Genomic DNA, 57671 nt, shown 5'->3' on the forward strand with positions numbered 1-57671 from the left:
ACAAGGTCGGCAGTGACTTCCGGGGCGACCCGACCGCGGCCCTGCTCGAGGTGCTCGACCCGGCGCAGAACCACACGTTCCGCGACCACTACCTCGAGGTCGACCTCGACCTGTCCGACGTGCTGTTCCTGGCCACGGCCAACGCCTACGACACCATCCCCGGCCCGCTGCTGGACCGCATGGAGGTCGTGACGCTGGACGGTTACACCGAGGCGGAGAAGGTCGCCATCGCGCGCGACCACCTGCTGCCCCGGCAGATCGAGAAGGCCGGTCTGGAGCCGTCCGACGTCGACTTCTCCGACGTGGCACTCGGCATGATCGCCGCCGAGTACACGCGCGAGGCCGGCGTGCGGCAGCTGGAGCGGGGCCTGGCGAAGGTCCTTCGCAAGGTTGCCGTCAACCTCGACTCCGGAACCGCGGCGCCGGTCCACGTCGACGCGGACGTGCTGGTCACCTACCTGGGCCGGCCGAAGTTCACGCCGGAGTCGGCCGAGCGCACCTCGGTGCCCGGCGTCGCCACCGGACTCGCCGTCACGGGAGCGGGTGGTGACGTGCTGTTCATCGAGGCCACCGCGATGGAGGGCGACCCCGGCCTGACACTCACCGGCCAGCTCGGTGACGTCATGAAGGAGTCGGTGTCGATCGCGCTGAGCTACCTGCGTTCGCGCGGGCTGGCCGGTGACCTGGCGGCGCGCAAGCTGCACGTCCACGTCCCGGCGGGCGCCGTCCCGAAGGACGGCCCGAGCGCGGGCATCACGATGACCACGGCGCTGGCCTCGCTGGCGTCGGGGCGGCCGGTGAAGTCCTCGGTCGGCATGACCGGTGAGGTCACGCTGCAGGGCAAGGTGCTGCCGATCGGCGGCGTCAAGCAGAAGCTGCTGGCCGCACACCGGGCCGGGCTGACCGATGTGATCATCCCGAAGCGCAACGAGCCCGACCTCGACGATCTGCCGGAGTCGGTGCGCGGTGAGCTCCGGGTGCACCCGGTGGCCGACGTCGCGGAGGTGCTGGAGCTGGCTCTCGAGCCGGCCCCGGTGGCCGCAGCCGTCTGACCTGCACCAACCCAACAGGCACCCGCGCCCCCGTTCGGGGCGGGGGTGCCTGTTCGCGTATCAGGTGCCCCGACGGCCTGCTCCTACCTCGGACACACCCAGCAGGGCGCGCGGATGGAGCAGACATGACGAACACGGTGAAAGGCGGCGTCGACGCACTGCGCGACGCCATCGACGGGCAGGTGACCCTCCCAGGCGACGCGGACTTCGACGTCTCGCGGCTGATCTGGAACGGCGCGATCGACCGCACCCCGGCGGTCGTGGCACGCTGCACCTCGCCCGCCGATGTTGCGGCGGCCCTCGTCTGGGCTCAGGCGACCGGGATCGAGGTCGCTGTGCGGGGCGGTGGCCACAACGTGGCCGGCACGGCGATCGCCGAGGACGGGCTGACGATCGACCTCAGCGAGCTCGCGACAGTTGTCGTGGACCCCGTCGCCAAGCGCGCCCGGTGCGGGCCCGGCGCTGCGCTCGCCGACCTGGACGCCGCCTGCCAGGAGCACGGGCTCGCCGTGCCGGCGGGCACGGTCAGCCACACCGGTGTTGCGGGCCTGACCCTCGGTGGCGGCTTCGGCTGGCTGAGCCGGATGGCCGGCCTGACCATCGACAACCTGGTCTCCGCCGAGGTCGTGCTCGTGGACGGCCGGATCGTGCGGGCGAGCGAGGCCGAGCATCCGGACCTGTTCTGGGCCCTGCGCGGCGGGGGCGGCAACTTCGGGGTTGTCACCGAGTTCGAGTTCCGGCTGCACGAGGTCGGCCCGCTCGTGCATTTGGGCATGTTCTTCTACGGGCTCGACCGCGCCGAGGACGTGATCCGGTTGGGCCGGGCCACGCTCGCCGCCCTGCCGCGCAATGCCGGTGGCGCCATCGCGGGTGTGAACGCCCCACCCGCGCCGTTCGTGCCGGAGGAACTGCACTTCGCACCGGGTGTGGCCCTGATGGTGATGGGTTTCGGCGCCGCCGAGGACCACGAGGCGACGCTCGCCCCGATCCGCGCGGCCGCGCCCCCGCTCTTCGAGCTCGTCACGCCGATGCCATACGTGGCTCTGCAGCAGATGCTCGACGACGGCGCGCCGTGGGGCGTCCACTCCTACAGCAAGGGCCTCTACCTGGAGGAGCTGGGTGACGAGGTCGTCGACGTCATCGCCGAGAACCTGCGGGCGAAACAGTCGCCGATGTCGCAGCTGCTGCTGTTCCCCCTGAGCGGTGCCTACGGCGACGTGGCGGACGGGGACACCGCGTTCGGCGGCAGCCGGTCGGCGACGTACGCGGTGGTCGTGGACGGCTTGGCACCGAATGCCGAGCTCCTCGGGCCCGAGCGGCAGTGGGCGCGCTCGACGTGGGACGCGGTGCGCCCGTTCGCGCCCGGCGCAGGTGGTTACGTCAACCTGATGTCGGAGTACGGCGAGGACCGCGTGCGTACGACCTATGGCAGCGCCAAGTACGAGCGGCTGGCCCGGATCAAGGCGACGTACGACCCGGGCAACGTCCTGCACTGCAACGCCAACATCAAGCCCGCCTGACGGCTCCGATGCCGAACGGGTGGTCCGTCCGCGGTGGGACCACCCGTTCGCCTCGTGCTGCTCGATAACCTTCCACACTCTGTGAGCGACATCACTCGGTTGGTCGGGCAAGGGAGGGAGACCTGCCATGACGAGGACGGCACCGGGAGACACAGAGGGCCTACGGGCGGCGATGTCGGGCTCCGTGCTTCTCCCCGGCGAAGCCGGATACGACGAGGCCAGAGCGCTGTGGAACGGGGACTTCGACCGGCACCCGGCCGTGGTCGCCTGCTGCGCCTCGCCCTCCGACGTCGCCGCGGCAGTCGCGTTCGGTCGCGACAACGGGCTGGAGATCGCCGTGCGCGGTGGCGCCCACTCGCTCAGCGGGGCGTCAGCGGGCGACGACGGGCTGATGATCCACCTCGGGCCGATGAACACGGTCGCGATCGACCCCCGCCAGCGGCGGGCGCGGGTGGGTGGGGGCGCGTCGTGGGCCGAGGTCGACGCCGCCGCGCAGGCCCACGGTCTCGCGGTCACCGGCGGCGTGATCAGCCACACCGGCGTCGGCGGCCTCACCCTCGGCGGCGGGATGGGGTGGCTCACCAACAGACACGGGCTGAGCATCGACAACCTCGAGTCCGCGGAGGTCGTGCTCGCCGACAGCAGGATCGTCAGGGCGTCGGACTCCGAGAACGCGGACCTGTTCTGGGCGCTGCGCGGAGGCGGCGGGAACTTCGGGGTCGTCACCGAGTTCGAGTTCCTGCTGCACCCGGTAGGCCCCGAGGTGCAGTTCACGCTCCTGTTCTGGGAGATCGAGCGGGGTGTCGAGGGGCTGCGCGCCTGCCGGGACGTGATGGCGAGCCTCCCGCCCGACTACGGGATCCTGATCGCCGGCGCGCTGGCGGCCCCGCAGGCGCCGTTCGTGCCCGCGGAGCACCACGGCCGAGTGGGCCACGCCCTCCTCATGACAGGGTTCGGCACGGCCGAGGAGCACGCGCAGGCGGTCGCTCAGGTGCGAGAGGCGTGCGCCCCGCTGATCGAGTTCGTGTCGCCGCTGCCCTACACCCAGGTGCAGCAGTTGCTGGACGACTCGGTGCCATGGGGCATCCGCTGCTACGACAAGGGGCTACTGCTCACCGAGCTGACCGACGACGCGATCACGGTGATGACCGAGCGCGCCGAGGAGAAGACCTCCCCGTCGACGTTCATGCCGATCTTCGCGCTGCACGGCGCGATGGCCGATGTCGACGAGGACGCCACGGCCTTCGGCGGCGTCCGGGCGCCGCATTACGTCTTCGATCTCTCAGCCGCGAGCACCGACCCGCAGGTCTTCGCGGCCGACCGGGCCTGGGCCAGGTCGGTTTGGGACGCGATGCGCCCCTTCGCCGCCGGCTCCGGCAGCTACGTCAACTTCATCTCGGACGTGGGTGCCGACGAGCGGGTCCGCACGTCGTACGGGCCGGAGAAGTACGATCGGCTCGCGCGGATCAAGTCCGTGTACGACCCTGGCAACCTGTTCCACCGTAACGTCAACATCAAGCCGGCCTGAACCACTCGGAATGCCGGTCGGTCCTCTGCGTTGCCGTGGGCATGACTTTCGCATTGCCCGATGAGGGCACCGAGTTCGACGCGCGCGTGGCGCGGCGGCTCGACGAGGCGGTGGTGGCCTGGTTCACCGTCGTCGACGGCGCCGGCACGCCGCAGCCGGCGCCCGTGTGGTTCGTGTGGGACGGGGAGACGGCGCTCGTCTACAGCGACTACAGGGCCAAGCGGCTCGACCATGTGCGCGCCCGCTGCCAGACAGCGCTCAACCTGGACGGCGACGGAGCCGGCGGCGACATCGTGGTGCTCGCCGGCGAGACCCACGTGGACGCGGTCGCCCCGGCGGTCCCGGACAACCCCGCCTACCTGGCCAAGTACGGCGAGCGGATCACGAACGGCTGGGGAAGCGCCGAGGAGTTCGCGAAGACCTACTCGGTGGCGCTGAGGTTCCTCCCGAAGCGACTCCGCGGCTATTGAGCGCAGAGCCCTACGGGCGGAGTTGTTCAGTATCGCTAGCGGAACACCACCGTCTTGTTGCCGTGGACCAGCACCCGGTCCTCCAGGTGCCAGCGCAGTCCACGGGCCAGCACGAGGCGTTCGATGTCGCGGCCGCGGCGCACCATGTCAGCTGCCGTGTCGCTGTGGTCCACGCGGATGACGTCCTGCTCGATGATCGGGCCGGCGTCCAGGTCGGGTGTGACGTAGTGGCAGGTGGCGCCGATCAGCTTCACGCCACGCGCGTACGCCTGGTGGTACGGGCGCGCGCCGACGAACGACGGCAGGAAGCTGTGGTGGATGTTGATCGCGCGTCCGGCCCACTCCCGGCACAGCTCGGGCGGGAGGATCTGCATGAACCGCGCGAGCACCACGGCGTCCGGATCGTGCTGCTTGACCAGCCCGCGCAGCTCCTCGAAGGCCTTCTCCTTCGCCTCCTCGTACCGCCCGTTGCCGGGCGGCGGGAACGCGATGTGGTGGAACGGCACGCCGTGCGCCTCGACGATGCCCGCGAGCCCGTCGTGGTTGCCGATCACGGCGGACAGCCGCACCGGTAGCTCGCCCGTCGACACGCGGCCGAGGAGGTCGTGCAGGCAGTGCGCCTCCTTGCTGACGAGCACCACGGCGCGTTTCGGGACGTGGGTGTCGGTGACCGTCCAGGTCGTCTCGGGGCCGAAGTCCGCGGCCACCTCGGCGAACCGGCTGCGCAGCTCGTCCGCGCCGTAGGGGAGGGAGTCGGCCCGCACAACCTGGCGCGTGAAGAACCATCCGCTGGTCGGGTCGGAGTGGTAGCCCGCCTCAACGATCCAGCCGCCCGCGTCGGCGAGGAACCCGGCGATGCGGGCGACGATCCCGGTGGTGTCGGGGCAGCTCAGCGTGATGACGTACTGCTGCTCGGCGTTGGGGTCCACATCAGGAATCGTGCCTCACGGCGTCGGCGGGGCCGCCCGGTGTGGCCGATGACAACTCATGAGTGTCCGTGACGCTCGTCGCCTGGGTGGTGGACAGCCTGCGGCGACGCCCTACCGCCGTCGCGCCAGCCAGTCCTGCGTGAAGGTCGACTCGGATTCGAGTAGGCCCGTCACCTGCCCGGTGACCATCTCCTCGATCTTGCCGCCGATGAGCGGCACCTTCACCGTCACCTCGATCCGGATGTGCAGCTCGCTCCCCTCGCCGGCGTCGCGCAGCCGCATGACGCCGGTGGCCGAACCCGGGGTGCCGGGGATCGTGACGCGAGTGTCGCCCGTGTAGCTGCCCGGACCGTCGCGCCTCCAGCTCTCCTCGCGCTCGATGACGACGTCGCCGGGGAGCACGGTCCGCACCAGCGACGGGAGGTTCTGCGGGTCCACGCCCTGCCGCAGCCGATAGCGGGCGCCGTCGGCGTCGACGCTGTGCTCCAGCAGCGCGGCACCGGGGCCGCCGATCTGCTCCAGCCGGGCGCGGAGGAAGTCGGCCTCGACCATAGTCGGATAGACCTCGTCGGCCGGGAACGACCACGTGTGCCGGTAGTCGAACTGGGTGGGCATAGGCGGAGGCTACCGTTGCCCCCCGTGCGGGTACCCGACGTAGCTCCACCGCCGACGCAGCGGCTCGCGCCACTCACCACCCTGCGGCTCGGTGGACCGGCCCGGCGGCTGGTCGACGCGCCGTCGGCCGCCGCAGTGATCGAGTCCGTGCGCGCGGCCGACGCGAACGGCGAGCCCATGCTCCTGCTCGGCGGCGGCTCGAACGTCGTCGTCGCCGACGACGGCTGGCCGGGCACGGTGGTGCGCGTCGCGAGCACCGGCCGGCACGTCGAACGCCGTAGCGACGGCTCCGTGCTGCTCACCGTGGAGGCAGGTGAGGACTGGGACGACGTCGTCGCCGCCTGCGTCGCCGACGGCCTCGGCGGGCTCGAATGCCTCTCCGGCATTCCCGGCCGCACCGGCGCCACCCCGGTGCAGAACGTCGGCGCGTACGGGGTGGAGATCGCCGACCTGCTCGTCGACGTCGACGTCTACGACCGCCGCACCGACGCCGTCCGGGAGCACATCCCGGCGGCCGACCTGGGGCTCGCGTACCGGACGAGCGTGCTCAAGGGCCGTGACGACGTCGTGGTGCTGCGGGTGCGCTTCGCGCTGCCGGGCACGGGGGAGAGCGCCGAGATCCGCTACCCCGAGCTCGCTCGGACGCTCGGCGTCGAGCCGGGCGCGCGGGTGCCGGCGGGCGCCGCCCGGGACGCCGTGCTCGAACTGCGGGGCAGCAAAGGCATGGTGCTCGACGCCACCGACCGCGACACCTGGAGCGCGGGGTCGTTCTTCACCAACCCCGTGCTGCCCGAGGCGGACGCCCCGGCCGAGGCGCCACGCTGGCCTGCCGGTCACGGCCTGGTCAAGGTGCCGGCGGCCTGGCTGATCGAACGCGCCGGATTCGGGCGGGGGCACGCAGGCCCCGGCGGGCGCGTCGCGCTGTCCGGCAAGCACGTGCTCGCCCTCACCCACCGCGGCGGCGGCACCACCGCCGATCTCCTCGAACTGGCCCGCGAGGTCCGTGACGGCGTCCGCGCCCGGTGGGGTGTGGAACTGCACCCGGAGCCCGTGCTCGTCGGCTGCGCGCTCTAAGACTAAGGAGCGCCCTGAACAACTCGGCCCTACTGGGCGTCGCTCGCTACGGGCGGAGTTGTCCAGGACCCTCCCGGAGCGCCCTGCGGCCCTCCCGCCGCCCGCGCGGATGTGCATCACCCCGCAGGGCGACCCCCAGACGATGGTCGTGGGCGGCCTGCGTGATGCTGCGCGTAGCGTGAGGCGGGGTGCCGGGCTCACGGTGGTGGGAAGCAACCGCAGCGCAGCGCGGGCGTCCTTGCTGATGGGATGTGCTGCGAGGGGGGGCGGACTTGCGAAGGTTGCTGCTCGTACTGGCCGTGATCGTGGTGGGGTCGCTGGGTGTTGTCACCGCGGCCACCGCGGGTGCCGACAGGGGTCCGGAGCCGCTGCCACCTGTGCTGGCCCAGCCGGCCACGGTGTCGTTCACGCCGTCCGGCGGCGCCACCGGGGTCGACCCGAGGGCCCCTGCCACCGTCACGGTGGCGGACGGCACGCTCGAGCGTGTCACGCTGACCGACCCCGACGGGAAGGTCGTCGACGGCGCTCTCAACGCCGACCGCACGGGCTGGACCAGCAGCGGCGCGATGCGCTACGACACCGTCTACACCTGGGGCGGCACCGCATCCGGCGCCACCGGCTCGGTGCCGGTGCAGGGCTCGTTCACCACCATCACGCCGGTCAAGATCGTGCGCGGCTCCATCAACATCGGCGACAACCGCACCGTCGGCATCGCCGCGCCGATCCGCCTTCAGTTCAAATCCCACATCGAGGACCGCGCCGCCGCCGAGCGGGCGCTGTCGGTCACCACGTCGGTGCCCGTCGAGGGCTCGTGGGCCTGGCTGCCGGACGAGGGCGGTGGCTCGCGGGTGGACTGGCGGCCGAAGGAGTACTGGCCCGCGTACACCACAGTCACCGTGAAGGCCGAGCTCTTCGGCGTGCCCTACGGCGGCGGCAGCTACGGCGCGGCCGACGTCACCAGCACGTTCACGATCGGGCGGGCGCAGATCGTGAAGGCCGACGCCACCAGCCACCGCATGGTCGTGACCCGCGACGGCAAGCAGGTCGCGGACTACCCGGCGAGCTACGGGCTCGACTCCGACCCGAACCGCAACACCCGCTCCGGCATCCACGTCGTCACGGAGAAGTTCACCGACAAGCGCATGGTGAGCGCGCAGTACGGCTACGACGTGATGGAGAAGTGGGCCGTGCGCATCAGCAACAACGGCGAGTTCGTCCACGCCAACCCGGCGTCGGCGTCCGCGCAGGGTTCGGCGAACGTCAGCCACGGCTGCGTCAATCTCTCTCTCACGGACGCGCAGGCCTACTACGACACCGCGCTCTACGGCGATCCCGTCGAGGTCACCGGCACGCAGGTGCCGCTCTCGGCGAAGGACGGCGACGTCTGGGACTGGACGCTCAGCTGGGAGAAGTGGAAGTCCCTCTCGGCTCTCTGACGGTTCTAGGAGCGCAGTCGCGGAGCACGGCGGCGGCGTCACGCACGGTCGTGCGGATGCGGTACAGGCTCGTGCTCGCCGTGACGTAGAGCGTGCGCCCGTCGTCGCCGCCGAAGCAGACGTTCGAGATCTTCTCCGGCACCGGCACGCGCTCCACGGGCTTGCCGGAGGGGTCGAACACCTGCACTGAGTCGTAGCTCGACGTCCACACGTTGCCGTGCTCGTCCACCCGGAACCCGTCGGGCAGGCCCGGCCCCACCTCGACGAACTCGCGCCCGTTCTTGCACAGCCGCCCGTCGAACACGTCGTAGACGTGGATCGAGTGGCCGCCCGGCCGGGCCGGGTCCCGGTGCCCGCCGGGCGGCGCCAGGCCCGAGTCGGCGACGTAGAGCAGCGACTCGTCGGGGGAGAACGCGAGCCCGTTGGGCATCTCGACGTCGATCACCACAGGCCGTATCGAGCCGTCGCGTGGGTCGAACCGGAAGACGTAGTGGTCGCCGTACTCCCGCTCACCGGGATGGCCCTCGGTCGGCTTCTGGATGCCGTAGGAGGGGTCGGTGAACCAGATTGTGCCGTCGTTCTTCACGACGACGTCGTTCGGCGAGTTGAGGCGGGCACCCGCCCACCGGTCGACGACCGTCTCGGCCGTACCGTCCCGGTCCCGTTCCACCGCGCGGCGCCCGTGGGAGCACTGGACCACCGAACCGTCGAGATCGAGGGTGCGTCCGTTGGTGAACTCGACGTCCTCCTGGTAGACCGACAGCTCGCCGGTCTCCTCGGAGAACTGGAGGATGCGGTTGTTCGGGATGTCGCTGTAGCGGACCGTGCGGCCGGCCGGGATCCACACCGGACCCTCGGCCCAGATCGAGCCGGTGGCCACCTGCTCCAGCTCGGCGCCCACCTCCAGGACCTTCGTCATACCGGTTCCTCCGTCCTGACGCGCTCGTTGACGCGCACTGTCGCGGTGATCCTCGCCGGCGCGTCGAGCACGACATAGTGCACTCCGTAGCCGAACTCGTCGATCACCCAACCGGACGCGGCTGCCACGAGCACCCCGATCCCTGGCTCGGCGATCCGCCTGCGATCTGGCGCGCGTGTTCACGACGTTCCGGCGGGCCGGCACGGCGCTGTGCTCGGCGTCGGTCCATCGGATGTATCACGCGCGGTGGGCGCGGGTGGCGCTCGCCTGGTCCCGGGGCTTGATCACGATCTGGTCGAGGTTCACGTGGCTCGGGCGGGTGGCGGCGAACGCGATCACGTCCGCGATGTCATCGGCGGTGAGCGGGGTCAGCCCGCGGTACACGTTGGCCGCCCGATCCTGGTCGCCGGCGAACCGGACCAGCGAGAACTCGGTGTCCACCATGCCCGGCAGGACCTCGGTGAGGCGCACGGGCTGCCCCAGCAGCTCGCCGCGCAGGGTGCGGTGCAGCATCGCCTGGGCGTGCTTGGCGCCGGTGTAGCCGGCGCCGTTGTCATAGCTCTCGATTGCGGCGATCGACGTGACGGTCACGATGTGGCCGTCGCCGGACGCGAGCAGCGCTGGCAGCAGCGCCTTCGTCACGCGCAGGGTGCCGAGCACGTTGGTCTCGTACATCCAGCGCCAGGCGTCCTCGTCGGCCTTCGCCACCGGCTCGAGGCCCTTCGCGCCACCGGCGTTGTTGACCAGCAGCGTGCAGTCCGGCACTGCTGCGGCAAAGGCCGAGACGGACTCGGGATCGGTGACGTCCAGGCGCACGGCGGTGCCGTCGATCTCCGCGGCGATCTCGGCACAGCGGTCGACGCGGCGGGCGCCGAGCACGACGTGGAAGCCGGCCTTGGCCAGTGCGCGGGCGGTGGCTGCGCCGATGCCGGAGCTGGCGCCGGTGACGACTGCAGTGGGTCGAAAAGTCATGCCATCGAGCCTACGTTCGCGTTGCGAGGTGCGACTTCAGTCAAGACCTCGCTGAGCGGCGCGGGAGCCCCGCCGGGCCGACGCGCGCTGCCAGGAGTAGACGCCGAATCCGAAGCCGCCGAGCAGCATCCCTGCCAGGCACGTGGTGAACCAGATGTCGAGTGGCCGCCACCCGGCCAGTGCCGCGAAGAGCAGGGCCGCGGCTCCGAGCCCCCACAGCAGGGACCCGATCGCCGTGACCGTGCGCACCTGCGTGAGGCGGCGCGGCAGCGGGGGAGGGATCACACGACGAGAGTACGGCCAAAGATGACATCAAGACTTAGGTGTGCCGGTGCAGTCGTTGTTCGGCGGATGACGGATAGTTGTGTAGGCTAACCAAGGGTGAGCACCGTCCTCGGATCAACGTCCAGGGGCGGGATCTTTGCCTCACTCCGCGTCCCCAACTACCGCCTCTACGCAGGCGGGCAGGTCGTCTCCCTCGTCGGCACCTGGATGCAGCGGGTCGCGCAGGACTGGCTCGTCCTTGACCTCTCCGACGGCAACGCGGCGGCGCTCGGGGTGGCGGCCGCGCTCCAGTTCTGCCCGACCCTGTTGCTCACGCTGTGGGGCGGGGTGCTTGCCGACCGCGTCGACAAGCGCCGCATGCTGGTCGTGCTGCAGATGTCGATGGGCGCCTGCGCGCTGGTGCTGGGCCTCGCCGAGGTCGCGGGTTTCGTCGAGCTCTGGCACGTCTACGTGCTCTGCGCCCTGGTCGGCTGCTTCTCGGCGCTCGACATCCCGGTGCGGCAGGCGTTCGTGCCGGAGCTCGTTGGCATCGGGCAGATCGGCAACGCTGTGGCGCTCAACTCGGTGACGTTCAACCTGGCGCGGATCATCGGGCCGTCCATCGCCGGGCTGCTCCTCGCCGTTGTCGGCACGGGTGAGGTCTTCCTGCTCAACGCGCTGAGCTTCGCCGCGGTCGTGATGGCGCTGCTGCGCATGAACGCTGCCGGACTCGAACGCACCGCGCCCGTCCCGCGTGCGCCGGGGCAGCTGCGGGCCGCGTTGCGGTACGTCCGCGGACGCAGCGACCTCGTCGCGGCGCTCGTGCTCGTCTTCCTCGTGGCGACGTTCGGGCTCAACTTCCAGCTGATGCTCGCCGTGGTCGCCCGCAACGTCTTCGGGCTCGGCCCCGACGCGTACGGGTTGCTCTCCACCCTCGTGGCCGTCGGCTCGCTCGTGGGGGCCGTGTTCGCCGCCCGGCGCAGAGGACGGCCCCGGCTGCGGCTCGTGGCCGGCTCGGCGCTCGTGTTCGGCGTGCTCCTGACCGCCGCCGGGCTGATGCCGACGTTCGCGCTGACCGGCGCGATGTTCGTCCTCGTCGGGTGCGCAGCGCTGACGTTCACCACCGCCGCCAATGCCGCCGTCCAGCTCGCGGTGGAGCCGAGCATGCGCGGGCGGGTGATGGGCCTGTACTTCCTGTTGTTCCTTGGTGGCACGCCCGTGGGGGCGCCGCTGCTCGGCGTGTTGGGCGACCGGTTCGGCGGGCAGTTCCCGCTGGTTGTGGGCGGCGCCGTCACGGTCGTCTCGGTGCTCGTCGTGAGCGCGGTGCTCGCGAGGAGAGGGTTGCGCGCTAAAGGTAGGGTAGGCTAACTTAAAGAAGTCGCTTCGTGGTGGGAGCGGCGCGTCAGTTCGGAAACACGTCGGGGCCCTGGCATCAGCCAGGGCCCCGATGAACTTCCGAGCAAGATTTCTGGGCGAGATCAGAGGCCGTAGATCCGCACCCAATCCACCTCGAGCTTCACCTGGTCGGGGGTGGTTTCGTCGCGCGGCGGCACCCAGCCGTTCCCGAACGGGCCGGGGTCCTGCTGGATCGCCAGGTGCATGGGCCGCGGCGGAATCGCGATCGAGTCGGTCGAGCGGAAGATCTCCTGGCCGTCGATGAAGCCGGCCACGTGGTCGGGCGCCCACTCCACCGCGTAGTTGTGCCACTGTGTGAAGTCGCCCGCGGTGGTGGTGCCGACCTGGCTGTTGTCCTCGCCGTAGTGCAGCACGAAGTGCGCCTCGGTGCGCTGGCCGTCGGGGATCTCCATGAAGTCGATCTCGCCGCCCTCCGGGAAGTCCTCGGCGTCCGGCCACAGCAGGATCACCGCGCTGTAGCCGTTGCCCTGCTGGGCCCTGGCCCGCACCTCCCAGCGGCCGTACTGCTGGCCGGGTTGCCACGCCATGCCCGCCGACGAGGTGCCGTGGCTCGTGATCGCCATCGTGCCGCCGCCGACGCTGATGTTGTCCGGGTTGTGGCGGCCGACGCCGCCGGTGGTCTTGCCGGTGTAGGTGTTCCAGACCGACTCGTTCAGCGTGGTGCCGTCGAACTCGTCGTTCGCGATCAGCGGCCAGTTGCCGCGCACGGCCGCCTCCGTGTCGGAGCGGTCGTTCGGGTCGAGCGTGGAGTGGCCGCCAGGGCGGATGGGATCGGCGGTGTTGCGGGGCGTCGGGTCGGGCGCGGCCGTCGGCGTCGCCGGCGCCTGGCCGCCGCCGACCTGGCCGATGACGACAACTGTGACCAGCACCGACACCAGTGCGGAGACGACGGCGACGGCGACGAAGAGCAGCAGGATCCGGCCTCGTCCCCGCCGCGGCGGCTCCGGCTCCGGCGGGAACAGCGCGGGTAGCTGTTGGGTGTCGGGCACGGCGAAACCCTAGGCCAGGGGCACTGTGCCGACGCTGAGAGCACCCCGCAACACCTGGGGGATGGCAGCCGGCGGAGCTTGCGGAGCCGGCGGGGTGGGTAGGACTGGGGGGATGGCAGCCGGCGGAGCTTGCGGAGCCGGCGGGGTGGGTAGGACTAGCCCAGAACTAACCCTCCCCAGCGGGGAGATCGGGCGTGGCGGGGGAGTCGCCGGCCACGAGCCAGCGGCCGTCGGGCTGGTGGGCCAGCACGACGTACCGCTCGACGAGGGCGACGGTGAGCAGACCCCCGGGCGGGCCGGTGGCCGTGCCGACCTCGGCCCGGTAGCCGCGCCGGGTGTTGCCACTGTCGGCGGCTGCCAGCTCCAGCGCGGTGACGGATGCGGTGCGGGCGGCGCCGGGGGGCGGCGGATCGACCACAACCACGCCGACGGTGGCCGGTGGGCTGCCCGGCACCGCGTACGCCGCACCCCGCAGGTGGGTGTGGCCCGCGTCGTCGGGCGTGAGTGAGTGCGCGGCGACCAGGTAGGCCTTGGCCACCGCTTCCGGATTCGTGAGGTCGACGCCTGGGTCGGCGGGCGGCGCAGGTGCACCGCGCTCGACGGGTGGCGCGTCGAGCGCGCCGCGGTCCTCCTCGCTGATCGCCCCGCCGATGGGTGGATCGCCCGACGGCGGGACCTCGGTGGTGCCCGCGGTCAGCAGGAACGCGGCGGCCGCCACGGCGGTGACCGCGAGCGCGGCGAGCAGCGGGACCGGGATCGACAGTTTCACGGCTTCACTCCCGGAAGCTGACGTGCACGTGGTCGAAGTGGCCGCCGGTGGCGTCGCGCACGTCGTAGATCCCGCCGCCGGTGTATCGCTTTCCCCAGCCATCCGGCTGGTCCTTGACGCGCGGGTCCCAGTAGCGGCCCTGCCAGATGAGGTACTTGACCTGCAACGGGCCGGCGTTCGTGCGGAACCAGTCGGCGACCTGCCAGCCGGATGCCAGCTCCACGCCCTCGGGAAAGGTGCCGGCGTCGGTGGGGAAGAGGTCGCAGGCGCGTCCGCGGGAGTGGTCGCTGCGTGGGTTCCACGCGTGTTTGTCCCAGCAGCCGGCCGACCGGATGGTCGGCCCGTCCGTCCAGTCGCCGAACGCGGCCGCGACCGACTTCAGGCCGTGGCGGGTGGCACCGGTGAGGCAGCCGTCGCCGGTGGGGTCGGGCGGCCGGCAGGCCGTGGCCCCGCCCGTCCAGGCCTGTGGGGCCGCGAGCACGGGAGCCTGCGGGGCCGTGGGCACAGCGGGCGCCGCGAAGCGCTCCAGGTTGCTGTGTACCGCGTCCACGTACCGGCGGATCACCAACGCGCAGCGCTCCTGGCAGCCCGCCTCGCCCGCGACCGGGATCCCGGTGGCACTCCCCGTGACGCGGCCGCAGCCCGCGATGTGGCACACGAGCATGGCGTCCAGCGGCGGGGTCGGTTTGCCGGTCTCCTGCAGGTGCGCCGTGACGGCGCGCAGGTTCGCGCAGACCCACGGGATCGCGACGCGCAGGTGCGCCTCGGGCGAGAGGATGTCCGCGTCCTCGCCGGGCGGGTCGGTCTCCCACGGCCGCCCGCCCGCGGTCGCCCAGTTGCGCTTCCCGAACTGGTAGAGGCCTGCCGCTCCGCCGGGCCGTGCCGCGGTGAGCGTGGCATCCCAGCCGGACTCCGCCTGCACCTGCGCCACCACCCACAGCGGTGGCAGCTCCGGGCACTGCGTGGTGGTGAGCTCGGTGATCAGCGGCAACACCTCGCGCGCGGGCACCGGAACCTTCGCGGCGTCCACACCTGACGTCGGGTCGGAGGCGGGTACCTGCGCCGGCGCCGCGCCCATCAGCAGCAATCCGGCGACCGCGGCGAGTGCCACCGCCAGCGTGCCGCGTGCACCGCTCGCCACCGCTCACCCTGCCCGGCCCGCCGGAAGGGGCGGGTGGAGGAGGGCCTCGAGCGCTTCGTCGTCGAGCTCGGCGGGCCGGGGCGCGGGGACATGAACGGGGACATCAACGGGCGGCGGCGCCGGGGGCGGTTGGACCGGTGAAGGGGTGCGCAGGCCCGGCCACAGCCGGCCGGTGGATGGTCGCGAGACCATCGGCGGCGCCGAACGGTCGAGCACGCCGCTGTCGTTCAGGGCCGTGACGAGAGCGCGCAGCGCCGTCGCGTAGGCGCGCACCGGTTCGGTGAGGTGCTCTCGGTGCTTCCCCAGCACGCTCGCGGCCTCCTCGCGGACGGTGGCGCCGTGCCAGCGCCGTACGTGCGGCAGCACCACGACCGCTGCGAACCGCGCGCGGACCGCCGCGAGCTGCTGCGCCACCGCGTCCGGCCCGGCCGGGTCGAGCAGCACCGCGAGTACGGGCCGCGGGCCGGACGCCGCGCAGGCGAGCCCAGCGGCGTGGCGGAGCGCACCTGCCCGGCAGACCACGACATCGGCCTCGGCGGCCACGCCCTGGCCGAGCACCCCGGTGTCGGACGCGTGCAGGGCGGCGGCCAGCGTGCTCGCGCCGGAGCCAGGGGCGAGCCCGGCGATCACCGGCGGGCGGACGCTCACCACGGATCCTTCTCGCGGGGTTCGGCCAGGGGGTCGTCCTCGTCGAGCGTGTGGTCCTCCGCCGGAGGCGCCGGGGCGGGTGGGGGTGGCGGCTCGTCGCCGAGCGTCTCCTCCCATGCGTCGATGACCAGCCGCCCGCCGTCCACGACGACGGGCACGCTCAGCCGGACCCAGCTCGACGGGAGGCTGCGCCAGCCCCGGCCGGTGGGCGCGGGGGCGACGGCGGGGACCCCCGTGACCTCGGGCTCCGGTTCCGGCCCCGCGACGCGGGCCTCGCGCTCGCCGACCGCCCGGTACGGCGTGACGCGGACCCGGACGTCGACGAGCACCCGCCCTTCGCCGTCGAGCCGGACGCGGCCGGGAAGGGCGAACTCCGCGCGCTGGCGCCCCAGCCCCGACCAGCCCAGGTGCGCGGGGTTGTTGCCGGGAACGGTCAGGTAGTCGCGCAGCACGCGCCCACGCCGGTCCGGGTCGTCCTCGTCCCAGGACAGGTAGTCGACGGCGAACGCGCCGGCCAGCGCGGCAGCCTCCGCGGGTTCGGGCGGCTCGATCACGGTGGGCACGGGCCAGGAGGGGGTGGCCCGTTGCGGCGCCACCGGTGGCCGGCGCGTCGGTGGGGGCGGTGGCCCCGGTGGCACAGGTGGGAAGCCGCGCGGGTCGGTCGGCGGATCGGCGGAGCCCGCGGCCGGCCGGGCAGCTCGGGTGGCCGGACCGGGTGCCACAGGCCAGGGCACGCCGGCGCCCATCGGTGGGGGTGCGGATGGCCAGCTCGGCGCCACGAAGGTCGGCACGTCCGGCGGGGCGGACGGGTTGCCCGGACCGGGCGCCGGTGCCGTGGGAGCGCGGCCGAAGAGCCGGAACCGACCCACGGTCACCGTCCGCGGCCGGCGGGCTGCTCGGCGGGCTGCGCGGCGGGCAGTTCGGCGGGCTGGCCGGCGGGCAGTTCGGCGGGCAGATCGGCGGGCCTGCTGTGCGGGGCGGGCTCGGGCATGGCTCTCCCGTCTCACGGCGCGCGGGATCGCGCTCGCAGCGGGCGCTGCGGGCGTGGGACGGCGGGACTACGGACCGGCTCAGCGGGTGGCACCGGCCCCCGACGTCACGCGCCTGACGTTAGGACTGGCCTGCGGTCCTGCGGGCCGGAATGGAGAAGAGGTTTGCGATCGTGAACGGTCAGGCGGGGACCGGCCACGTGTGCACGGGCTCGTTCGCCACCGAGTTCTCCAGGTAGCGCGCCAGCATCCCGTGCAGAGCCGCGGTCCGGTCGGACCCGTTGCGCTCGAGCGCCGCGACGGTATCGAGCTGCCACGCGGCGCCGGTGCGGCGCGTGACGCACCGCTGCTCGATCACCGAGAGGAACCGGTCCACGACCTCGGCCGCGACGCCCCACCGGGCGAGCCCGTCGGCCGCCTGCGGCAGGAGCTTGCGCAGCACCAGCTCGTCCGGCCGGATCCAGCCGCTCCCCGGCCAGTACAGCGGGCCCTCCATGCCGTGGCGGGCGGCGGTCGTGAAGTTCTCCTCGGCCGCCTCGAACGACATCGAGCTCCACAGCGGCCGGTCGGCCTCCACCAGCGTCCGGATCAGCCCGTAGAAGAACAGCGCGTTGGCCACCATGTCGATGACCGTCGGGCCGGCCGGAAGCACGCGGTTCTCCACGCGGACGTGCGGCACCCCGTCCGCGACGTCGTACACGGGCCGGTTCCAGCGCCAGATGGTGCCGTTGTGCAGGCGCAGCTCGTCGAGGCCGGGCACGTTGCCGGCCTCCAGCTCCGCCATGGGGTCGGTCTGCTCGGTCACCGGCATGAGCGCGGGGAAGTACCGGCCGTTCTCGGCGAAGAGGTCGAGGATCGAGGTGATCCACCGCTCCCCGAACCACACACGCGGCCGCACCCCCTGGTTGCGCAGTTCGGGCGTGCGCACATCACACGACTGCTCGAACAGCGGGATGCGGGTCTCGGCCCACAGGCGCGAACCGAGCAGGAACGGCGAATTCGCGCCGACGGCCAGCTGCACACCCGCAATGGACTGCGCGGCGTTCCAGTAGCCCGCGAACGAGTCCGGGTGCACCTGCAGGTGCAGCTGCATCGAGGTGCAGGCGGCCTCGGGCGCGATCGAGTCGAAGTCGGCCGTGAGGTGCTCGGGCGCCACCTCGTGCCGGCCGGACGGGTCGTCACCGGCGATGTCCAGCCGGATCGGCTCGCCCCGGGCGTTGAGCATCTGCTCGTTGAGCATCTCGTAGCGCTGGTCGGGGGAGAGGGCCTCGGCCACCAGGTGGCTGCGTCGGAGCGTGGGCAGGATGCCGATGACGGCGAGCTGTGAACCGCAGTCCACGGCCTTCGACCGCGCCACCGCCAGCTCGTCGAGGAGCTGGTGTTCGAGGTGGCGCCACTGGTCACCGGGCAGCGGGCGGGGCGGCAGGTTCAGCTCGAGGTTCCAGCGCCCGAGCTCGGACTGGAACTCCGTGCCGCCGATCGCGTGTAGCACGTCGGCCCCGGCCAGCGAGGGTTCGAGCTCGTGGTCAACGAGGTTGAGCTCCACCTCGATGCCGGTCATCGGCTCGTCACGGGCGAACGGATGGTCCCGCAGCATCAGAGCGAGAACGTCGAGGCACCTCTGCACCTTGGCCCGGTACTGCTGCCGATCTCGTCGACTGAACGTGCGTCTGTCGACGTCCTGGCCCATGCGTGTGCTGCCTCCCGACCCCGGACTGAGCCCGGACGCGAGCGGCTCGGTCGGGCGGTTGTCCACCGTGGCACGGAGTGTGATCCCCGCGCTACGGCCGACCGGATGACCGGCCGGGCTCTCATGAACAACGTCGGCCCCAGCCTGGGACTATGAGGACTCGTGGCGACCATCACCCGCGTCGGCGATCCGGCCGACCCCCGCGTCGACGACTACCGCGACCTCACCACGGCCGACCGGCGCCCCGACCGGCCGGGTGGGCGCGGGCTCGTGATCGCCGAAGGTGTGGTCGTCGTCCGCCGCCTGATCGAGTCGCCGTACCCGGTGCGCTCCCTGCTCGGGGTGCCGCGACGCCTCGACGAGCTCACCGACGACCTGGCAGCGCTGCCCGTGCCGGCGTTCAGCACGAGCGCGGAGACCATGGCGGAGGTCGTCGGGTTCCACCTCAACCGCGGCGTGCTGGCCGTCGCCGACCGGGCCGCGCCGCCCGACGTCACGGCGCTGCTACGCGACGCCCGCCTCGTGGCGGTGCTGGAAGGGGTGGGCGACCACGAGAACCTCGGTGCGCTGTTCCGCAACGCCGCGGCGCTCGGCGTGGACGCTGTGCTGCTCGGCCCGCGCTGCTCCGACCCCCTGTACCGGCGCAGCGTCCGGGTGTCGATGGGGCACGTGCTACGGGTGCCGTTCGCCGAGCTGCCCGGGCCGTGGCCTGCGTCGATGGCGCTGCTGCGCGCCGCCGGGCTGCGGGTCGCCGCGCTGACGCCGGCCGCAGGCGCCCTGCCTCTCGCGTCGGCGGGCCTCGCCGGGGAGCGGGTCGCGCTGCTGCTGGGGGCCGAGGGCCCGGGCCTCACGGACGAGGCGCTCGATGCGGCCGACGTCCGGGTGCGCATCCCGATGGCGGCCGGCGTCGACTCGCTGAACGTCGCGACGGCCGCAGCAGTGGCTTTCTACGGCCTCGGATGCGCCTAAGGTTGCCGATGTGGAGCTCGCGTCGGGGGGCCGGGTGGTGCTGGGTGAGCGGCGGGTCAGTGACCCGCCGCTCCCAGTGGAGCTCCAGCGCGCGCTGGGCGAGTGGGCCGCGTTCGGCGTCACCGTTGCGCGGTCGGGCGGCCCGCAGGAACGGGAGATGCTGCAGCGCAGGGGCCGCCAGCTCGCCTCCCGCGTCGCGGACGTGCTCGGGCGACCCGTGGAGTTCACCGATCCTGTGACCGGGCGAATCGAGTCCGTGCGGGTCGGCTCGACCGGTCCGATCCCGCGCCTCGCCCCCGAACCGCCTGGCCCCACCCCGTGGGCCACCGGGCTCGCGGTCTCGCTGTTCTTCGCGGTGCTCGTCGCATTCGGAGACATCGTGCTGAGCAGGGCGTTCGCCGAGGCGTTCGGCCTGCTTTGGGTGCCGGCGAACCTGCTCGTCGGGCTCGGCCTCACCCCGTCGCTCTACCTCTTGCGGCAGACCCCGTTCTGGCGCTGGCCCGCCATCGGAGCCGCCGCGGGCCTCGTCGCGGCCTGGGTGGTGCTGCTGCTCGGCCTGCTCGGCTGAGCCGGCGACAGCGGCTCAGACCCCGGGCGGGATGAGCCGGGCGTCGTGGGCGATCACGGCGGCCTGCACCCGGTTGCGGGTGCCCAGGCGAAAATCGCGCTGACGTAGATCTTCACCGTGCCCTCGACGACGTGCAGGCGCCTGCCGATCTCCGCGTTCGACAGCCCGGCGCCGATCAGGCCGAGCACCTCACGCTCGCGGCCGGTCAGGTCGGCCACCCTGGTGTGGGCGTCGCCCGGCCGCCGCGTGCGCGCCAAGCGGGTCTGCGGCAGGGCGGGTGCGCGCGTTCCACCAGATCACGAGGAACGCGGCGAGGTAGCAGACGATCACCGCATCGGTGGCGAACACCGCGGCGACCTGCGCGGCGTGCGGCAGCCGTGTGGCGGCGTCGACGATCCGCATGTACCACTCGGCGCTGATGTCAGGGACGTCGGGGATCTCGGGTCGGGAGTCGATCACCCGTCCCAGCATCGGGACGGGGCCGCGCCGGCACCGCTGCCGAACGGCAACGGCCGACCCTGTCGTTCGGCAGCCCTTTCGGCGTCAGCGCTGCTGGCCGCGCACGCCCAGCAGCACCTCGTCCCACGACGGCATGACCGGCTTGCCCTTCTTGGTGCGCTTGGCCGCGGCCGGCTGCTGGGCGGGTGCCGCCGGCTCGGCGGCGGGCGCGTCAGCAGCGGGCTCCGCAGGGGCCGCCGGTTCGGTGGGCGGCTGCTCGCGCGTCCTGGTGGCCGCGGGCGGAGGGGGTGGCTGGACCGGCGGTGTGGTGGGGATCGGTTCGGTGGGCGGGGCGGGCTCGACGGCCGGCTCCGGCTCAGGAGCGCGCTGGCGCGCCGCGGGCGGGGTGGTCCGCCGCTCTGCGGCGCGGGTGGTCGGGCGCTCGGGGGGCGGGCGCGTGGTCTCGGGCGCCGGGGTGTGGTCGCGCCCGCGGACCGTGTCGGAGGCCGCGGCGCGCAGCTCCTCGTTCGGTGCGGGGGCGGGCGCGGGCGCCTGCTCCTCGGTGCGCCCGATGTCGATCACGGGCCCGACCGTGCGCAGCGGGCGGGCCGGCAGGCCTTCGACGAGGTCGCTCGCGTGCTCGTCGACGGCGGTGACGGTGCCGCCGTGGGCGCCGGGCTGGAACGTCCAGTGGGCGCGGTTGTCGGAGCGGCCCGCCCGCCAGGACAGGGCGACGACCCACTTGCCGTCCTCGCCCTTCCAGGAGTCCCACTGTGCGTCGTTGTACTCCTGCCCGCGGAGGCCGAAGGTGTGCGCGACGACGTCGCCGAGCGTGCGGGTGTCCGGACCGTCGGTCCGCACGGGATGCGCGCGCTGCGCGACCTCGGCGGTACGTGAGCGCTCCAGTAGCACTGGGTAGGCGAACCGCTCGATCTTCTGCAGCGGCACGCCCGCCGCGGCGGCGACCTGTTCCACGGACGCTCCGGCGCGGATGCGGGCCTGGATCTCACGTGGGCGCAACTGGCTCTCCAACTCGATCGCGATCTGGCCGAGCCGGGTGAGGTCGCCCCGCGCGGCTGCCCGCAACTGCTCGTCCGCCGGCACGGTGAAACGCTCGCGTCGACCAGGGTCCTCGAGGACGACGGAGAACTCACCGCCGCCCTCGGTGATCCCGACGACCCGCAGCGCCCGCATCAGCGGCCCTCCTGCTCTCGTTCTCCCCGTGCGGCTGACGCTAGTTGCCAAATCGCAACGTGTGTCGGAGGCGCGCCGATGCCACCCCGCAATGTCCGTCGACGGACGCTCCTTCCGACACCCCCGCGCGTGCGTAGCGTGGCATTGGCGGGTCGGCAGGTAAAGCTGCGGCGGATGTTACTGGTGTGACTACGCAGAGCGCATGCAATGGGGTGGATGCCGGTACTGGAACCGGCATCCACCCTTCCGGGTGGCGCGGGTCAGGAGAGGTGCTCGACGACCCAGTCGATGCTGGCCGTGAGCGCCGAGACGTCGGCCGGCTCGACGGCCGGGAACATCCCGATCCGCAGCTGGTTGCGGCCGAGCTTGCGGTAGGGCTCTGTGTCCACGATGCCGTTGGCGCGCAGCACCTTCGCCACGGTGGCGGCGTCGACGCTGTCGTCGAAGTCGATCGTGCCGACCACCTGCGAGCGGTGGGACGGGTCCTTGACGTACGGAGTGGCGAACGCGGACTTCTCGGCCCAGTTGTAGAGCCGGCCCGAGGAGTCGGCGGTGCGCGCGACGCACGCGTCGAGGCCACCGAGCCCGAGCATCCAGTCGATCTGCTCCGCCATCAGGAACAGCGTGGCGATCGCGGGCGTGTTGTAGGTCTGGTCCTTGACCGAGTTGTCGACGGCGGTCGCGAGCGACAGGAACGGCGGGATCCACCGGTCAGCGGCCGCAAGCTCCGCGACGCGCTCGAGAGCGGCCGGGCTCATCAGCGAGATCCACAGCCCGCCGTCGGACGCGAAGCCCTTCTGCGGCGCGAAGTAGTAGGCGTCGGCCAAGCTGACGTCGACCGGGAGACCGGCCGCCGCCGAGGTGGCGTCGATCAGCACGAGCTGGCCGTCGATCGCGGCCTCGGGCCGGACGACGGGGACCGCCACGCCGGTCGAGGTCTCGTTGTGGGCCCAGGCCAGTACGTCACAGGAGGGGTCGGCGGTGGGCTCGGGCGCGCTGCCCGGGTCGGCCTTCACGATCACCGGGTCGGCGAGGAAGGGGGCGCCGCGGGTGGAGTCGGCGAACTTCGAGGAGAACTCCCCGTATGCGAGGTGCAATGCGCGCTCCCGGACGAGCCCGAACGCCGCCGCGTCCCAGAAAGCGGTGGTGCCGCCGTTGCCGAGCACCACCTCGTAGCCCTCGGGCAGCGAGAACAGGTCGGCGAGCCCCGACCGGACGCGTCCGACGAGGGACTTCACCGGCTTCTGCCGGTGGGAGGTGCCCATGACCGACGCTCCGGCTCCCACGAGCGCGGACAACTGCTCCGGGCGGACCTTGGACGGGCCGCAGCCGAAGTGTCCGTCAGCGGGCTTGAGGTCGGCGGGGATCTGCAGGTCGGTGGGCGTAGAAGCGGTCACGGCCTCCAGTCTTGCATTCGGCAGCGGGCCACTGATGGGTGTGGGTCCTCATCGTGCGCCGCCTCACGCTCGTCAGTGGAGCAGGCCCCGATTGCGCGCCACCGTCACCGCAGCGGTGCGGTCGGAGACGTCGAGCTTGGTGAACGCGCGCAGGAGGTGCGTCTTGACCGTCGCCTCCGCGATGTGCAGCTCCCGCCCGATCTCGGAGAGTGCGCGCACGAGAGCCCAGGAGTCGCTGCGTGCCTGCGGATCGAAGCCGGTGGTCGGCTCGTCGAGGACTCAGAACGGTGGTTCGTCGTCGGCTGGATCGTCCGCCGGGTCGGGGTGTTCGGGGGTGGGCTGGTCGGGTGGTGGTCGGGCCGCCCAGGTCTGGGGGAAGGGGTCGTCGTCGTCGCGGTAGTCGTGGGGGGTGCTGCGGTAGCGGTGCCCGGTCGGGGTGATCCACTCGATGACGCCGTCGGGGAGGGCGTGGACCTGCCAGCCCGGGCTGTGTTTCAGGTGGTGGTCGTGGCTGCACCCGGTGGCCAGGTTCGCCTCGCTGGTCGGCCCCAGCGGGAAGGGGATGAGGTGGTCGAGTTCGCTGTCGGTCGCGCGGCGGCGGCAGATGGGCTGGCGGCAGTGGACATCACGGGCGCGGACGTGGTCGGCCAGCCCGGCGGGGGGCCGGTAGGTAGCGCGCCCGTAATCGAGCAGGGTCCCGGAGCGGGGGTCGTAGACCAGCCGGTGCAGGGTGGCGTCGGTGGCGATCTCCCGGGCGTGCCCGGCGGTGATCGGGCCGTGCCCGACCAGTTCGCAGGGCTGCTGATCCGCGCCGAGCAGGGTGGTGAACGGCATCACCACCTGGACCAGGGGTTTGCCCGGGCTGACCGGCCGCGGCCCGGTTTCGGTGCCGCCGGGGTCGGTGGTGGGGGTGAGCCGGCCGGTCAGCAGCGCGGCGAGCAGGTCGGCGCGGCGGGCGTCCATGGAACGCGGGTCCTGCGTGCCGCAGCCCCGCGCCAGCCGCGTCAGCCACTGAAAGGCGGCGACCGCGTCGGTGGCCGGGAGCAGCGCCCACAACGAGGCCATCCCGTCCGGTTCCGGGTTGACCGCGACCCGGCGGTCCCGGCGGGCGGCCGTGTGCCGCTGCTCGGCGCCTTCGGGGTCGGCCGCGATCACCGCCCGCGCCAGCGCGGCCCGCAACTGACCGAGGGTTTGTTCGGGGGCGCGGGGCAGCACCCGCTCCTGCACCGCCCGCGCCGTGTCGAGGGATAGGTGGCGGGTGGCATCGCAGATCGCGGTCACCCGGCGTTCGTCCAACCGCCCGGCCTCCCACAGGCCCAGGGTTTCCGGGAGCCGCTCGACCAGTTCCCGCGACTGTGCGATCCGGGCGGTCGCCGACCAGCGGGACAGCCGTAGGGCCAGCCCGACCTCGTCCGGGGCGTACGGGCTGGCCGCGCAGGTGCGGTCGGTGCCGGCCATGTCCTTGGCGTCCGGCGGGCGGCGCCGCGCGAACTCGGCCACGACCCGGGCCTGCCGGGCCTGCGCCCACGCGGCTTGCCGCCCGAACCCGACCATCGCATCGATCAACTGCGCATCCGACAGGCACGCCGGGTCGCCGGTGTCCACGTCCAGTTCGAGCGCGGCGATCCCGGACGGGGCGGTGTCGGCCCAGGTCCGGTCCGGCGGCGGCTCCGGCCAGGTGAGCAGGTCGAGATCCGCGAGCTCATCCCGGAGGGGAGGCGCCACAGTCTCGAACATGTGTTCGATTCTAGTCGAGATGTCGATCTCCCGCAAGGCGGGGCGGCACCCTCGCGCCATCCACGGTCGGCTGCCACCAGCCCATCAACAACGTGCCTGGTCAGTACTAGGGCGTGTCCGGTGGATCTTGTTCGATGAGAGCCGTGATGCAGGTGGTTCCTGGCGGCGCCGCCGGATCGCCCTCATACCGGGCGTATCCGGGCGATCCGGCGGTGTCGACAGGGGCCGCCTGGGCGCGGCTATCGCGGACGAAGATCCGCCGGACACGCCCTAGGCGCCGCGGTAGATCCGGCGGTAGGCCAGCGGCGCCACGCCGATCACGGCGTGCAGGTGCTGGCGCAGCGATGCCGTGGTACCGAAGCCCGCCTCCGCCGCCACCCGCTCCACCGGCAGATCGGTGGTTTCGAGCAGCCGCCTCGCCACGGCCACCCGCTGCGAGGCGAGCCAGCGGGCCGGGCTCAGGCCGGTCTCGGCGCGGAATCGGCGGGTGAACGTGCGCACGCTCATCGCGGCGTGCGTGGCCAGATCGTCGAGGGTGAGCGGCTCGGCGATCCGCTCGAGCGCCCATGCCCTGGTGGGGGCCGTGCCGCTGCCCTCTGCGTCGGGCGTCGACTCTATGAACTGCGACTGCCCGCCCTCCCGCCACGGCGCCACGACGGTGCGCCTGGCCACCCGGTTGGCCACGGACGAGCCGTGGTCGCGGCGCACTATGTGGAGGCACAGGTCGATCCCCGCGGCATTGCCCGCTGAGGTGAGGACGTCGCCGTCGTCGACGTAAAGCACGTCGGCATCGAGCTTGACGTCGGGGAAGAGGGTGCGGAACGCCTCGGCGTGCATCCAGTGTGTGGTGGCCGGGCGACCCTGCAGCAGGCCTGCTGCGGCCAGCACGAACGCGCCGGTGCAGATCGAGACCATTCGCGCGGACAGCCCGTCGAGCGCAGCGGCGAGGTCAGGTGAAAGCACCCCTTCCTCCCTCGGCGGCCCGCCCAGGATGCCCGGGATGATCACCGTGTCGGCCGTGCGCAGGATCGACGCGTCGTGCTCCGGGAGCACCTGGTAACCCGCCGAGGTGCGCACAGGGCCGCCGTCCACCGTGGCGACCCGCACGCGGTAGAGCGCCCGCCCGTCGTCGTCCACGGCGGTTCCCATCAGCTTGTGCGGCAGTCCCAGCTCGAACGCCACAACGGTCGGAAGGGCGAGGACTGCCACCTCGTGTCGTGTGCGCATGGCCGAATCTTTTCATGTATTGACCATCGGGCCACTGTCGTTCGGTGCCACGCGCGAGGATTGTGTACGCGTGACCGAACTCAGCGCCGCGCGCGCGTCCCGCATCCACCCGGCGTGGTGGGTCGCGGCCGTCACGTTCCTCGCGCTCGTCGGCGCTGCTGGGTTCCGCGCCGTACCGGGCGTGCTGATGACCCCGTTGCACGACGAATTCGGCTGGTCGATCTCCACGATCTCCGCGGCCGCCGCCGTCAACATGGCGCTCTACGGCCTCACGGCGCCGTTCGCGGCGGCGCTCATGGAGCGCTTCGGCATCCGCCGGGTCGTGACGGCCGCGCTGCTGGTGGTGGCAGCGGGCAGCGGCCTCACCGTGTTCATGACGGCGAGCTGGCAGCTCATCCTGTGCTGGGGCGTGCTCGTCGGGCTGGGCACGGGAGCGATGGCGTTGGCGCTCGTCGCCACGGTGACGGGGCGATGGTTCGTGGCCCGGCGCGGCCTCGTCTCGGGCGTGCTGACCGCAGGCGGTGCGGCGGGCGGGCTGGTGTTCCTCCCGCTCGTGTCGCAGGTGGCCGACCGCTTCGGCTGGCGGCCCGCGTCCCTCGCCGTCGCCGCGGCGGCGCTCGCCGTGGCTCCGCTCGTGATGTGGCTCCTGCGCGACCGCCCGCGAGACCTCGGTGTGGCGCCCTACGGTGGGGTCCCCGCCGACGACGTGGAGCCCGTGCGCAGTGGCGCCGCGCGGATGGCGTTGCGCGCGCTCGCGACGGCCGCCCGCACGCGGGGATTCTGGTACCTGGCCGCGGGCATGATGATCTGCGGCGCGACCACGATGGGGTTGATCCAGCCGCATTTCATCCCAGCCGCCCACGACCACGGCATGCCGCAGACGATGGCGGCCGGTCTGCTCGCGCTCGTCGGGATCTTCGACATCGCCGGCACCATCGCGTCCGGCTGGCTCACCGACCGCATCGACCCGCGCTACCTGCTGCTCGTCTACTACGTGCTGCGTGGGCTCTCGCTGCTCGCGCTCCCGGTGCTGTTCGGGCCGGACATCGAGGCGAACATGGTCGCGTTCATCGTCTTCTACGGCCTGGACTGGGTGGCGACGATCCCGCCGACGATGGCGCTGTGCAGGGAGCTGTTCGGCGCGGCGGCACCCGTCGTCTTCGGGTGGGTGTTCGCCTCCCACCAGGTCGGTGCGGCGTTCATGGCGCTCGCCGCCGGCATCGTCCGCGACCAGTTGGGCGCCTACGACGTGGCGTGGTACGTCGGCGGCGTGCTGGCCGTGATCGCCGGGTTCCTGTCACTCCTCGTGCGCAAGCGCACCGCGAAGGTGCCGGCCCCGGCCTGAACGGCCCGGGACCGGCACCGCCGGGCGTCAGCCGTGCTCGATCTCGTCCCAGCCCTCGACCTCCCGCGGCGTGCGCGGGCCGGGCCCGATGTACTGCGCGGACGGGCGCACGAGCTTGCCCTCGCGCTTCTGCTCAATGATGTGTGCCGACCAGCCCGCCGTGCGTGCGCTGGTGAACATCGCCGGCATCATGTGCGGCGGGACCTCGGCGAAGTCGAGGATCACCGCCGCCCAGAACTCGACGTTCGTCTCGATCGCGTGATCGGGACGGCGGGAGCGCAGCTCGTTGAGCGCGGCCTGCTCGAGCGCGACGGCGGCCTCGTAGCGCGGGGCCTTCAGCTCCCGGCAGGTGCGGCGCAGCACGCGGGCCCGCGGGTCCTCCGCGCGGTACACGCGGTGCCCGAATCCCATCAGCCGGTCCCTGCGGTCGAGGATGCCCTTGACCAGGCTCGTCGGGTCCTCGGTGCGCTCGACCTCCTCCAGCATGGGCAGTACCCGCGCGGGCGCCCCGCCGTGGAGGGGGCCGGACATCGCGCCGATCGCCCCCGACATCGAGGCCGCGACGTCAGCGCCCGTCGAGGCGATGACGCGCGCGGTGAACGTCGAGGCGTTCATGCCGTGCTCGGCGGCCGACACCCAGTAGGCGTCGACGGCCTTGATGTGCGCCGGGTCCGGTTCGCCGCGCCAGCGGGTCATGAACCGCTCGGTGATCGTGGTGCACTCGTCGATCCGGGTCTGCGGCACGGCGGAAACGCCGATGCCACGCGCGGACTGCGCCACGTACGACAGCGCCATCACGGAAGCGCGGGCCAGCTGCTCGCGGGCCTCGTCGTCGGAGATGTCGAGCAGCGGCCGGTAGCCCCAGTACGGGGCCAGCATGGCGAGCGCGGCCTGCACGTCGACCCGGACGTCACCGGTGTGCACCGGGATCGGGAACGGCTCCGCCGGCGGCAGCCCCGGCCCGAACCGGCCGTCGACGAGCAGCGCCCAGACGTTGCCGAAGGTGACCTTGCCAACGAGGTCCTCGATATCGACACCGCGGTATCGCAGTGCCCCGCCGTCCTTGTCCGGCTCGGCGATCTGGGTCCGAAATGCCACGTGGCCCTCGAGGCCCGATTTGAAGCCTGGTGGGGGTGGGGGAACCTGGGCGGGCTGGCCGGCAGATCCCGGGGCGGTCGGCGCAGTGGTCACCGCGTCCTCCTCATCGTGGTCCCGAACTCGGGCGAGCGGCCGCAGGCCCGGTTGCGCCGTTGGCCGGGTCTTCGCGCGCCGTCCGGAGAGCCTCCAGACGGAGCACCGACCACGCCACCGATGGTGGTACGTGGTTGCCGTCACCCTGCCTTCGCTGCCACGTGGTGGCAACGGGTGAGCAGGTGGCATCGGTCACCGAGACTGTTACAAGTGGTCCAGACCACATAGCGTGGTGGACCGGCTACGGAAAGAGGCGCTGATGGTGGAATCGCTGGAGGAGATGCGGGTGGACTACCGGTCCGCCGCACTCGACATCGGCGACCTTGCCGGCGACTGGCACGTGCAACTGAACGACTGGCTCGCCGAGGCCGTTGCCGCCGGCGTTGCCGAGCCCAACGCCATGGTCCTGGCCACGGCCGATGAGGACGGCCGCCCGACCTCTCGCACCGTGCTCTGCAAGGGGATCGACGCCCGCGGCGTCGTCTTCTACACGAACTACACCTCGGCCAAGAGCCGCGAGCTGCGTGCCAGCCGATACGCGTCGGCGACGTTCCCGTGGTATTTGCAGCAGCGCCAGGTGCACGTGCGAGGCACCGTCGAGACGGTCTCCGCGGCGGAGACGCGCGCGTACTGGGCCACCCGCCCGCGCGGGTCGCAGCTCGGCGCGTGGGCGTCGGCGCAGTCGGCGCCGGTGCGCGATCGCCGGGTGCTCGACGACGCCCTGGACGGCGTGACGCGTCGGTTCGCCGACCAGCCCGAGGTACCGCCGCCGCCCCACTGGGGTGGGTGGCGGATCGTGCCGGAGCAGGTGGAGTTCTGGCAGGGCCGCACGAACCGCATGCACGACCGCCTCCGTTACGAGCTCGACTCCCATGACCGCAGCTGGAAGATTCAGCGCCTCGCACCCTGATGCGGCCGCCCGGTTCTTGTCGCAAGCGAACAAGGTGGTAGGTCTGGTGCCGTGACGACGTCCGGTCCGGAGGAGCCCACTCGCCCCAACCGGGCGGATCAGGAGGGCCGGACCGAGCGCATCATGGCCGGACCGGACGCTCCGACACGCGCCACGGAGAGCGAGTCCCCCACGCGCCGGCTCGGCAGGGCCCTGCGCGGGGCGCTCACCGACACCCGCCCGCTGCGGACGCCCGCCTACCGGCGGCTGTGGGCGGCGGGCATCGTGACGGTCGTCGGCGCGCAGCTCTCGGTCGTCGCCGTCCCGGCCCAGATCTACGAACTGACGGGCTCGTCCACCTACGTCGGGCTGACTGGCCTCTTCGGGCTCGTGCCGCTCGTCGTGTTCGGGCTGTGGGGTGGCGCGATCGCCGACGCGATTGACCGCCGGACGTTGCTGCTGTTCAGCGGTGCGGGCATCGCGCTCTCGTCGCTCGCACTGTGGGTCACGTCCGCGGGCGGGGTGGGCAGCGTGTGGCTCGTGCTGACGCTCTTCGCCCTGCAGTCGGCGTTCCTGGCGGTCAACCAGCCCGCCCGCAGCGCCGTGATCCCACGGTTGCTGCCGCCCGACCAACTACCCGCGGCCAACGCACTCAGCATGACCGTCTTCCAGGTGGGCGCGATCGCCGGCCCGCTCCTGGCCGGCGTGCTGATCCCGGTCGTCGGCCTGTCGACGCTCTACCTGCTCGATGCCATCGCGCTGCTCGCGACGCTGTGGGCGACGTGGAAGCTGCCGCCCGTCCCGCCCGCGGTGACGACGGAGCGCAGGCGGGCCGGGCTGCGGGAGGTCGCCGCCGGGTTCCGCTACGCCGCGCTGCACAAGGTGCTGCTGGTGTCGTTCCTGATCGACATCGTGGCGATGGCCCTCGGCATGCCGCGGGTCGTGTTCCCTCAGATCGCACACACCCTCTACGGCGACCCGATCGAGGGCGGCTTCGCGCTCGGCCTGATGTTCGCAGCCATCCCCGTCGGGATGGTGGTGGCCGGGCTGTTCTCCGGCTGGCTGCACCGCGTGCACCGGCAGGGGGTCGCCGTGACGATCGCGATCTGCACGTGGGGTCTCGGCGTCGCGCTGTTCGGGCTCACCGGGTCGCTGTGGCTCGCCGTGCTGTTCCTCGCGCTCGCTGGCGGGGCCGACGCCGTGAGCTCGATCTTCCGGAACTCGATGTTGCAGTCCGTCGCCACGGACGAGATGCGCGGCCGGATGCAGGGTGTGTTCATCGTGGTGGTCGCGGGCGGTCCGCGGATCGCCGACATCTGGCACGGGCCCGCCGCCGACCTGATCGGGCCGGGCGCCGCCGCGTCGGTCGGCGGGTTCCTGGTGATCGCAGGCGCGATCGCCGTCGTCGCCAGGTTCCCTGAGTTCTGGCGCTACCGCGCGCCGCGGGAGTGGGCCTGAGCTGCGCAGTCCGTGACACGAAAGTCACGATCGTGGGAAGACGCCTCGCCACCGGGTGACGAACGGGGGCAAAACCGTCACCATTCCGTCATGGCGGACGTGAGCACAGTCACTGCGCAGCCCGAGCTGAAACGGGCGATCGGCCCGAAGCTCCTTCTGTTCTTCGTCATCGGCGACATCCTCGGCACCGGCATCTACGCGCTCACCGGCTCCGTGGCGGGAGTCATCGGTGGAGCGCTGTGGCTGCCCTTCCTGCTCGCCTTCATCGTCGCGTTCATCACCGCGTTCAGCTATCTCGAGCTGGTCGGCAAGTATCCGCGGGCCGCCGGTGCGGCGCTGTACACGCACAAGGCGTTCGGGATCAACTTCCTGACGTTCATGGTCACGTTCACCGTGATGGCATCCGGCGTCACGTCCGCGGCCACCGCGGCGCGGGCGTTCGGGGAGACCTACCTCCGGCAGTTCATCGAGCTGCCCACCTGGGCCGTCGCAGGTGTGTTCATCCTCGGCCTCGCCCTGATCAACTTCCGCGGCGTCGGTGAGTCGGTCAAGGCGAACGTGGTGCTGACCTGCATCGAGCTGTCCGGTCTGCTGCTGATCATCGGCGTCGGCGTGTACGCCGTCGCGCAGGGGCAGGGTGAGCCGTCCCGACTGGTGGAGATCAACACGGGCGACACGACGGCGCTGCTCGCGATCACCGCTGCCACCTCGCTGGCGTTCTTCGCGATGGTCGGGTTCGAGGACTCGGTCAATATGGCCGAGGAGTGCCACAACCCGCCGCGGATCTTCCCGCGCGCGATGCTCCTCGGCATGGGGGTCGCGGCCGCGATCTACGTGGTCGTCGCCGTGCTGTCGTCGATGCTGGTGCCCACCGAGGTTCTGGCCGGCTCGGGCAGCAGCGCGCTGTTCCGCGTGCTGGAGGCCGGGGCCCCCGGGTTCCCGCTGGCGGTGTTCGCCGCGATCGGTCTCTTCGCGGTGGTGAACTCGGCTCTGATCAACATGTTGATGGCCAGCCGGCTGCTCTATGGCATGTCGAACGAGCGGATCATCCCGCGGATCTTCGGGCGGGTGCACCCGGCCAGGCGGACGCCGTGGGTTGCGATCGTCTTCACCACGATCGTCGCGATCATCCTGGTCGCCACGGCGGACATCACGCTGCTCGGTGGCACGACGGCGCTGCTGCTCCTCGCCGTGTTCACGATCGTCAACATCGCGGTTCTGGTGCTGCGCCGGGACCATGTGGAGCACGAGCACTTCCGCGCCCCGAACTGGACGCCCTACGTCGGCGTGCTGCTCTGCGGCTTCCTCGCCACGCCGCTGTCGGGGCGCCCGCTGCAGCAGTTCGTGGTGGCGGGGATCCTGCTGGTCGTCGGTGCGGCGCTGTGGGTGATCAACTACTTCGTCGTCGGCCGGGTGGACGTGGATCCGGAGAAGCTCGCCAAGAACTGACGAACCTCGCCCGAGGCGGGCCGGCAGCGGACCTCGTTGCCGGCCCGTTCGCGTCCGTGAACGGATTCCGCTGGAACGCGCACGCTTCGGCCTGGCACCCCGTGACGAACGCGTCACGCTCGAACAGGCACAAGACCGACCAGGAGCACTAGCGTTGCCGGCAACATAAAAGCAACGTTCGAGTGCGAGGGAACCTCCACATGGCCGACGAGACCAGCACCGCCGTCCTGCACCACCCGGGCGGGGACTACGAGATGGATATTCACGCCGCCACCGAGGGCGCGTCCGCGTTCGACATCTCCAAGCTGCTGTCCGGTACGGGGATGACCACGCTCGACGCCGGCTACGGCAACACCGCAGCCTGCAGTTCGGCCATCACCTACATCGACGGCGACGCCGGAATCCTGCGTTACCGGGGCTACCCGATCGACCAGCTCGCCGAGGGCTCCAGCTTCCTCGAGACCAGCTACCTGCTGATCTACGGGGAGCTCCCCAGCAATTCCGAGCTGGACGCGTTCACCACCAAGATCAGCCGCCACACCCTCCTGCACGAGGACCTCAAACGGTTCTTCGACGGGTTCCCGCGCGACGCCCACCCGATGCCGGTGCTGTCCAGCGCCGTCAGCGCGCTGTCCACCTTCTACCAGGACAGCCTCGACCCGTTCGACCAGGACGCGGTCGAGCTGTCGACGGTGCGCCTGCTCGCCAAGGTCCCGACGATCGCGGCGTATGCCTACAAGAAGTCCATAGGCCAGCCGTTCCTCTACCCGGACAACTCGCTCGGGCTGGTCGAGAACTTCCTGCGCCTGACGTTCGGGTTCCCGGCTGAGCCGTACGAGCTCGACCCCGAGGTCGTACGGGCGCTCGACACCCTGCTGATCCTGCACGCCGACCACGAGCAGAACTGCTCGACGTCCACCGTGCGCATGGTCGGCTCGTCGCAGGCCAACCTCTTCGCGAGCATCTCCGCCGGCATCAACGCCCTGTTCGGCCCGCTGCACGGCGGCGCCAACCAGGCGGTACTGGAGATGCTGCAGCGCATCCGCGATGTCGAGGAGGGCAACGTCGACGCCTTCGTCGAGCGGGTCAAGAACCGCGAGAAGGGCGCGCGCCTGATGGGCTTCGGGCACCGCGTCTACAAGAACTACGACCCGCGCGCCCGGATCGTGAAGCAGAGCGCCGACGAGATCCTCAAGCGGCTCGGTGTGAACGACCAGTTGCTCGATATCGCCAAGGCACTGGAGGAGCGTGCGCTCGCCGACGACTACTTCGTCATCGCCAAGGCACTGGAGGAGCGTGCGCTCGCCGACGACTACTTCGTCGAGCGCAAGCTCTACCCGAACGTCGACTTCTACACCGGCGTCATCTACCGGGCGATGGGCTTCCCGACGAAGATGTTCACCGTCCTGTTCGCACTCGGCCGGCTCCCCGGCTGGATCGCGCACTGGCGGGAGATGATCAACGACCCCACCACGAAGATCGGGCGTCCGCGCCAGCTCTACGTCGGCGCCACGGAACGCCCGTACGTGCCGATGAGCGAGCGCTGATCATCTCCATCTCACCTGGGTGACCGGCAGGCGGTCGGCGCGCGCGGCTAGCCGCCTGCCGTTAGCTTCGGGACATGGGCACCGCTGTCGTCTGGCTCCGCCGGGACCTGCGGGTGCGCGACCAGCCCACGTTTCTCGCCGCGGCCGACGCCGCCGACCGGTCGCTGGCGCTGTTCGTGCTCGACCCCGCCCTCCTCGGGCCGTCCGGGGCGCCCAGGCGGACCTACCTCTACCGCAGTATCCGAGCCCTGGACGCCGCTCTGGGCGGGCGGCTGCTCGTCGTCCGCGGTGACCCCGCCAAGCTCGTCCCGCGGGTCGCGGCGGCCGTCGAGGCCACCACCGTGCACGTCGCCGCCGACTTCGGCCCGTACGGCACCCGGCGGGACGAGGCCGTCGGGAAGGGGCTAGCCGACGCCGGTCGCGAGCTGGTGCGCAGCGGTTCGCCCTACGCCGTGGCCCCGGGCCGGGTCCGGAAGTCCGGCGGCGAGCCGTACCGGGTGTTCACCCCGTTCCGGCGGGCGTGGGCGGAGCACGGCTGGCGGCACCCCGCGCAGACCGATGCCGGGACGGTGACATGGCTGGCCGCGCCGGGCGACGTGCCGGGCGACGTGCCGGCCGTCGCGATCCCGGACGACGAGGACGTCGGCGCCACGCTGCCCGAGGCGGGCGAGGACGCCGCGCGCGCCCGATGGCAGGAGTTCCTCGACGGGCCGGTGAGCCGGTACGGCATCGACCGGAACCGGCCGGACCTCCCGGGGACGTCTCGGATGTCGGTGCACCTCAAGTACGGCGAGATCCACCCGCGCACGCTGCTCGCCGACCTCGCGGCGCTGCGCTCGGAGTCCGCCGAGGCCTTCCGCTCGCAGATCGCCTGGCGGGAGTTCTACGCGGACGTGCTGTTCCAGCGTCCCGACTCCGCCCGGCGGAACTACGACCGGGCGTTCGACGCGATGCCGCTGGCGTCGGGGAAGCGCGCGCAGGGGCGGTTCGACGCCTGGTGCGCGGGCCGCACGGGCTTCCCGATCGTCGACGCGGGGATGCGCCAGCTGAGCGAGCAGGCGTGGATCCACAACAGGGTGCGGATGATCGTCGCGAGCTTCCTCGTAAAGGACCTGCACCTGCCGTGGTGGCTGGGTGCGCGGCACTTCATGCGGCTGCTCGTCGACGGCGACCTCGCGTCCAACCAGCACGGCTGGCAGTGGACGGCCGGCACCGGCACCGACGCCGCCCCGTTCTTCCGCGTGTTCAACCCGGTTGTCCAGGGGGAGAAGTTCGACCCCGACGGCGATTACGTGCGCCGGTTCGTCCCGGAGCTGCGCGGGGTGGCCGGCAAGGCGGTGCACCAGCCGTGGGCGCTGCCCGATGGGGTCCCGGACGGATACCCGGCGCCGATCGTCGACCACCAGGCCGAGCGGCAGGAAGCGCTGGCCCGCTACGAGCGGGTGAAGGCCGCGCGCGGCTGAGAACTCACAGGGTCGCCGATTGCTCCGTGTGGGGGTCCGTCCTACCCTTCGTAAGCAGCTGACGGAGAGGTGAGCTCATGGTCAGGGACGTCGACCGACGTGGCGGACTGCGCTGGGTGTTGCTGTTCGTGCTGGTCGCGGGCGTTGCCTGGGTTGCGTGGTCCCGCCGGTCCACCGCGGAGGTCGCCCTCGGCAACATCGGCGCGGTAGGTGCCCCCACACTCCCCCCGACGCCGAGGCGGGTGTCCGAACGGCCGGTCGCTGCCACGGTGGACCCCGAACCCGGCCCTGACCGTGACCCCGGGCCCGAGCCGCCCGGCGCCGCGGCCCCGCTCCCGGACGGCTCGGCACCCGGCCCCGACTACACGATCAAGGGCAACGCGGGCTCGATGCTCTTCCACCTGCCCAGCAGCCCCTACTACGAGCGCACCAAACCCGCGCTCTGGTTCCGCACGGCCGAGGACGCACGAGCGGCCGGGTTCACGGAGTGGAAGCCGAAGCGCCGCGCCACCAACTGACTCTCAGCGGCGGTCATCGCGTCTTCAGCGCCTCGCGCAGGCTCACCCGCGCGCCCGTTCGTAGCACGGAGTTCTGGTAGATGCGGCCCGCGATCCGCACCACCACGACGATCGCGAGCAACGCGAGCCCGGCCGCCACCAGCACCTCCCACAGCGAGGCGACGCCGAGCGCGTAGCGGGCCGGCATCACGGTCTGGGAGAAGAACGGGATGAACGACAGCACGGTGGCCACGCCGTTGCGGGGGTCGCTGGGCAGCAGGTTCAGCGTGAGTACGAACGGGATCAGCAGCAGGAAGATCATCGGAGCGACAACCGACTGCAGCTCCTCCTGACGAGAGACGGTCGATCCGACGGCCGCGTAGAGCGAGGCGTAGAGGAAGAAGCCGAGCAGATACCAGAGCACGACCATCACGAACATCCCCACGGCCGCGCCCGGCACCGTGAGCAGCCCGGCGGCCGACGCGCCGGCACCGCAGATCGCGCTGAGGATCACCAGCTGCAACAGCCCGACCGTGCCGAGGCCGAGGATCTTCCCCGCCAGCAGCTGCCACGGCCGGATCGTGGCCAGCAGGAGCTCGACGACACGGCTCTGCTTCTCCTCCACGACACCGGTCGCGACGAGGCTCCCGTAGCCGCTGAGCGAGAAGAACAGGAGGACCGTCCCGACGATGGCCACAGCGAGCCGCTGCCCGCTGTCGGGGTCACCCGGCTGCAGCGTCTCGACGACCACGTTCGAGCGGTCCGCGAGCCCACTGGGATCGACGCCTGCGGCGTTGAGCTCGGCCGTCAGCGTCTGCTGCTGCACGGCGGCGTCGACGATCGACCGCAAGTTGTCGCCGACCGAGTCGAGTCCGATGAGCTGGTAGGCGCCGGGAGCGCCGGTGAGGACGGCGTCGAGGTCACCGGACTCCACCTGGGCGCGGCCCGTCGCGTCGTCGACCTCGTGCAGGGTCAGCTGGGCGCCCTGCGACTGCGCGGCTTGCTGCAGCCCGGGCTCCAGGCCCGCGGCCCCGGCCGTGACGCCGAGGGTGTGGCTGGAGGACTGCCCGCTGATCCAGGCGCCGAGCAGGAACAGCCCGCCGAACAACACGAGCGTGATCACGAGGCCGATGACGAAGCTGCGCGAGCGCACCTGGGTGACGAACTCGCGGCGCGCCACCAGCACAACGGCCTGGCTCGTCGACAGTGGCGTGGTCACGCCGGTATCTCCTGCGGTTCCGGGCCGGCCTGGACGACGTCGCGGTACAGCTCCGTGAGCGGCGGCCGCCATCGCCGGAACTCGTGGACGGGCCCGGCGGCGAGTGCCGCACGCAGCACGTCCTGGTCGTCGACGTCGGGGGCGATGCGAAGCCGCGTGCGCCCGCCGTCGTCGACGGCGAGCACGTCCACACCGGTGAGGTCGGCGGCCCACCCCGGTCCCGGCCCGAAGACCTCGAGCACCGCGGCCGCTCCCGCCCGTTCCCGCAGCTCCTCGACGCTGCCGACGGCCACCATGCGGCCGGTCGCGATGATCCCGATCCGGTCGCACAGCCGCTCGACCAGTTCCAGCTGGTGGCTCGAGAAGATCACCGGGACGCCTGCGTCGGCCTTGTCCCGCAGCACGCCGCTCATCACCTCGACGGCGGTGGGGTCGAGCCCGGAGAACGGCTCGTCGAGCACGAGCACCTCGGGGTCGTGCACCAGCGCTGCGCACAGCTGCACCCGCTGCTGGTTGCCGAGGGAGAGCTTCTGCACCTCGTCGCCCGCGCGTCCGGCGATCCCGAGCCGGTCGGTCCAGCGCTGCACGGACGCGGCGGCCGCGGACTGGGTGAGCCCGTGCAGCCGGGCCAGGTAGCGCAGCTGCTCGCCGACCTTCATCTTGGGGTAGAGCCCGCGCTGTTCAGGCATGTAGCCGATCCGCCTGCGAAGGTCCGCGTCGACGGCGGTGCCCTTCCAGCGCACCTCACCGGCGTCGGCGGTGAGCACGCCGAGCACGATGCGCATGGTGGTGGTCTTCCCCGCGCCGTTGCTGCCGACGAAGCCGAACACCTCGCCGGGCCGGACGGTGAAGGTCACGTCGGCCAGCGCCTGCCGCGTTCCGAACCGCTTCGAGATCGCCGCGATGTCCAGCACGCCGCGACCTTACGTCGGGGCCGCACGGGTGATCGGTCAGCCCCGCCGGCCCGCCTCCACGCCGGGCATGGAGATCCCGTAGCCGCGGATCTTGCGGTAGATCGTGGCCCGGGACATCCCCAGGTGCCGGGCTGCCTCGGCCTTGTTGCCGTCGTTGTCGAGCAGCGCGTCGACGATCGCGTCGCACTCGATGGCCTCGAGCGGCGTGAGCACGCGGCGGGTGATCGCCCGGCACTCGGGCGGCAGGTCCTCCGCCGTCAGCACACCCGCGCGGCGACGGGCCACTGCCTTGCGGAGCACCTGGTAGAGCTGCTCGACGTTGCCGGGCCAGCGGTTGCGCATGAGCACGCGCATGGCGTCGGGCGAGCAGGTGAGGTCGCTGCCCCTCGTCAAGCGGGCGAGGAGCTGAGGGACGAGCTCGGCGAGGTCCTCGACGCGATGGCGCAGCGGCGGCACCTCGACCGTGCGCGGGAAGAACTCGAGCAGGTCCGGGACGTTGTCGCCCGCGGTCAGCCCGCCTGGCCCGACGGTGGCGACCACCCACATGCGCTCGTGGTCGGTGGACTCCCGGTGCGGTTCCAGCGCGTCGGCGAGCGCCTGCACGCCCTCGGGCGGGAGCCGGTCGACGTGGGTGAGCACGAGGGTGCCGCCGGCTCCGGTCTCCAGCTCCTCGATGATCTCGGCGACCCAGCGCGGGCTGTACTCGTCGGAGTCGAGCACCCGCAGATGTGCGGCGGGTGTGCGGCACTGGTGGGTGGCCCTCGCGAGGGTGGCCTTGCCGGTTCCGGCCTCGCCCTCCAGCACCAGCCACTCGCGGTTCTGGAAGTGCCGGTCGACGGCCTGTCGGCACTTGGTCCACAGCATCCCGGAGCCGACGGCGGCCGCCTGTGACGAGGTCGTGGGCGCGGCGTGCGTGCGCGGGCGCGGGATGTCCGGCGCCGCGAGGTGGACGTGGAGCACACCGCCTGTGGTTCCGCGGTCGGTCCAGCTCGGCTTGCACTGCACGCGCGCGACGGCGCCGCTCGGCAGGTCGATCATCATGAGTCGCTGCCCGGAGTTCATCGCCTCGGTTGCCCCGGCGATGAGCGCGACCTGGTCCATGGGGTCGATCAGCTCCCGAGCGCGGTCGTTCATCATCACGACGCCGGGACTGACGGCGAACACGGCGCCCCGGGCCCGCTGACAGGCGCTCAGGTAGTCGTGCAGGAGTGCGAGCTCACGCGGTCCGGACTGCTCGAGCAGCGCTCCCTCGATCTGGCGCGCGATGCGCGCGACGGCCACCGCCATGAAACGGCCTGCGTCGCGGCGCCAGCAGGTGAGGTCGACGACGCCGAGCAGTTTGCCGCTGGTCGGGTGCCAGATGGGGGCGCCTGCGCACGCCAGGTCGGCCAGCGGCTCGACGTAGTGCTCGTGCCCGAAGACCTGGGCCGGTCCGCGCCCCTCCAGCGCCGTGCCGATCCCGTTGGTTCCGATGAACCGCTCCGCGTAGGAGAATCCGGGGGCGAGCCAGACCTTGTCGAGGTGCTGGTTGAGCGCCGTGTCGCCGCTGCGCCGCTCCAGCACGACCCCGTCGGCGTCGGTGAGGATCACGCTCACCGGCTCGCCCGCGAACTGGTCGGCGACATCGGCCACGATCGGTGCGGCCGCCCTGACCAGCGGAGAGTCCGGTTCGAGGTCGAACTCGCCCGACAGCTCGACGTTGTCGGTGTCGATGTCCCACTCCCGGGAGCGGGTCCACGAGGCGAGGATCGTGTCGCGGACGGCACCGAACTCGATCTGGTCGTCCACGAGGAACGACGTGCGCGCACGCACCAAATGCTCGGCGGACGCGTCGGTCCGTCGTGGGGGAAAGCCTTGGTACGCGCGGCCCAAGCTCGTTTGCCCTTCCTCGGCGCAGTGGCGCTCACGCGGCGATGCGTGCTCCTGCGTCGAACGAACAGTACCGCGCTTCTCGCGAGGTCAGAGCCAGGCAATCGCTTACCGTCTCATATTGAGACCTCGCTCCGGCGAGCGGGGCGGTGTGATTCCCGGCACGAGAGGCGAACCGAGATCGGCTGGGCCGGCCGGACCCGGTTCCGCCTCTCGGGTCCACCTCCGCTGCCGGCGCCACCCGCGACCGACCGGCACCGCGGACGGGGGCAGACCAAGGGGAGCGGTGCGCGTTCCCGCCAGTCCGGGCGAGCCCGGTCCGGCGGACGCGAGGCGCGAGCCGGTCCGCGGCCAACCACCACGTGAGGAGTCGATGTGAGTCGGCAGAGTCTGGCGAAGGCTCATCAGAAGATCCAGGAACTGGCCTGGGAGCCGCAGTACCACGAGCCGTACATGAAGTACGGCACCGACTACACGTTCCGGAAGGCAGCCAAGAAGGACCCGCTCAAGCAGGTTCTGCGGTCCTACTTCCCGATGCAGGAGGAGAAGGACCACCGCGTCTACGGAGCGCAGGACGGGGCCATCCGCGGAAACATGTTCCGCCAGGTCCAGGAGCGCTGGCTGGAATGGCAGAAGCTGTTCCTGTCGATCATCCCGCTGCCGGAGATCTCGGCCGCGCGGTCGATGCCGATGTTGTTCCACGTGGTGCCGAACCCGGAGCTGCACAACGGCCAGGCGATCCAGATGATCGACGAGGTCCGGCACTCGACGATCCAGCAGAACCTCAAGCGCCTCTACATGAACAACTACATCGACCCGGCGGGCTTCAACAACAGCCTGCGGGGCTTCCACGGCGACTACTGCGGCACCATCGGCCGCCAGTTCGCCGAGGGGTTCATCACCGGTGACGCCATCACCGCGGCGAGCATCTACCTGACCATCGTCGCGGAGACGGCCTTCACGAACACGTTGTTCGTGGCCATGCCGGCCGAGGCGGCGGCCAACGGCGACTACCTGTTGCCGACGGTGTTCCACTCGGTGCAGTCCGACGAGTCGCGCCACATCTCCAACGGCTACGCCACCCTGCTGATGGCGCTTTCGGACGAGGACAACCGCCAGCTGCTCGAGCGCGACCTGCGCTACGCGTGGTGGAACAACCACCGCGTCGTGGACGCCGCGATCGGCACGTTCATCGAGTACGGCACGAAGGACCGCCGCAAGGACCGCGAGTCCTACGCGGAGATGTGGCGCCGCTGGATCTACGACGACTACTACCGGTCCTACCTGGTGCCGCTCGAGAAGTACGGCCTGGTGATCCCGCACGACCTCATCGAGGAGTCGTGGAAGCAGATCTGGGAGAAGGGCTACGTTCACGAGGTCGCGCAGTTCTTCGCCACCGGTTGGCTCGCCAACTACTGGCGGATCGACGCGATGACCGACGAGGACTTCGAGTGGTTCGAGTACAAGTACCCGGGCTGGTACGACAAGTACGGGAAGTGGTGGGAGAACTACGGCCGCCTCGCCACCCCCAACGGTCACAACCCGATCGTGTTCGAGGACGTGGACTACGTCTACCCGCAGCGGTGCTGGACCTGCATGGTGCCGTGCCTGGTGCGCGAGGACATGGTCACGGCCGAGGTGGACGGCGTGCACCGCACGTACTGCCACGAGGTCTGCCGGTGGACCGACGTCGAGGCGTTCCGGGGCACCTACCAGGGCCGCGAGACCCCGAACATGGGTCGACTGGTCGGCCACCGCGAGTGGGAGACGCTCTACCACGGGTGGAACTGGGCGGACGTGGTGTCCGACATGGGCTTCGTCCGCGACGACGGCAAGACCATGACGGCCCAGCCGCACCTGAACCTCGACCCGAGCAAGATGTGGACACTCGACCACCTGCGCAGGTGCCCGCCGCTGCAGAGCCCCAACGTCCTCTTCAACGAGATGAGCGACGCCGACCGCGCGGCATTCGTCGAGAACTACAACAAGCAGGGTCCCGCCGGGCGCCCCGCACCCGCTGACGCCTGAGCGCGGGTCAGGCGAGGGGGGAGGGCCGGCTCCAGCCGGACCGGCTCCTCTCCCTGCCGTGACCTGCCCTCTTCCACTCGAGAGACGGCGGCATGGCCGCCGCAGTCCCACCAACCCGAGAGGGTGCCATTCCGTTGGGTGAGAAACACGTCGTGCGCTTCGAGCCGGTCGGCATCGAGATCGAGGTGGACGAGAACCAGACGATCCTGCGCGCGGCTGCCGAGCAGGGCGTCCAGCTCATGCACGGCTGCAAGGAAGGGCAGTGCGCGGCCTGCAAGTCGTTCGTGCTCGAGGGCGACATGGACAACATCGATCTCGAGCGGTACTCGACGTTCGCCCTCCCCGACTACGAGAAGGAGGAGGGGCAGACGCTGCTCTGCCGGGCCCATCCGTACGAGGACCTGGTGATCGAGCTCCTCAACTACGACGAGGAGATCATCCGCTCCGGCCTGCCGCTGCGAAAGGGCGTGGTGGAGGTCGTCTCGAACGAAGCGGTGACTCACGACATGCGTCACCTGGTGGTGAAGCTCGTGGAGCCCGAGGAGATCAAGTTCTTCCCCGGGCAGTACCTCGACTTCATGGTGCCGGGCACTGAGGAGAGCCGCTCGTTCTCGATGGCGAACACGCCTAGCCGCGACGGGCGGTACGAATTCGTCATCAAGATCTACCCGGACGGGTTGTTCTCCCAGTTCCTGGACGAGCGGGTGAAGGTCGGAGACCGGCTCGACGTGGAGGGGCCGTTCGGCACCTTCACGCTTCGCGAGAGCCGGACATCCGACCTGATCTTCGTGGGCGGCGGGGCCGGGATGGCGCCGGTGCTCGGGTTGCTGCGGTCGATGGCCGAACGCGGAGTCGAGCGGAAGGCGACCTTCTACTACGGGGCGCGGGCCGCGCGCGACCTGTGCTTCGAGAAGGAGCTCGAACGGCTCGCCGAGAAGATGCCGGGATTCCGGTACATCCCGGCGCTGTCCGAGCCGGCCGAGGACGACGTATGGGACGGGCACACCGGCCTGATCACCGAGATCGTCCGTGCGAACGAATCATCGTTGGAAGGGATGGATGCCTATGTCTGCGGTCCGCCGCCGATGGTGGACGCGGCGATCGCGACTCTGACGGCACTCGGCGTGCGCGAGGAGCACATCTTCTACGACAAGTTCACCACTACCGGTGAACCGGAAGGCGAGGACGGCCCATGACCACCACCGAACGGCCCGAACGCAGCGTCCCGAAACCGGTTTTCACGGACGCCGAGGCCGGCGCACGGGAGTTCCCGGATTCGAGCGCGAGCGCCCGTCGTTACAACTACTTCCAGCCTGCCAAGCGCAAGCAGACCCACTACGAGGACGTCACCGTCGAGGTGCAGCCCGACCCGCGGCACTACCTGTCGCAGGGCTGGATCTACGGCTTCGCCAACGGTGACAACGGCTACCCGCTGCACTGGACGAAGCTCAAGGCGTGGGGCGTCGACAAGCCCGAGCCGCAGCGCGGTGTCGGCTCCGGCGGGCTGCCGAAGGACTTCACCTGGCCCGCCCACGGATGGCACGAGTTCCGTGATCCCAACGAAGAATGGGAGATGACGATCTACCGGTACGGCGCGAACGTCGTCCGGCAGCTGAACCAGAACGTCGAGAACGCCCGCAACGCCAAGGCGTTCGAGCAATGGACGCCGAACTGGGTCCGTTTCGTCGAGCGCAACGTCGGTGCGTGGATGCACGTCGAGCACATTCTCGGGCTTTATGTGTTCGCCGCCTGCAACCGCTCCGGCCCGACGAACATGCACAACACCGCGATGGCCGTGAACAGCGCCCACAAGATCCGGTTCGCGCAGGACCTGGCGCTGTACAACCTGACACTGACCGAGGAGATCGAGGGCTTCGACGGCACGGCGCACCTCGACGCCTGGAACAACGATCCGGTCTGGCAGGGCGTCCGCAAGGTGACCGAGGCGCTCACCGCCGTCGACGACGACTGGGGCGAATCGATCTTCGCCGCGAACGTCGTGTTCGAGCCGCTGCTCGGCGAGCTCTTCCGCAGCAACCTGGTGCAGCAGTCCGCGGCGGGCAACGGCGACTACGTGACGCCCACGCTCATCGGTGCGGGCGAGTACGACTATTCCCAGCGGGACCTGCGCTGGACGGTCGCGTGCTTCGCCCCGCTCACACAGGACCGCGAGTTCGCCGACCACAACAAGCAGCTCATGCAGGGCTGGCTGGCGAAGTGGGTGCCGCAGTGCCTCGAGGCGGCGCGCACCCTCCAGCCGATCTGGTCGCAGGCCGACCACAAGCCGCCGACGTTCGAGGACGCGCTCGATCGGGCCAAGAACCGGTTCGCCGGGATCGTCTCCGATCTCGGCCTGCAGACCCCGAAGGAGCTGAAGCAGTGACCTCGTACAAGACGGCCGAGAGCCCCTACCAGTCGAACAACACCGCGTCGGGCATGTGCGGCTTCACCCTGATGAACAACCAGGTTGGAGCGCTGGTCGCCCACGTCCTGGGCCGGCTCGACAACGTGAAGGTCACTCACCTCCCGTCGATGATCCGGGTCGACGCGACCGGCCGTTTCGACCTCGTCTACGCCGATGTCGACGACGAGGCAGGCGAGGAGGAGGGCTGGTTCGACGCGGCCGAGTTCGAGGAGAACATGTCCACCCACTACGGGCGCATGGTCCACCTCGACGACCGCACGATCATGTTCGCCAACCCCGAGGACGCAGCCGAGTACCTGGACTTCGACCTCAAGCCCGTCACGTAGATCCACCTCTCCCGGGTCGCCGCCCGCTGATCTACCGCGGGCGGCGGCCCGGTTCGCCGTTCGAGGCGGACAAGGACCCCCGCGCATCCAACCGACGAGACCCGCGAACCGTCCAGGAGGACACACCCCATGGCGAAGGAACTGCGATTCGGAGCGGACGCCCGGCGCCTGCTCCAGGCCGGCGTCGACCAGCTCGCCGAGGCTGTGAAGAGCACACTCGGGCCGAAGGGCCGCAACGTCGTCCTGGAGAAGATCACAGGCACGCCCGAGGTCACCAACGACGGCGTGACGATCGCGCGGGAGATCCACCTGCGTGACCCGTTCGAGAACATGGGCGCGCAGCTGCTCAAGGAAGCCGCGATCAAGACCAATGACATCGTCGGCGACGGCACCACCACCGCCACGGTGCTCGCGCAGGCCATCGTCCGCGAGGGCATGAAGGCCATCGAGAGCGGCGGCAACCCGGTACTGGTCAAGCGAGGCGTCGACGTGGCCGTCGGCGCCCTGGTACAGCGCCTGGCGCAGGTGGCGCACCCCGTGGCGAGCGAGCAGGACTACTCGCGCGTCGCGGCGATCTCCGCCAACGACGACGAGGCCATCGGCCGCGTTGTGGCGCGCGCCCTGCACACCGTCGGCAACGACGGCACCGTCACCGTCGAGGACTCCCCGACGATCGGACTCGAGGTCTCCTTCGTGGAGGACTTCGAGTTCGACAACGGCTACGTCTCGCCGTACCAGGTGACCGACCCCGGGCGGCTGGAGGCCGTGCTGGAGGACGCCTACCTGCTGTTCTCCGCGGAGAAGATCAAGGACGTCCGGTCCTTGATGCCCGTGCTGGAGCAGATCATGCGGGCCGACCGCAGGCCGCTGGTCGTGATCGCGGAGACCGTCGAGGGCACGGCGCTGCAGATGCTCGTGCACAACCACGTCAACGGCACGTTCCAGAACGTCGCGATCAAGGCCCCCGGCTTCGGTGAGAAGCGCATCCACCTGCTGGAGGACATGGCGGCGCTCTGCGGCGGGAAGGTGCACAGCAAGAGCTCGTCGTTCGCGCTGGAGCAGATCACCGTCGCGCACCTCGGGCGCGCAGCGCAGGTGCGCGTCACCAGCGACCACACCACGATCATCGGCGGGGCCGGGAGCCGCGAGGCCGTCGAGCTGCGGCTCACCCAGCTGCGCGCGGAGCTGGAACGCGCGACGATCGGCACCGACGAGGACTTCCTCGCCGAGCGGATCGCCCGGCTCTCGGGCAAGGCGGCGATCATCTGGGTCGGCGCGCCAACCAACGCGGAGGCCAAGGAGGTGCGCCACCGCGTCGACGACTCGCTGCAGGCCACCCGGGCCGCGATCGCCGAGGGGATCGTCGCCGGTGGTGGCTCCGCGCTGCTGCACGCCGAGCCCGCGCTCGATGCGCTGGAGGTCAGCGGCGACTACCGCATCGGCGTGGAGATCGTGCGTGGGGCGCTCACCGAGCCTGTGCACCTGATCGCCTCGAACGCCGGCTACGACGGCGACCAGGTGGTGAAGCAGGTGACCGCGATGGCCGCCGACGAGGGCTTCGACGCGCTGGAGGGCCGCTACGGGAACATGGTCGAGATGGGGATCATCGATCCCCTCCGGGTCGTCCGGTCCGCCCTGCAGAACGGGGCCTCCGTCGCCGGGCTGATCCTCACCACCAACTCGCTGGTGGCCGAGGAAGTGACGCCCTGGAACAAGGCGCTGATGACGGAGTTCGGGCCGCTCGACGAGGGCATCCCGCAGCCGTCACCCGATTCGAGCACCCCTCAGTCGCTCGGGCTCGGCCCGTCGGTCGGCTGAGGCGCGCGAGCCGGATCAGCCCGTGTACACCGTCGGGGGCCAGCGCATCCTCGTCGTCGACGCCCAGGTGCACGTGTGGGACGCGAGCCCGCACAACCAGGCGATCCCCGACGGGGAGGCCTACGCCACGGACCTGCTGCGCAGGCACCGGGAGCTCGACGGTGCCGGCGTACCCCCGCATGAGGCGGAGCGGGTCTCCGAGCAGAGCCTGACCCGTGACGTGTTCGGCGCGGGGCATGTCGACCGCGCGGTCCTGCAGCCCGTGGTGCTCGGCGACCTGTTCGTGCTCGGGTTCAGCCCGCTGGAGTGGCACGCCGAGATGGCGGGCTGGATGCCGGGGCGGTTCGTGCTGAGCGGTGAGCTGGACCCCGGCGGCGGGCAGCCGGGCGCGCGTGGCCTCGGGCCGCGGGTGCGGCGGTTCGACCTGCGCGGGCTGACGCTGTGCGAGCGGCACCGCCCGCGCGGCTGGCAGCGGCTGGACGACCCGTGGCTGCGGCGCACCCTCGGCCGGGCCGCGGCGGGGGGCGCAGACGTGGTGCATCTCGGGGTCGGGCCGTCGACCCTGCCCGCGCCGTGGCGGCGCGAGTTCGGCGGCCCCGCACCCCCGCCCGGTGCGGCGCTCCGCCGCCCGCCCCGGGTGCCGCGCTGGGCCGAGCCGGTGCAGGCCGGCTCGGCGCTGCCGGTGCGGACGCGGGCCGCGGAGCGGGTCGCCCCGGCCGGCTTCGACCCGGCGCAGTTCCGCGACCTGGCCCGCGCCCTCCCGCACGTCCGGTTCGTGCTCGGCGCGGGCTGCCTGCCGGAACGGCGGCTGCTGCGCCTCGCGGAGCTGCCCAACGTGCATGTCCTGCTCACCGAGATCCTGCCGTGGATCGGTTCGGAGGACTTCGCCCACGCCTTCGGGGCGCTGCTGCGGGCGTTCGGCGCAGACCGGCTGCTCTTCGGGAGCGGGTACCCGCTGGTGCGGCCGGGGCGGCTGGTGCGGGAGCTGGCCGCGTACCGGTTCCCCGACCACCTGCGCCACCGCTACCCGAGGTTCGACACGTCGGCGAAGCGCGTGGTGCTGGGCGACAACGCGGCCCGCCTGTACCGCATAGGCCGCCCCCTACCGTCAGCGGCAGCAGGGGCGTAAATCTGGCGCACTATGGGGCCACAACGCGCCCTACCGGGCCGTCGAACAGCGTTATGGAGCCATAACGCCTGTGGCCTCCGGTTCCTTGCCGGGGATTTTCGTCGGGTGGGAGATCGGGACCCGGGCCGTCTCGGGCATCAGCAGGATCGGCACGATCGCGATCGCCGCCGCGCCCATCAGGTAGTACGCCGGGATGGCGGTGTCGCCGGTGCGGTCGATCAGTGCGGTGATGATGAGCGGCGCGGTGCCGCCGAACGCCGCCGTCGACAGCGAGTAGCCGATGGAGAAGCCGCCGTACCGGTTGCGGGTGGGGAACATCGCAGGCAGCGCCGAGCCGATCGTGCCGAGCAGCATCACGAGCAGCAGCGCGAGGATCGCCATGCCGACCGTCACCGGCAGCGGGTCGCGCATCCCGATCAGTGCGATTGCCGGGTAGCTGAGCAGGACGAACCCGATCGCCGAGCCGAGTAGCAGCGGCTTGCGGCCGATCCGGTCGGACAGTGCGCCCACCGGCGCGATGACCAGCATCATCGCGAGCATCACGCCGATGATCACCAGCAACGCCTCGGTCTCGCTGATCCCCAGGACCTGCGTGAGGTACGTCGGCATGTACGTCAGGAGCGTGTACACGGCGACGTTGAGCAGGATCACGAAGCCGATCAGGTTGAGGATCTGCGGCCAGACCGCGCGCATCGTCTCGGTGAACGGGGCCCTGCTCGTCTCGCCCTCCTCCTGCGCGTGCCGGAACGCCGGGGTGTCCTCCAGCCGGCTCCGCAGGTAGAACCCGATCAGCCCGAGCGGTCCCGCGACGAGGAACGGGATTCGCCAGCCCCACGTGTGCAGGGCCTCGTCGGGGAGCATGAGTTGCACGGCGGTGGCGAGGCTCGCGCCGAGCACGTAGCCCGCAAGCGTGCCGAACTCCAGGAAGCTGCCGTAGAAGCCGCGCTTGCGGTCGGGTGCGTACTCGGCGATGAAGGTGGCCGCCCCGCCGTACTCGCCGCCTGTGGAGAAGCCCTGCACCAGCCGCGCGAGGAGCAGCAGGATGGGTGCCGCTACGCCGATCGAGGAGTAGCTCGGGATGAGCCCGATGAAGAACGTGGCCGCCGACATCATGATGATCGTGAACGCGAGCACCCTGCGGCGGCCGAACTTGTCGCCGAGCGGGCCGAGCAGGATGCCGCCGAAGGGGCGCAGCACGAACGGGATCGCGATCAGCGAGAACGCCAGCAGCGTCTGCACGGTCGGGTCGGCCTCGGGGAAGAAGTTCAGCCCGATCGTGGTGATGAGGTAGCTGTAGATCGCGTAGTCGAACCACTCGACCGCGTTGCCCATGGCCGCCCCGGCCACCGCGCGGTGCACGGTGCGCTTGTCCGGCTGCTCGATCGAGGCAGGCCGCTCTTGCGTTGACATGGTCGGCCAGGCTAGTTGGCACATCGCGACATCGCCGGACGAGCAGGGATCGCCGCAGGTCAGAGCCGGGGCGGCCAACCGCAGGCGAGGGTGGGCATCCCGTCGGTCGGCCCGTCCCAGGTGTAGGCCCACATCGGCCGCCCGTCCGGCGCGGCGAGCCGCACTCGCCGGTAGTCGCGGCCCTCGTACTCGTCGAGGCCGGGGAGCGCCGCAGCCGGGTCGTGCAGCGCCACCACCCAGCCCGCGGCCCGGCCGCCGGTGCCGGGGCGCAGGGCCGGGTAGCCGCGGCCGGTGTCGAACACCGTGCCGTCGACGGTCGCGCGCGCGGGCTCGCCCGCGCCGTTTGCCGCGACCAGATTCCACGACGGCCCGCCCGGCTGCAGGAGCCCGTAGACGAAGAGCGCCGCGGGCCACTCGTCGGGGTGCGGAGCGCCGGTCACGGTGTCGGCGTCGAGATCGTCACCGGGAGCCGCGTCGCCTTCCAGGACGAGCGCGGCGGCCTGCGGCACGTCCGCGCAGCGCGCGGCGGCGCCGTCCACGAGCAGCGGGCGCCGGGTGGCGGCGTGCCCGACGTAGCACCACGGGGCCTCGACGCGCATGCCGTCCTCGGTGTGCACGGTTCCGGTCCGCAGCCGCGCGAGCCGGAACCGCTCGTCGCGGCCCTCGCAGCGGTCGAGCACGGCGATCTGCTCCGGCGTGGCGAACCAGACGGCATGCTGCTCGACCACACCGGGGGCAGCGGCGAGCACGGCGGGGCGCTGGCCGTCGCGGTGCCGCAGGCCGGCGGCCCACACCGCCGCCACGCCCTCGGTGCGCGCCCGCAACACGACCACCGGGTCCGCGCCCAGCCCCAGCTCGCGGCGCAGCCACGTGATCTTGCCCGGGCAGCGGTTCGAGCCGTAGGAGAGCACCGGTAGCCGCCCTGCCATGGGAGCGGCGGCATGCGCGGCCAGCCAGGTGTCGAGCGGGACGCCCTCGACGCACCAGCCCGCCCGGGAGTCGGCCACCAGCGCGTGAGAGGCCTCGTCAACGTGCACGAACGAGGTAGGCGGAACCGCCCCGGGGTAAGGGTCGGCCGGGAAGTCCGCATCGGGCCATGCCACGACTGCACGGTACGGCCGGGACGCAGCCGATCACGGGGACCTCGGGACCCGGCGGTCCACCCGCAGCAGGTACTCCGCCCGGTCCAGCGGGTCGGGAACGGGCCGGGCGTGCTCCGGCACGGCCCCACGGACCGGGCGGTAGCGGGCGAAGTCGCACTCCAGCAGGCCTTCGCCCCGCGTCAGCGACGGGAGCCGCATTCGCAGCTCGTGCACCCGCGCGGCGGGGATCTCCCCCGCCAGCAGGGCAGCCGACCGTTCGCCGGTCTGCCCGTCCACCACCGCGCCCAGCCGCACCAGCGCGGGCAGCACGGCCTCGACCGCGCCCACCGGCACCTCGAGGTGGAAGCCGTGCATCGGCTCGTGGACCACGGTCCCGGCCCGGCGCAGTGCAGCCATCAGCACGAGCGGGGTCAGGTGCCGGAAGTCGCGGCCCGTGCTCGACATGCTCTTGTCGAACACCGCGTGCGCGTGGCTCTGCCGGGGCGAGTAGCCGGAGTGGGTCATCGTGACCGCGCAGTCCGTGACCTTCCACCCGTGCAGCCCGTGGCGCAGCGTCCGGTGCACGGACTCCTCCACCGCGGTGAAGAACGCGGTGGGCATCGCGCCCAGCTCCACCTCCAGCCCGAACCGGACGCCGCTGCCGACCGGGCCCGGCTCCACACGCAGCCCGACCGTGGCGAGGAACGGGTTCGGCTCGACGCCGTTGCGTTCCAGTGCCGACCCGACGCCGAGCGGGCGCTCGATGCAGACGGTCGTCGTCTCCCGGAAGGTGACGTCGACGCCGAAGTCGGCGGCCAGGGTGGCCTGGATGACCTCCTTCTGCACCTCGCCGTAGAGCGAGACGGACAGCTCCTGCCCGGCGTCGTCCAGGCTGAGGCCGATCAGCGGGTCCTGCTCGGCGAGCTGCGTGAGCGCGACCTGCAGCCGGCCCCGGTCGCGCGGATGCCGTGGGACCACCACGGTCTCCAGGGTGGGCGGGGCGAAGAAGTGCTCGTCGGCAACGGCAGCGGTGCCGGCGGACTCGCCGATCCGCACCTCGCCGAGCCCCCTGACCTTCGCGATCCGCCCGGCCGTGACCTCGTCCCGGCGGGTCGTCGTGCCGCCCTCGAAGACGTCGATCGCCGTCACCTTCGTCTCGCGCCGATGTCCGAACGTCACCTTGTCGCGCGCCCGCAGGGTGCCTTCGAACACGCGGACGTAGGCGATCCGCTCGCCCGCAGGGCCCCGCTCCACCTTGAACACCCTGGCCGCGAGCGGGCCCCCGGGGTCGCCCGCGCCGGCAGGCAGCAGTGCGGCGATCCCGTCGACCAGCGCATCGACACCTGCTCCGGTGATCGCGGAGCCGAAGAACACCGGGTGCACCCGGGCCTGTCTCACCTGCACCGTGAGCGCACGCCGGAGCCGGTCGTACGGGAGGCCGGCATCGCCCTCGACGTAGGCCGCGAGCAGGGCATCGTCGTGTTCGGCGAGCACCTCGGTGAGCCGGGCCCGGAATGGCGCGTCGGCGCCGGTGAAAGGTGCGTACGCGGCCCGACGGGTGCCCAGGTGCTCCACCGAACCCATCGCGACGACCCCGGGCGCCAGGCGCGCGGACAGGCTCTGCAGCACGTCGCCGTACCCGGCGCCGGTGCGGTCGATCTTGTTGACGAAGATCAGGGTGGGGATGCGCAGCCGCTGAAGCGTGCGCATCAGCACGCGGGTCTGCGCCTGCACACCCTCGACGGCCGAGACCACGAGCACGGCGCCGTCGAGCACGCTCAGCACGCGCTCCACCTCGGCGATGAAGTCGGGGTGGCCAGGGGTGTCGATCAGGTTGACCGTGACGCCGCCGGCGACGACAAGCGAGACGACCGCCGACTTGATCGTGATTCCGCGCTGGCGTTCCAGGTCGAGTGTGTCGGTGCGGGTGCTCCCCGCGTCGACGCTGCCGACCTCCTCGATGACGCCTGCGGTGTGGAGCAGGCGCTCGGTCAGGCTGGTCTTACCGGCATCGACGTGCGCGACGATCCCGAGGTTGAGTGCTGTCAAGTGGCCTCATGTCCGGTGCGAGGGCGGGCGGGGACATGAAGACCTGCCTCATCGGTGTGCTCCTCGGTCGCCGGACGGTGTGATGGGAAGGACAGCAGGTGGCCGCCCTGGCGGGCAACCGGGTTTCAGGCGGTGGCGGTGGCGGTGCGGCGGCGGCGCAGGCGCCGGGTGAGCACCCCGTGCTTCGGTGAGAGGAGCAGCGCGAGCGCGAAGCACAGCGCGCAGACCAGGCCCATCGCGCCGGCGATCGAGCTGTCCATGGGGATGGCGATCGCGTACCCGGCCGCAGCACCGATCCAGCCGACGGCCACCGTGATCCCGACCATCACGACGAGCCGGTCGGTGAGCAGGTACGCGGTGGCCGCAGGCACGATCAGCAGCGTCACCACGAGGATCGCGCCCACGGCGTCGAACGAGGCGACGGCCGTGATGGCGACGGCCACCAGCAGGAGCCGGGAGAGCAGTCGCGGTCGCAGCCGCACGGTCGCCCCGAACTGCGGGTCGAACGTCGTCGCCTTGAGCTCCTTCCACAGGAGCGCCACGAGCAGCAGGTTGAGCGCCACCACACCGCCGAGCACCAGGCCGGAGCGGGCCACCTCGTACCCGCCGATCTGCACGGTGTCGAACGGGACGAACGCGATCTCGCCGTAGATCGTGGAGTCGAGGTCGAGGTGGATGCCCTCGGCATAGCGGGTGATGCCGAGCACGCCGAGCGCGAAGAGCGCGGGGAACACCAGCGCGATCGCGGCGTCGGAGGCCACGAGCCCGGTGGCGCGCAGCGCGTCGATCGCGAGCACGCACACCACGGCGAATGCCGCGGCGCCGATGATCACCGGCAGGGGGGCGCGGGTCTGCGCCACCAGCCAGACGGCGACGATGCCGGGCAGCACGGCGTGGCTGACGGCGTCGGACAGCAGGGCGATCCGTCGCAGCACGAGGAACGGCCCCAGCAGCCCGCACGCCGTGGCCACCAGCCCGGCGATGACGACGATCAGCAGCCCGTCAGGCACGGCTGCCGCCGTTCGCCAGCGCCCGAAGCTGCGCCACGGCGTCCGCGCCGAGGCTGCCGGGCAGGTCGGCCGGGTCCGGCTCGCGGGCGTCGGGCAGCTCGACGGACGCGCCGTGCGCGAGCCAGGCCGTCCAGAGGGCCCGGCGGTCGGCCAGGTCGGCGGCCGCGGCCTGGCCGGCTGGGGTGAGCGTGCGGCCGTCGGCGGCCAGCAGGCCGCGGCGGCGCAACCCGGCCCGGGTGACGCGGTCGCGCAGCCCGGTGACGGGCGCGCCCGGTTCGACGAGCACGGCATCCCGGCGCACCGCGCGGCGCCGGGCCGCGAGCCGCTGCGCCCGCCAGAGCACCCCGCGCCCCGGTGCGAACAGCAGGGCGGCGACCGCCACCGCGAACCCGGTGAGCACCACGACGGGGCCCGTCGGGAGCCGGCCGCGGGTGGCCGCCAAGGCGCCGACGACGCCGACCGCCGCGCCGACCAGCCCGGCCAGAACCAGCACGCGGGGGAAGCGGTCGGCCAGCTGGCGGGCGGTGACGGTGGGGACCACCAGCATCGCGACCATGAGGATCGCACCGACGATCCGCACCCCGATCACGACGGCCACCACGAGCAGCGCCGTCATGACCGTCTCCAGCACGCGCACCGGGAGGCCGATGGCACCCGCGTACGCCGGGTCGAAGAGTGTGGTGGTCAGGGCCCGGCGGGCCACCCCGACCACGAGCAGCGCCACCGCGCCGAGTGCGGCCATCACGGCCACGTCTCCTGCGAGCAGCCCTGCGGCCTGCCCGAAGAGGTAGTTCTCCAGGCCGGCCTGGTCGGCGTCGGTGGAGTTGGAGAGGTGGGTCAGCAGCACGATCCCGAGCGCGAAGAACCCGGACAGGACCACACCCGTGGCCGCGTCGGGCGGGATACGACCGGTGCGCTCGACACCCACCATGAGCAGCGCCGCCACCAGCCCGGCCACAGCCGCGCCCAGCAACAGGCCGGGCACATCCTTGACCCCGGCGACGAGGAACGCCACACACACGCCAGGGAGCGTCGAGTGCGCCACGGCGTCCCCGACGAGGCTGCGTCGCCGCAGCACCGCGAACGCGCCGAGCACCCCGCTCGTGACACCGAGGACGAGCGCTCCCGCGACCACAACCGCGTCGGTGTAGGTCAGGCCGGCCACGGCGCTCAGCCCACCCAGCTCGCGTCGGCGCCGTAGGCCTCGCGCAGCGCGTCGGGTGTGAGCACCTCCTCGGTGGGCCCGCAGCCCAGCGCCCGCACGTTGAGCAGCAGCGCCCAGTCGAACGCGGCGCGCACTTGAGCCATGTCGTGGTGCACGACCACCACGGACGTGCCGTCGTCGCGCAGCTCGCCCAGGAGCGCGAGCAGGTCGGCCTGGGTGCGCGCGTCGATCCCGGCGAACGGTTCGTCCATCACGAGCACGGGCGCCCGCTGGGAGAGCGCGCGGGCGAGGAAGATGCGCTGCCGCTGCCCGCCGGAGAGCTGGCCGATCTGGCGCCGTCCGTAGTTCGCCATGCCCACACGCTCGAGGCACTCCGCCGCGATCACGCGGTCGGCCCGCCCGACCCGCCGGAACCACCCGGCGCTGCGGTAGCGGCCCATCTCCACGACCTCGCGCACGGTGATCGGGAAGTCCCAGTCGACCGATTCGCGCTGCGGCACGTAGGCCACGCGGTCGAGCGCGTCCCGGCCCTCGACACCGTCGATCAGCACGCGGCCCGCGTCGGCCGGGACGAGCCCGAGCGCGGCCTTCAGCAGCGTCGACTTGCCCGCCCCGTTCGGCCCGACTATCGCCGAGAGCTGCCCGGCGGGGAAGCTGCAGGAGACCTCCCACAGCACCGGGGCCGACCGGTAGGACACCGTCAGGTGCCGGACCTCCAGTGCATTGTCGGTGCGCGTCCCCCGCGGGGCCGCCTGCACCGACGACGAGCTGACTCTGACGAGCACGGTCACCCTCCCTGTTCCCCGCCGGCCGGTACCCCTGTCGCCAGATGCACGCCGCCGCCCAGCCCATCGGCGATCCGGTCGGCGTTGGCCCGCAGCATCCCCACGTACGTGCCTTCCGGCGTGCCGGGCGTCCCGGCGGCGTCGGTGTACAACTCCGCTCCCACGTGCACCTGCGCTCCGCGCTGCGCGGCAGCGGCGACCAGCGCGTCGATCGTCTGCGGGGGCACGCTCGACTCGACGAACACCGCGGGCACCCCGCGGTCGGCGATCAGCTCCGCCACCCGCTCGACGTCGGCCGTGGTGGCCTCGGCCGCGGTGGAGATGCCCTGGATGCCCGCGACGTCGAGCCCGTAGCGGCGGCCGAAGTACTCGAAGGCGTCGTGGGAGGTGACGAGCAGCCGCCGTTGCGGCGGGATCGACGCGAGACGCTGCCGGACGTAGCCGTCCAGCGCGGTCAGATCGGCGAGGTAGGAGTCGAGCCCCGCGCGGTAGTCGGCGGCGTGCGCCGGGTCGCGGGCGGCGAGTGTCGCCGCGATCGTGCGGCTCACCTGCTCCCACAGCCCGACGTCGAACCAGACGTGCGGGTCGTACTGCTCCTTGGCGCCAGGTGCGGGGCTGAGCAGCTGGTCGCGGGGGATGTCGTCGGTGACGGCCTTCGTGAGCTGGCGCGCGGAGAGGTCGGCGAGGAGGTCGGCCATGCGCCCCTCGAGCTGCAGCCCGCCGTAGAAGATGACGTCCGCGCCGCGCAGCGTCTGCACGTCGCCTGCGCTCGCCCGGTACAGGTGCGGGTCGACGCCGGGACCCATCAGCCCGCTGACCTCGACCCTCGCGCCCCCGATGCGGGCGACCGTGTCGGTGATGAAGTTCGTGGTCGTGGTGACGCGGACCGGCCGGTCGCCGATGGGCTGGTCGCTCGGGGGAGGGGCGGCGACGCAGCCGGTGAGCACGGCGAGCCCGAGCGCCATGGCGGCCAGTACGGTGCGGCGCCCGGCGCCGCGCCTACCAACCGTCATTAGCCACCTCTAACTCTGGGCTGAGTCTTCGCTAACACCGCACGATAGAGGCAATTCCCGCGATCGGGCAGCTCAATCTGAGACTGCGGCCGACGGCCGGACCCAGGGTTAGGGTCGACAGCGTGCTGCCGCGGACGATCGAGTGGGTGGACGGCCGGATCGTGCTCGTCGACCAGACCGCGCTGCCGGAGGTCCGGCAGCTCACCGTCGGCACGGTCGACGAGCTGGTGGACGCGATCCGGCGGCTCGTCGTGCGGGGCGCCCCGGCGCTCGGCGCGGCAGGGGCGCTCGGGATCGCTATGGCCGCTCGCACGCTGAGCGGTGCCGAGCTGGAAGCCACCGCCGCGCGGCTCGCCGCTGCCCGCCCGACAGCGGTCAACCTCGCCGTCGGTGTGAGCCGCGCGCTGGCCGCGGCGCCCGGCGGCCCGGACGCCGTGCTCGCCGCCGCCGTCGCCGTGCTGGACGAGGACGCGGCCGCGTGCCGGGCAATCGGGAACCGCGGCGCGGACCTGCTCGCGCAGCTGTGCGGGGAGCAGCCGCTGCGGTTGCACACGCACTGCAACGCGGGTGCGCTGGCCACCACGGAGTGGGGCACGGCGCTGGGTGTGGTGCGGTCGCTGCACCTGGCGGGCCGCGTGGAGTACGTCGTCGCGGACGAGACGCGCCCGCTCCTTCAGGGCTCCCGCATCACGGGAGTGGAGCTGGCGGCGATCGGCGTGCCGCACCGGATCGTCGTGGACGGGGCCGGACCGTCGATCATCGCGCGCGGGCTCGTCGACGCTGTTGTCGTGGGCGCCGACCGGGTGGCGGCCAACGGGGACGTGGCCAACAAGATCGGCACCTACCCGCTGGCGCTCGCGGCGTCCCGGGCCGGGATCCCGTTCATCGTCGCGGCGCCCGAGTCGACGCTCGATCCGGACACGGCGGACGGTGCCGCGATCGAGATCGAGGAGCGCGAACCCGACGAGGTGCTGGTCGTGGGCGGGGCGAAGGTGGCGCCCGAGAGCAGCGAGGCGTGGAACCCCGCATTCGACGTGACTCCCGCGGACCTGGTGACGGCCGTGGTGACCGAGGATCGGGTCTGGCGGCCAGCGGAGTGACCACTACGACCGGCATCACCGGCACGGCGTTCCGGCTGATGCTCGGAGCGACCGTGCTCGGGTTCGGCGGCTACGCGCTCCTGCTGGCAGTCGTGCCGCTGTGGGCGGCCGCCGGTGGTGCGGGCGCACTCGGCGCTGGCGCGACCACGGGCGTGCTGATGGCGACCACCGTCGCCACGCAGCTCCTGGTGCCGTGGCTGCTGGTCCGGCTCGGGTATCGCTGGGTGCTCGCGCTCGGGCTCCTCTTCCTCGGCGCGCCGGCGCCGCTGCTCGCCCTCTCGTCCCACCTCGCGCCGGTGCTGGCGATCTCCGCCGTCCGCGGCGTCGGGTTCGGGCTCGTGACCGTGGCGGGAAGCGCGCTCGTGGCCGAGCTCGTGCCGGCCGCCCAGCACGGGCGGGCCGCAGGCCGGTACGGGCTGGCGGTCGGGCTGCCCCAGCTCGTGCTGCTCGCCGCCGGGCCGGCCATGGTCGATCGCCTGGGGTTTGCCGTCGTCTTCGTCGCGGCGGGGGTGCTGCCGCTCCTCGGGCTGCTGCTCGTC

Annotated in this window: 53 protein-coding genes and 1 pseudogene (2 of these 54 running past the window's edge); 24 read left to right on the top strand and 30 right to left on the bottom strand. The window is 71.8% G+C overall.

All coding sequences use genetic code 11. From position 1 onward, the window contains the following. From lon to ABD143_RS03030, 4 genes are all read left to right on the top strand, one after another. Positions 1 to 1052, top strand: the 3' end of a protein-coding gene (gene lon, locus ABD143_RS03015) for an endopeptidase La (RefSeq protein ID WP_343970817.1). Its footprint begins 1255 nt before the window's first position; 1052 of the gene's 2307 nt are visible here — the last part of the coding sequence; its start codon lies beyond the left edge, outside the window; its stop codon occupies positions 1050 to 1052. A 125-nt stretch (positions 1053 to 1177) separates the two neighbouring features. Further along, positions 1178 to 2572 (top strand): FAD-binding oxidoreductase, encoded by a 1395-nt coding sequence (locus ABD143_RS03020; RefSeq protein ID WP_343970820.1) that lies wholly within the window; start codon positions 1178 to 1180, stop codon positions 2570 to 2572. Positions 2573 to 2699: 127 nt separating this feature from the next. Continuing rightward, positions 2700 to 4100: an FAD-binding oxidoreductase gene (locus ABD143_RS03025; RefSeq protein ID WP_343970823.1), complete on the top strand. Its 1401-nt coding sequence runs from the start codon at positions 2700 to 2702 to the stop codon at positions 4098 to 4100. A 41-nt stretch (positions 4101 to 4141) separates the two neighbouring features. After that, positions 4142 to 4570, top strand: coding sequence for a TIGR03667 family PPOX class F420-dependent oxidoreductase (locus ABD143_RS03030; RefSeq protein ID WP_343971628.1), 429 nt, complete (start codon positions 4142 to 4144; stop codon positions 4568 to 4570). A gap of 35 nt (positions 4571 to 4605) precedes the next feature. On the opposite strand, the gene purU is transcribed toward ABD143_RS03030, so the two are convergent. Together purU and ABD143_RS03040 are read right to left on the bottom strand one after the other, a co-directional pair. After that, complete coding sequence (gene purU, locus ABD143_RS03035) at positions 4606 to 5499, bottom strand: formyltetrahydrofolate deformylase (RefSeq protein ID WP_343970826.1); 894 nt, start codon at positions 5497 to 5499, stop codon at positions 4606 to 4608. Between the two features lie 111 nt (positions 5500 to 5610). Further along, positions 5611 to 6114, bottom strand: coding sequence for a DUF2505 domain-containing protein (locus ABD143_RS03040; RefSeq protein ID WP_343970829.1), 504 nt, complete (start codon positions 6112 to 6114; stop codon positions 5611 to 5613). Between the two features lie 24 nt (positions 6115 to 6138). Here ABD143_RS03040 and ABD143_RS03045 point away from each other — a divergent pair, with 24 nt between their 5' ends. Next, entirely contained in the window at positions 6139 to 7188 is a 1050-nt protein-coding gene (locus tag ABD143_RS03045) for a UDP-N-acetylmuramate dehydrogenase (RefSeq protein WP_343970832.1), read from the top strand. A gap of 272 nt (positions 7189 to 7460) precedes the next feature. Beyond that, positions 7461 to 8624 (top strand): L,D-transpeptidase, encoded by a 1164-nt coding sequence (locus tag ABD143_RS03050; protein ID WP_343970835.1) that lies wholly within the window; start codon positions 7461 to 7463, stop codon positions 8622 to 8624. On the opposite strand, the gene ABD143_RS03055 is transcribed toward ABD143_RS03050, so the two are convergent. The 4 genes from ABD143_RS03055 to ABD143_RS03070 all read right to left on the bottom strand — a co-directional run bounded on the left by ABD143_RS03055 (position 8587) and on the right by ABD143_RS03070 (position 10800). Further along, a complete protein-coding gene (locus ABD143_RS03055) occupies positions 8587 to 9543 on the bottom strand; it encodes an SMP-30/gluconolactonase/LRE family protein (RefSeq protein ID WP_343970838.1) in 957 nt (318 codons plus the stop codon). The genes ABD143_RS03050 and ABD143_RS03055 overlap by 38 nt on opposite strands. After that, on the bottom strand, positions 9540 to 9677 hold the full coding sequence (locus tag ABD143_RS03060; protein ID WP_343970841.1) for a hypothetical protein: 138 nt from the start codon (positions 9675 to 9677) through the stop codon (positions 9540 to 9542). Before ABD143_RS03060 ends, ABD143_RS03055 begins: the two co-directional genes overlap by 4 nt. 103 nt (positions 9678 to 9780) lie before the next feature. After that, positions 9781 to 10515 carry an SDR family NAD(P)-dependent oxidoreductase gene (locus ABD143_RS03065; RefSeq protein ID WP_343970844.1) on the bottom strand — a complete coding sequence of 245 codons (735 nt, stop codon included), beginning with the start codon at positions 10513 to 10515 and terminating at the stop codon, positions 9781 to 9783. 36 nt (positions 10516 to 10551) lie between these two features. Further along, positions 10552 to 10800: a DUF2530 domain-containing protein gene (locus ABD143_RS03070; protein ID WP_343970847.1), complete on the bottom strand. Its 249-nt coding sequence runs from the start codon at positions 10798 to 10800 to the stop codon at positions 10552 to 10554. Between the two features lie 96 nt (positions 10801 to 10896). On the opposite strand from ABD143_RS03070, the gene ABD143_RS03075 reads away from it, so the two are divergent. After that, positions 10897 to 12147 (top strand): MFS transporter, encoded by a 1251-nt coding sequence (locus ABD143_RS03075; protein ID WP_343970850.1) that lies wholly within the window; start codon positions 10897 to 10899, stop codon positions 12145 to 12147. 110 nt (positions 12148 to 12257) lie between these two features. Here the strand turns inward: ABD143_RS03075 and ABD143_RS03080 are convergent, their stop codons facing one another. From ABD143_RS03080 to ABD143_RS03105, 6 genes are all read right to left on the bottom strand, one after another. After that, positions 12258 to 13184: a glycoside hydrolase family 16 protein gene (locus ABD143_RS03080; protein WP_343970853.1), complete on the bottom strand. Its 927-nt coding sequence runs from the start codon at positions 13182 to 13184 to the stop codon at positions 12258 to 12260. 166 nt (positions 13185 to 13350) lie between these two features. After that, positions 13351 to 13953, bottom strand: coding sequence for a hypothetical protein (locus ABD143_RS03085; RefSeq protein WP_343970856.1), 603 nt, complete (start codon positions 13951 to 13953; stop codon positions 13351 to 13353). Between the two features lie 4 nt (positions 13954 to 13957). Further along, on the bottom strand, positions 13958 to 15094 hold the full coding sequence (locus ABD143_RS03090) for a VldE C-terminal domain-containing protein (protein WP_343970859.1): 1137 nt from the start codon (positions 15092 to 15094) through the stop codon (positions 13958 to 13960). 3 nt (positions 15095 to 15097) lie between these two features. Further along, positions 15098 to 15742, bottom strand: a complete 645-nt coding sequence (locus ABD143_RS03095; RefSeq protein WP_343970861.1) for a hypothetical protein — start codon at positions 15740 to 15742, stop codon at positions 15098 to 15100. Beyond that, entirely contained in the window at positions 15739 to 16305 is a 567-nt protein-coding gene (locus ABD143_RS03100) for a hypothetical protein (protein WP_343970864.1), read from the bottom strand. The genes ABD143_RS03095 and ABD143_RS03100 overlap by 4 nt, the downstream gene beginning before the upstream one ends. Before the next feature lie 607 nt (positions 16306 to 16912). Continuing rightward, positions 16913 to 18421 (bottom strand): glutamate-cysteine ligase family protein, encoded by a 1509-nt coding sequence (locus tag ABD143_RS03105; protein WP_343970867.1) that lies wholly within the window; start codon positions 18419 to 18421, stop codon positions 16913 to 16915. Positions 18422 to 18583: 162 nt separating this feature from the next. Between ABD143_RS03105 and ABD143_RS03110 the strand changes: the two genes are divergently transcribed. Further along, positions 18584 to 19390 (top strand): TrmH family RNA methyltransferase, encoded by an 807-nt coding sequence (locus tag ABD143_RS03110; RefSeq protein WP_343970871.1) that lies wholly within the window; start codon positions 18584 to 18586, stop codon positions 19388 to 19390. Positions 19391 to 19400: 10 nt separating this feature from the next. Next, the gene (locus tag ABD143_RS03115; RefSeq protein WP_343970874.1) at positions 19401 to 19958 is read left to right on the top strand and encodes a DUF2537 domain-containing protein; all 558 of its coding nucleotides are present in this window, start codon (positions 19401 to 19403) and stop codon (positions 19956 to 19958) included. Between the two features lie 53 nt (positions 19959 to 20011). Here the strand turns inward: ABD143_RS03115 and ABD143_RS03120 are convergent, their stop codons facing one another. The 7 genes and pseudogenes from ABD143_RS03120 to ABD143_RS03150 form a co-directional block, all read right to left on the bottom strand. Further along, entirely contained in the window at positions 20012 to 20176 is a 165-nt protein-coding gene (locus tag ABD143_RS03120; protein WP_379659792.1) for a helix-turn-helix domain-containing protein, read from the bottom strand. Then, positions 20148 to 20417 (bottom strand): hypothetical protein, encoded by a 270-nt coding sequence (locus ABD143_RS03125; protein ID WP_343970876.1) that lies wholly within the window; start codon positions 20415 to 20417, stop codon positions 20148 to 20150. The genes ABD143_RS03120 and ABD143_RS03125 overlap by 29 nt, the downstream gene beginning before the upstream one ends. Before the next feature lie 84 nt (positions 20418 to 20501). Beyond that, the gene (sepH, locus tag ABD143_RS03130; protein WP_343970879.1) at positions 20502 to 21590 is read right to left on the bottom strand and encodes a septation protein SepH; all 1089 of its coding nucleotides are present in this window, start codon (positions 21588 to 21590) and stop codon (positions 20502 to 20504) included. 260 nt (positions 21591 to 21850) lie between these two features. After that, positions 21851 to 22987 (bottom strand): phosphoserine transaminase, encoded by a 1137-nt coding sequence (gene serC, locus ABD143_RS03135; RefSeq protein ID WP_343970882.1) that lies wholly within the window; start codon positions 22985 to 22987, stop codon positions 21851 to 21853. Positions 22988 to 23059: 72 nt separating this feature from the next. Next, a pseudogene (locus ABD143_RS03140) lies at positions 23060 to 23194 on the bottom strand (response regulator transcription factor); the annotation flags it as partial. A 72-nt stretch (positions 23195 to 23266) separates the two neighbouring features. Further along, complete coding sequence (locus ABD143_RS03145) at positions 23267 to 24724, bottom strand: HNH endonuclease signature motif containing protein (protein WP_343970884.1); 1458 nt, start codon at positions 24722 to 24724, stop codon at positions 23267 to 23269. Positions 24725 to 24994: 270 nt separating this feature from the next. Continuing rightward, positions 24995 to 25951: a GlxA family transcriptional regulator gene (locus ABD143_RS03150; protein WP_343970887.1), complete on the bottom strand. Its 957-nt coding sequence runs from the start codon at positions 25949 to 25951 to the stop codon at positions 24995 to 24997. Positions 25952 to 26054: 103 nt separating this feature from the next. On the opposite strand from ABD143_RS03150, the gene ABD143_RS03155 reads away from it, so the two are divergent. Then, positions 26055 to 27296, top strand: a complete 1242-nt coding sequence (locus ABD143_RS03155; RefSeq protein WP_343971631.1) for an MFS transporter — start codon at positions 26055 to 26057, stop codon at positions 27294 to 27296. A 27-nt stretch (positions 27297 to 27323) separates the two neighbouring features. Here ABD143_RS03155 and ABD143_RS03160 read toward each other — a convergent pair whose 3' ends face one another. Beyond that, positions 27324 to 28487: a citrate synthase 2 gene (locus ABD143_RS03160; RefSeq protein WP_343970890.1), complete on the bottom strand. Its 1164-nt coding sequence runs from the start codon at positions 28485 to 28487 to the stop codon at positions 27324 to 27326. Between the two features lie 259 nt (positions 28488 to 28746). On the opposite strand from ABD143_RS03160, the gene pdxH reads away from it, so the two are divergent. The 6 genes from pdxH (at position 28747) to ABD143_RS03190 (ending at position 35811) form a co-directional block, all read left to right on the top strand. After that, entirely contained in the window at positions 28747 to 29397 is a 651-nt protein-coding gene (gene pdxH, locus ABD143_RS03165) for a pyridoxamine 5'-phosphate oxidase (protein WP_343970893.1), read from the top strand. Between the two features lie 123 nt (positions 29398 to 29520). Further along, positions 29521 to 30834, top strand: a complete 1314-nt coding sequence (locus tag ABD143_RS03170) for an MFS transporter (protein WP_379659803.1) — start codon at positions 29521 to 29523, stop codon at positions 30832 to 30834. A gap of 90 nt (positions 30835 to 30924) precedes the next feature. After that, complete coding sequence (locus ABD143_RS03175) at positions 30925 to 32283, top strand: APC family permease (RefSeq protein ID WP_343970899.1); 1359 nt, start codon at positions 30925 to 30927, stop codon at positions 32281 to 32283. A gap of 200 nt (positions 32284 to 32483) precedes the next feature. After that, positions 32484 to 33830, top strand: coding sequence for a citrate synthase (locus ABD143_RS03180; protein WP_343970902.1), 1347 nt, complete (start codon positions 32484 to 32486; stop codon positions 33828 to 33830). 74 nt (positions 33831 to 33904) lie between these two features. Continuing rightward, positions 33905 to 35293 (top strand): cryptochrome/photolyase family protein, encoded by a 1389-nt coding sequence (locus tag ABD143_RS03185; protein ID WP_343970905.1) that lies wholly within the window; start codon positions 33905 to 33907, stop codon positions 35291 to 35293. Between the two features lie 77 nt (positions 35294 to 35370). Beyond that, complete coding sequence (locus ABD143_RS03190; RefSeq protein ID WP_343970909.1) at positions 35371 to 35811, top strand: sunset domain-containing protein; 441 nt, start codon at positions 35371 to 35373, stop codon at positions 35809 to 35811. Between the two features lie 13 nt (positions 35812 to 35824). Here ABD143_RS03190 and ABD143_RS03195 read toward each other — a convergent pair whose 3' ends face one another. The 3 genes from ABD143_RS03195 to ABD143_RS03205 are packed head-to-tail and all read right to left on the bottom strand — an operon-like array spanning position 35825 to position 39735. Continuing rightward, positions 35825 to 37009, bottom strand: coding sequence for an ABC transporter permease (locus ABD143_RS03195; RefSeq protein WP_343970912.1), 1185 nt, complete (start codon positions 37007 to 37009; stop codon positions 35825 to 35827). Further along, positions 37006 to 37923, bottom strand: a complete 918-nt coding sequence (locus ABD143_RS03200) for an ABC transporter ATP-binding protein (protein WP_343970914.1) — start codon at positions 37921 to 37923, stop codon at positions 37006 to 37008. The genes ABD143_RS03195 and ABD143_RS03200 overlap by 4 nt, the downstream gene beginning before the upstream one ends. A 36-nt stretch (positions 37924 to 37959) precedes the next feature. Further along, positions 37960 to 39735: a sigma-54-dependent Fis family transcriptional regulator gene (locus tag ABD143_RS03205; RefSeq protein ID WP_343970917.1), complete on the bottom strand. Its 1776-nt coding sequence runs from the start codon at positions 39733 to 39735 to the stop codon at positions 37960 to 37962. 447 nt (positions 39736 to 40182) lie between these two features. On the opposite strand from ABD143_RS03205, the gene ABD143_RS03210 reads away from it, so the two are divergent. The 6 genes from ABD143_RS03210 (at position 40183) to ABD143_RS03235 (ending at position 47518) form a co-directional block, all read left to right on the top strand. Beyond that, positions 40183 to 41820, top strand: coding sequence for a ferritin family protein (locus ABD143_RS03210; protein ID WP_343971634.1), 1638 nt, complete (start codon positions 40183 to 40185; stop codon positions 41818 to 41820). A gap of 134 nt (positions 41821 to 41954) precedes the next feature. Further along, complete coding sequence (locus ABD143_RS03215; protein ID WP_343970920.1) at positions 41955 to 43016, top strand: FAD-binding oxidoreductase; 1062 nt, start codon at positions 41955 to 41957, stop codon at positions 43014 to 43016. After that, positions 43013 to 44203 carry an aromatic/alkene monooxygenase hydroxylase subunit beta gene (locus ABD143_RS03220; protein WP_343970923.1) on the top strand — a complete coding sequence of 397 codons (1191 nt, stop codon included), beginning with the start codon at positions 43013 to 43015 and terminating at the stop codon, positions 44201 to 44203. Before ABD143_RS03215 ends, ABD143_RS03220 begins: the two co-directional genes overlap by 4 nt. After that, on the top strand, positions 44200 to 44571 hold the full coding sequence (mimD, locus tag ABD143_RS03225) for a propane 2-monooxygenase effector subunit MimD (protein WP_343970926.1): 372 nt from the start codon (positions 44200 to 44202) through the stop codon (positions 44569 to 44571). The genes ABD143_RS03220 and mimD overlap by 4 nt, the downstream gene beginning before the upstream one ends. Positions 44572 to 44700: 129 nt before the next feature. After that, positions 44701 to 46389: a chaperonin GroEL gene (gene groL / locus ABD143_RS03230; protein WP_343970929.1), complete on the top strand. Its 1689-nt coding sequence runs from the start codon at positions 44701 to 44703 to the stop codon at positions 46387 to 46389. A 22-nt stretch (positions 46390 to 46411) separates the two neighbouring features. Further along, a complete protein-coding gene (locus tag ABD143_RS03235; RefSeq protein WP_343970932.1) occupies positions 46412 to 47518 on the top strand; it encodes an amidohydrolase family protein in 1107 nt (368 codons plus the stop codon). A 51-nt stretch (positions 47519 to 47569) separates the two neighbouring features. Here ABD143_RS03235 and ABD143_RS03240 read toward each other — a convergent pair whose 3' ends face one another. The 7 genes from ABD143_RS03240 to ABD143_RS03270 form a co-directional block, all read right to left on the bottom strand. Further along, the gene (locus tag ABD143_RS03240) at positions 47570 to 48928 is read right to left on the bottom strand and encodes an MFS transporter (RefSeq protein ID WP_343970935.1); all 1359 of its coding nucleotides are present in this window, start codon (positions 48926 to 48928) and stop codon (positions 47570 to 47572) included. Positions 48929 to 48987: 59 nt separating this feature from the next. Continuing rightward, complete coding sequence (locus ABD143_RS03245) at positions 48988 to 50031, bottom strand: gamma-glutamylcyclotransferase family protein (protein WP_343970938.1); 1044 nt, start codon at positions 50029 to 50031, stop codon at positions 48988 to 48990. Positions 50032 to 50061: 30 nt separating this feature from the next. Further along, positions 50062 to 52059, bottom strand: coding sequence for a GTP-binding protein (locus ABD143_RS03250; protein ID WP_343970941.1), 1998 nt, complete (start codon positions 52057 to 52059; stop codon positions 50062 to 50064). A gap of 125 nt (positions 52060 to 52184) precedes the next feature. Further along, positions 52185 to 53069 carry a metal ABC transporter permease gene (locus ABD143_RS03255; protein ID WP_343970944.1) on the bottom strand — a complete coding sequence of 295 codons (885 nt, stop codon included), beginning with the start codon at positions 53067 to 53069 and terminating at the stop codon, positions 52185 to 52187. Continuing rightward, entirely contained in the window at positions 53062 to 54234 is a 1173-nt protein-coding gene (locus ABD143_RS03260) for a metal ABC transporter permease (RefSeq protein WP_343970947.1), read from the bottom strand. The genes ABD143_RS03255 and ABD143_RS03260 overlap by 8 nt, the downstream gene beginning before the upstream one ends. 5 nt (positions 54235 to 54239) lie before the next feature. After that, a complete protein-coding gene (locus tag ABD143_RS03265) occupies positions 54240 to 55019 on the bottom strand; it encodes a metal ABC transporter ATP-binding protein (protein WP_343970950.1) in 780 nt (259 codons plus the stop codon). 2 nt (positions 55020 to 55021) lie between these two features. Then, positions 55022 to 56032, bottom strand: a complete 1011-nt coding sequence (locus ABD143_RS03270) for a metal ABC transporter solute-binding protein, Zn/Mn family (protein WP_343970952.1) — start codon at positions 56030 to 56032, stop codon at positions 55022 to 55024. A gap of 125 nt (positions 56033 to 56157) precedes the next feature. On the opposite strand from ABD143_RS03270, the gene mtnA reads away from it, so the two are divergent. Together mtnA and ABD143_RS03280 are read left to right on the top strand one after the other, a co-directional pair. Continuing rightward, a complete protein-coding gene (mtnA, locus tag ABD143_RS03275) occupies positions 56158 to 57132 on the top strand; it encodes an S-methyl-5-thioribose-1-phosphate isomerase (RefSeq protein ID WP_343971637.1) in 975 nt (324 codons plus the stop codon). Next, a protein-coding gene (locus tag ABD143_RS03280) for an MFS transporter (protein ID WP_343970954.1) crosses the window boundary here: on the top strand, positions 57129 to 57671 show its start. Its footprint extends 636 nt past the window's final position; the window shows 543 of its 1179 coding nt (coding positions 1-543); the start codon lies at positions 57129 to 57131; its stop codon lies off the right edge, out of view. Before mtnA ends, ABD143_RS03280 begins: the two co-directional genes overlap by 4 nt.

The organism is Pseudonocardia aurantiaca, assembly GCF_039526725.1.
GTDB classification, from domain to species: domain Bacteria; phylum Actinomycetota; class Actinomycetes; order Mycobacteriales; family Pseudonocardiaceae; genus Pseudonocardia; species Pseudonocardia aurantiaca.

What these genes read in the sequence shown, in the direction of transcription:
- ABD143_RS03185 (WP_343970905.1), top strand. Translation starts at nt 33,905, where the DNA reads ATGGGCACCGCTGTCGTCTGGCTCCGCCGGGACCTGCGGGTGCGCGAC.
- ABD143_RS03175 (WP_343970899.1), top strand. Translation starts at nt 30,925, where the DNA reads ATGGCGGACGTGAGCACAGTCACTGCGCAGCCCGAGCTGAAACGGGCG.
- ABD143_RS03150 (WP_343970887.1), bottom strand. Translation starts at nt 25,951, where the DNA reads ATGCGCACACGACACGAGGTGGCAGTCCTCGCCCTTCCGACCGTTGTG.
- ABD143_RS03145 (WP_343970884.1), bottom strand. Translation starts at nt 24,724, where the DNA reads ATGTTCGAGACTGTGGCGCCTCCCCTCCGGGATGAGCTCGCGGATCTC.
- pdxH (WP_343970893.1), top strand. Translation starts at nt 28,747, where the DNA reads ATGGTGGAATCGCTGGAGGAGATGCGGGTGGACTACCGGTCCGCCGCA.
- ABD143_RS03020 (WP_343970820.1), top strand. Translation starts at nt 1,178, where the DNA reads ATGACGAACACGGTGAAAGGCGGCGTCGACGCACTGCGCGACGCCATC.
- ABD143_RS03055 (WP_343970838.1), bottom strand. Translation starts at nt 9,543, where the DNA reads ATGACGAAGGTCCTGGAGGTGGGCGCCGAGCTGGAGCAGGTGGCCACC.
- ABD143_RS03025 (WP_343970823.1), top strand. Translation starts at nt 2,700, where the DNA reads ATGACGAGGACGGCACCGGGAGACACAGAGGGCCTACGGGCGGCGATG.
- ABD143_RS03190 (WP_343970909.1), top strand. Translation starts at nt 35,371, where the DNA reads ATGGTCAGGGACGTCGACCGACGTGGCGGACTGCGCTGGGTGTTGCTG.
- groL (WP_343970929.1), top strand. Translation starts at nt 44,701, where the DNA reads ATGGCGAAGGAACTGCGATTCGGAGCGGACGCCCGGCGCCTGCTCCAG.
- ABD143_RS03220 (WP_343970923.1), top strand. Translation starts at nt 43,013, where the DNA reads ATGACCACCACCGAACGGCCCGAACGCAGCGTCCCGAAACCGGTTTTC.
- ABD143_RS03030 (WP_343971628.1), top strand. Translation starts at nt 4,142, where the DNA reads ATGACTTTCGCATTGCCCGATGAGGGCACCGAGTTCGACGCGCGCGTG.
- ABD143_RS03105 (WP_343970867.1), bottom strand. Translation starts at nt 18,421, where the DNA reads ATGGGCCAGGACGTCGACAGACGCACGTTCAGTCGACGAGATCGGCAG.
- sepH (WP_343970879.1), bottom strand. Translation starts at nt 21,590, where the DNA reads ATGCGGGCGCTGCGGGTCGTCGGGATCACCGAGGGCGGCGGTGAGTTC.
- ABD143_RS03040 (WP_343970829.1), bottom strand. Translation starts at nt 6,114, where the DNA reads ATGCCCACCCAGTTCGACTACCGGCACACGTGGTCGTTCCCGGCCGAC.
- ABD143_RS03240 (WP_343970935.1), bottom strand. Translation starts at nt 48,928, where the DNA reads ATGTCAACGCAAGAGCGGCCTGCCTCGATCGAGCAGCCGGACAAGCGC.
- ABD143_RS03270 (WP_343970952.1), bottom strand. Translation starts at nt 56,032, where the DNA reads ATGACGGTTGGTAGGCGCGGCGCCGGGCGCCGCACCGTACTGGCCGCC.
- ABD143_RS03180 (WP_343970902.1), top strand. Translation starts at nt 32,484, where the DNA reads ATGGCCGACGAGACCAGCACCGCCGTCCTGCACCACCCGGGCGGGGAC.
- ABD143_RS03170 (WP_379659803.1), top strand. Translation starts at nt 29,521, where the DNA reads ATGGCCGGACCGGACGCTCCGACACGCGCCACGGAGAGCGAGTCCCCC.
- ABD143_RS03065 (WP_343970844.1), bottom strand. Translation starts at nt 10,515, where the DNA reads ATGACTTTTCGACCCACTGCAGTCGTCACCGGCGCCAGCTCCGGCATC.